Here is a 54,787-nt window from a genome sequence, read left to right on the forward strand (position 1 = left end):
GCCCCGCCCGCGCGCCCCGGCCCCCCCGCCGGGGGGGGGCGGTCCGCTCCACCCGACCCGAGTCGGAAGGATGTCCGAGCCATGGTTCTGAGGGTCCTGATCTGCGACGAACTGCCCATCATCCGGGACGGCCTGCGCACGCTGCTCGAGGAGGAACCGGACATCGAGGTGGTCGACACCACCGACAGCGGGTTCCACGCGCTGATCCTCGCGCGGACCCGGCGCCCGGACGTGATCGTGAGCGGGCTGGTGCTCAAGGGCATCAGAGGGCTGGAATTGGTGCGGCGGCTCGCGAAGGAGCGCGTCGAGCCGCGGCCGAAGGTCGTCGTGTTCGCCCTCAACGCGGGTGACGACGCGATCTCCGAGGTGCTGCACGCGGGTGCGAACGGGCTGCTCACCGAGGCGGCCACCCGCGAGGAACTGGCGTCGGCGATCCGGGCCGCGGCCAACGGGCACACCGCGCTCGCGCCCGAGGTCGCCCAGCAGCTCGTGGAGTGGTACCGCGAGCAGCACGGCGGCGAACTCGTGCCGCACGGCACCCTGTCCGGGCTGACCCCGCGCGAGCGCCAGGTGCTGCTGCTGATCGCCCGCGGCCTCTCGACCGAGGGCGTGGCCGACGAGCTGAGCATCGGCATCACCACCGTGCGCACCCACGTGCACCGGGTGCGGGCCAAGCTCCGGCTGCGCGACCGGGCGCAGCTGGTGTCGTTCGCCTACCGGGCCGGCCTGGTCAGGTCGGCGTGACGCCGGTGCGCCGGTCCGCGCCGGCGCACCCGCGCGCTCACCGGCCCGACACGACCGCCCGCGCCGCGTCCGCCACGGCGGCGGTGGTCACGCCCGCCCGCGCCAGCAGCCCCAGGTGCTTCCCGGTGCCGGACACGAACCGGTCGGCCACGCCGACGCGGGTCACCGGCACGGCGAGGCCCGCGTCGGCCAGCACCTCCAGCACCGCCGAACCGAGCCCTCCGGCCCGCCAGGCCTCCTCGACCGTCACCACGCCCCTCGTGGTCGACGCCGCGTCCAGCACGGCCTCGGCGTCGAGCGGCTTGACGGTGTGCGTGTTCAGCACGGTCGCCCGCACGCCCTCGGCGGCCAGCTCGTCGGCGGCCTCCAGCGCGAACCGCACCGGCTCGGTGCCGCACGCCACCACGGTCACGTCGTCGCCCTCGGCCAGCCGTTGCGCGCGACCCAGCTCGACCGGACCGCCGCGACCCAGCTCGGCCGTCGCGTGCCGGCCCAACCGGAAGTAGACCGGGCCGTCGTGGTCCAGGCTCTGCGCGATCAGCTCCTCGGTGGCCGACGCGTCGGCGGGCACCACCACGGTCATGTTCGGCAGCGCGCGCATCACCGCCAGGTCCTCCAGGCAGTGGTGGGTCGGACCGAGGTGGCCCGCGGACAACCCGCCGTGGGTGGCGACGATCCGCACCGGCACCCGGTTCAGCGCGATGTCGATCTTCACCGCCTCCACCGCGCGACTGCTCGCGAACGCCGCCATCGTGTTGACGAACGGCATCCGGCCGCCGCGGGCCAACCCGGCCGCCGAGCCCATCAGGTTCTGCTCGGAGATGCCCAGGTTGAGGTACCGCCGCGCGGCCTGCCCGAAGTCGACGCCGGTGAACAGGCCGGTGTCGCTGTCCAGGCACACCACCCGCTCGTCGCGCGCCATCAACGTCACCAACCGGTCCCGGTAGGCCTCGCGGGAGGCTCGGGACACGACCTGCCCGGTGACCGCCGTCATGACCGCACCTCCGCCTGTCGACCCCGGCGCAACGCCGAGAGCGCGCGTTTCTTCTGCGCCTCGCCGAGCCGGGCGTAGTGCGAGCGCACCTGACCCTCGATGAACGGCAGTCCCTTGCCCTTCACCGTGTCCGCGATGACGACGGTCGGCCTGCCCGGCTCGTGCGGCGTCGTGCCGAGCGCGGACCGCAGCGCGTCCACGTCGTGCCCGTCGACCTCGCGCACCGCCCAGCCGAAGCTGCGCCACTTGTCCGCCAGCGGTTCCAGCGCCACCACGTCCTCGGTGCCGCCGGTGATCTGGAGCCGGTTGCGGTCCACGACCGCGACCAGCCCGTCCAGGCCCTGCGCGCCCGCCGACAGCGCGGCCTCCCACACCGAGCCCTCCTGGAGCTCGCCGTCGCCCAGCACCACGAAGCACCGGCGCGGCGCGTCGTCCAGCCGGGCCGCGAGCGCGAAGCCCACGCCCAGCGGCAGCCCGTGGCCGAGCGACCCGGTCGGCATCTCCACGCCGGGCACCGCCGGCGTCGGGTGCGCGGACAGCGCGCTGCCGGGCGTGCCGTAGCCCGCCAGGTCGTCCTCCGGGAAGAACCCGCGCGCGCCGAGCACCGCGTAGAGCCCGATGCCGCCGTGGCCCTTGCTCAGCAGCAGCACGTCCCGGTCGGGGTCGGCGGGGTCGGCCGGGTCGACCCGCAGCACGTCGAAGTACAGCGTCACCAGGATGTCGGCCAGCGACAGCGAGCCGCCGATGTGGCCGCCCTCGCCGTTCGAGCACATGTGGACGATCAGTTCGCGGACGTGGTGCGCGTGCTCTCGCAGTTGGTCCGACGTCGGCCGGGTGAGCAGGTCGGGCGGGGTCAGGGTGTCGGTCACGAGTGGTCCCTCCGTGCCGTCGCGGTGGTCCGGGCCGCCGGTGCGGTCCGACCGAGGTCGGTGAGCGCGGCGGTCAGCACCCGGATGCCGCGGAAGTAGTCATCCAGCGCCAGGTGCTCGTCGTCGGAGTGGTCGAGCGCGCTGTCCCCGGGACCGTAGGTGGCCATCGGGACCGCCCACGTCTCGGCGAGCGTGTTCATGTCCGAGGTGGCCGTCTTGACCTTCGGCGACGGCACCGCGCCCTCCGCCCGGATCGCGCCGGACAGCGCCCGCACCACCGGGTCGTTGCGACCCACCCGGACCGCGCCGACGCTGTTGACCACGTCGAGCACGCCCGCGGTCAGCCGGTCGCGCAACCGGGCCACCAGTCCCTCCCGGTCGAACCCCGGTGGCGTGCGCACGCTGAACTCGGCGCTCGCCGTCGTCAACTCGCCGGTGATCGTGGTCAGGGTCGCGCCCGGCCGGTCGAACGAGCCGTGCCCGGCGTCCGGACCGAGCAGCTCCAGCAGCGCGTTCCACGCCGACACGACCAGCTCCGAGGCCTTGGGCTCCGGGTTGCTGGGGTGCGTCGCGGGCACCTCCACGCGGTAGGAGAGGTCGAGCTTCCCCTTGTACCCCAACACGATCGACGACCAGCCGCTGGGTTCGCCGATCACCAGCGCGTCCGGCTGCCCGTGCGTGCGCCGGACGTGCGTCGCGCCGCGCGACTCCGGCGTCTCCTCCTCGACCGCGCCCACCACGACGAGCCGGCCGCGGAAGTCGACCGCCCGCGCCGCCGCGCACACCATGGTGGCGAACGGTCCCTTCGCGTCCACCGCGCCGCGGCCGTACAGCCTGCCGTCGCGGGCGACCACCGGCAGGTCGCCGGGAATCGTGTCGATGTGCCCGAGCAGCATCACCTCGGGGCCCTCGCCGCGGTCGACCCGGCCGACCACGTTGCCCGCCGCGTCCACCTCGGAGTCGAAGCCGAGGTCGCGCAGCTCGTCGGCGAGGAACGCCGCCAGCCTCTGCTCGTGGTAGGACGCCGACGGGATGCCGAGCATCCCGCGCAGCAGCGCTTCGGCGCGGTCGTCCCCGACCACGCCCGGTTGTCCGCGGCTCACGATGCCGCCTCCGCCCTCGTCGTGTTCTCCTCCGGGAGCAGGACCGCGGTGGTCGCCCTCCCGTCCAGCGCGCCGGTCACCGGCCGCGGCACCCGGCCGTCGCCGATCAGCACCCGCGGCACGCCCGCCAGCAGCGCCTCCCGGGTCGCGGCCAGCTTCGGCGCCATGCCACCGCCGACGAACTCCGGCGTGCCCGACCTCGGCAGCGCGTAGTCGGCGAGGACCGAACCCTCGTCGGCCGGGTCGCGCAGCACCCCGGGCGCGCCGGTGAGCAGCACCAGCGCCTCGGCGTCGAGCGCGCCCGCGACGGCCGCCGCGGCCCGGTCCGCGTCCACGTTCACCGGCCGCCCGTCCTCGGCCAGCGCCGGCGGCGAGACCACCGGCACCCGGCCCGCGTCGAGCAGGGCGCGCAGCAGCGCCGCGTCCACCCGGTCCACGCGTCCGCTGTGGTCGTCGCGCACCACCGTGATCCGGCCGTCGACGCGGCTGCGGTGCGCCTTCTTCCTCCTGGCGCGCAACAGTCCACCGTCCCAACCGGACAGTCCGACCGCCGAGACGCCCGCGTTGACCAGCAGGGTGACCAGCCGGGGTTGCGTCACCCCACCCAGCGCGAGGCCCACCACCTCCAGCATCGCGTCGTCGGTGTGCCGCGCGGACACGCCGTCCGGCGCGACCAGCCGCCGGCGCGGCACGCCGAGCCGCGCCGCGAGCCGGTCGATGTCCGCCGAACCGCCGTGCACCAGCACGACCCGGCGTCCGCGCGAGACCAGGTCCGCCACGTCGGCGCACACCCCGGCCGGGTCGACCGCGGCGTTGCCGCCGCACTTGACCACCACGATGTCCCTTGTCATCGGACTCCCTTGTCCCCTCGGGGTTGTCGGACGCGCGGTCAGCAGGGGTGCAACCCGGTGAACTCCAGGCCGAGCCCCTCCGGCAGCCCGAGGCGGAGGTTCGCCGACTGCACGGCGCCGCCCGCGCCGCCCTTGACGAGGTTGTCCAGCGCGCCCACCACGACCGCGTGCGGCGAGCCCTCCTCGACCGCGAAGCCGACGTCGCAGAAGTTCGAGCCGGCGAGGATCTTGGGTTCCGGCAACCGGTACCCGCCGCGCTTGTGCGCCACGACCCGCACGAACGGCTCGTCGGCGTAGACCTTCCGGTACGCGGCGCGCACCGCGCGTTCGTCCACACCGGACCGCAGCACGACCCGGCACACCACCTGCACCCCGCGCACCGCCTCGACGCCGGTGGCGGTCATCCGCGCGGTCAACCCGGTCGCCTGCGCGACCTCGGCCTCGTGCCGGTGCCGGGTGGGCGCGAACACCCGCATCGCGCCGCTGCGCTCCGCGTGCAGGTTGGCCGACCCCGCCGAGACGCCCGAGCCGCTGGACCCGGTGCGCGCGTCGATCGACACCTCGCCCGTCACCAGGTCCGCCGCGGCGAGCGGGTGCAGCGCGAGGATCGCCGCGGTCGCCATGCACCCCGGCACGGCGATCCGGTCGGCGGTGCGCAACCGGTCCCGGAACAGCTCCGGCAACCCGGTGGTGAACGTGTCCAGCAGGTCGGGAGCGGCGTGCTCCAGGTGGTAGTAGGAGGCGAACACCGACGGGTCGCGCAACCGGAAGTCGCCCGTCAGGTCGACCACGACCGGCGCCAGCTCCAGGTACCGGCGCATCCTCGACATCGTCTCGCCGTGCGGCGTGGCCAGGAACAGCACGTCGCACCCCGCGAGCCGGTCGGGGTCGACGAACACGAGGTCCGTGCGACCGCGCAGGTTCGGGTGCGCCGTGTCGACCCGGCGGCCGGCGTTGCGGGTCGAACCGGCCGCGACCACCTCGATCCCCGGGTGCCCGACGAGCAGGCGCAGCAGTTCCCCGCCGATGTAGCCCGACGCGCCCGCGACGGCTGCCTCGATCATGTCGCCGCCTCCGCCACCAGGTGGTCCACGATGCGCGCCGCGACGTCCACCGCGTCGCCGAGCGCCGCCTGGAACCCGGAGAACTCGACGCCGTGGTTGACCTCCAGCACGGTGAGCGCGCCGTCGACGTCCTCGATGAGGTCCACCCCCGCGATGTCCGCGCCGACGGCCCTGGTCGCGCCGAGCGCGAGCGCGGTGATCTCCGGGGTGAGCGCACACGGTTCGCTGACCGCGCCGCGCGCGACGTTGGTGCGCCACTGCTCGCCGCGCCGGTAGGTGGCGCCGACGGGCTCGTCCCCGACCACGATCACCCGGATGTCCCGGTCGGGCTTCGGGATCATCCGCTGCACGTACACGACGTGCGACTGCGGGTTGGGCAGCGCCCGGACGTACTCCAGGACGGTCGCCGCGACCTCCCGGTCCGGCACCGCGGTGACGAGCCGGCCCCACGAGCCGACCAGCGGTTTCACCACGGCCGGGTAGCCCACCGCGTCGAACGCCTCCAGCGCGCCCTCCGGGGTGAGCGCCAGCGCGGTCTCCGGTGTCGGCACGCCCGCCCGCGCCAGGGCGACCGAGCAGTGCCACTTGTCGCCGCACGTCCCGATCGCCCGCGCGGAGTTCAGCACCCTGGCGCCCGCCTGCTCGAACAGGCTCGCCGCGTAGTGCGCCCGGACCTGGCCGATCTCCCGGTTGAGCACGATCCGACCGTCCGCGTGCCCCAGGAAACCCCACAGCGCGCGGGTGTCGACGTGCTCGTACCCGACGCCCCGCCGGTCCAGTTCGGACAGGACGCGCTTCTCGTCGGCGCGCACCCGGGACGCGAGGACCGCGATCGGGGCGGAGACACCCGTCATTCGCCCCAGTCCTCCTCGACCTCCGGGGCGAGCGCGAGGGTGAGCGGCCGGACCGACAGCACCTCCAGTTCCACGTTGCACTCACCGCACTCGATGACTTCGTTCACCTGCACGTCGTCCGCGGGCCTGATCTCGCCCTCGCATTCGAGGCACACCGCCGTCATTTGCCCTCCTCGTCGCCGAAGGATTCGTGGCGCCGGCCTTCCGGTCGGCCCTCCCGACTCTATTTCCGCCCACCGGGCCGCGTAGTCCGCCGGGTGTCGACTTTTCCCGCAACGCCACGGGTGTGCTCCGGGTGGAATGTCGTCACCGCGTCCAGGAGCGTTCGCTCGGGGTGGACGCCAGGCGTAGTACCGGCCCGCACGCAGCGGTTTCCGGCCGCCGCGGGGGTTACTTCGGCCCGTCGGGCGGCAATAGCGTCGGTGTGGACATCCCGAATTCGGCGAGGGCAAAGGACCGGTATGACGGACTCGACACCCCACCCGCGAATCCTGGCGCTGTGGAGCGCACCCCGATGTCGGTCGACCGCTTTCTTCCGGATGATGGCGGAACGCGGCGACGTCACCCCGGTGCACGAGCCGTTCTCCTACCTGGCGGAATTCGGCGTCTCCGAGGTGGGCGGCCGGACCGCCCGCACCGAGGCCGGGTTGACCGCCGCGATCCGGGCGCTGGCGGAGTCGGGGCCGGTGTTCTTCAAGGACACCACCGACGAGCGCTACCCCGGCGTGCTGGCCGACCGGGACTTCCTCGCGGCCGACGCCACGCACACCTTCCTCATCCGGCACCCCGCGGAGACCATCGCCTCCTACCACGCGGTCAACCCGGCGCCGCGCCGCGACCAGATCGGGTTCGCCGCGCAGTACGAGCTGTTCACCGCGGTGGCCGAGGCGACCGGGCGGACACCGCTGGTCGTGGACGCGGCCGACCTCGTCGCCTCCGCGCCCGCGGTGGTGGCCGCCTACTGCGCCGAGGTGGGCATCCCGTACCTGCCCGAGGCGCTGAACTGGCGCGCGGAGTCCCGCGCCGAGTGGCGGCCCTCCGAGCGGTGGCACCGGGAAGCCAGCGCCAGCACCGGTTTCACCGCGGCGGGCGGGCCGCCGCGGGTCGACGTGCGCGCGGACCCCGTGCTGCGCGGCCACCTCGACTTCCACCTGCCCTACTACGAGGAGCTCCGGGCCCACCGGCTGGTGATCCCCGACGACCGCGAGAAGGAGACGACGTGACCAGCGCACCCGAGCAGGACCCGACGCCGGACGCGCGCGGCGCCACGGTGTGGCTCACCGGCCTGCCCAGCGCGGGCAAGACGACCATCGCCCTCGCCGTCGCCGCGCTGGTGCGCGCCGAGGGCAGGCCCGTCGAGGTGCTGGACGGCGACGAGATCCGCGGCTTCCTGTCCGCGGGCCTCGGCTTCTCCCGCGAGGACCGGCGGACCAACGTGACCCGGATCGGCTTCGTCGCCGAACTGCTCGCCTCGCACGGCGTGACCGTGCTGGTGCCGGTGATCGCGCCCTACGCCGACGACCGGGCCGCGGTGCGGTCCCGGCACGACGGGCACGGGACGGCCTACCTGGAGGTGCACGTCGCCACGCCGGTGGAGGTGTGCTCCGCGCGCGACGTCAAGGGCCTGTACGCGAAGCAGGCCGCCGGGGTGATCTCGGGGCTCACCGGCGTCGACGACCCGTACGAGGCGCCGGTGGCGCCCGAGCTGAGGATCGAGGCGCACCGCGAGCCCGCCGCCGAGTCGGCCGCCGCGGTGCACACCCTGCTGGCGAAGCGGTGGACCGAGTGACCGCCGTCGAGCAGGTGCGCCGGGACGCCGGAGTCGGGGACTACCGGCTGTCGCACCTGGACGCGCTGGAGGCCGAGTCGGCGCACGTCCTGCGCGAGGTCGTCGGCGAGTTCGAGCGGCCGGTGATCCTGTTCTCCGGCGGCAAGGACTCCATCGTCATGCTGCACTTGGCGCTCAAGGCGTTCGCGCCCGCCCGGCCGCCGTTCGCGCTGCTGCACGTGGACACCGGGCACAACTTCCCCGAGGTGCTGGCCTACCGCGACCGGGTCGTCGCCGAGCACGGGCTGACCCTGCACGTCGCGCTGGTGCAGGACTTCCTCGACCGCGGGCAGCTCACCGAGCGGCCCGACGGCACCCGCAACCCGCTCCAGACCGTGCCGCTGCTGGACGCGATCACCCGCAACCGGTTCGACGCGGTGCTCGGCGGCGGCCGGCGCGACGAGGAGAAGGCCCGCGCCAAGGAGCGGATCTTCTCGCTGCGCGACGCGTTCGGCGGCTGGGACCCGCGCCGGCAGCGCCCCGAGCTGTGGTCGCTGTACAACGGCAGGCACGCGGCGGGCGAGCACGTGCGGGTGTTCCCGCTGTCGAACTGGACCGAGCTCGACGTGTGGCAGTACGTGGAGCGCGAGGACGTCGCGCTGCCGGAGATCTACTACGCGCACACCCGCGAGGTGTTCCGCCGCGACGGCATGTGGCTCACCGCGGGGGAGTGGGGCGGGCCGCGCGCCGACGAGCCCGTGGAGCACCGCCGGGTCCGCTACCGCACGGTCGGCGACATGTCGTGCACCGGCGCGGTGGACTCGGACGCGGCCACGGTCGCCGAGGTGGTGGCCGAGGTCGCCGCGAGCAGGCTCACCGAGCGCGGCGCGACCCGGGCCGACGACAAGCTGTCCGAGGCCGCCATGGAGGACCGCAAGCGTGAGGGGTACTTCTGACCATGACGACCACCGTCCTCGCGCCGGACGACACCACCGGGCTGCTCCGCTTCGCCACCGCGGGCTCGGTGGACGACGGGAAGTCCACCCTCGTCGGCCGGCTGCTGCACGACTCGAAGTCCATCCTGTCCGACCAGCTGGAGGCGGTCGAGCGGGCGTCCCTGCTGCGCGGCCACGCCGCGACCGACCTCGCCCTGCTCACCGACGGCCTGCGCGCCGAGCGCGAGCAGGGCATCACGATCGACGTGGCCTACCGGTACTTCGCGACGCCGCGCCGCCGGTTCGTCCTGGCCGACACGCCGGGCCACGTGCAGTACACGCGCAACATGGTGACCGGCGCGTCCACCGCGAACCTGGCCGCGGTGCTGGTCGACGCGCGGCACGGCGTGGTCGAGCAGAGCAGGCGGCACGCGGCGGTCGCCGGGTTGCTGCGGGTGCCGCACGTGCTGCTGGCGGTGAACAAGATGGACCTCGTGGGCTGGTCCGAGGACGTGTTCCGGACCATCGCCGCGCGGTTCCGGTCCTACGCCGCGTCCGTCGGGATCGCCGACGTCACCGCCGTCCCGATCTCCGCGCTGCACGGCGACAACGTCGTGTTCCGGTCGACGTCCTCGGACTGGTACGACGGGCCGTCGCTGCTGGAGCACCTGGAGCGGGTGCCGGTGCGCGCCGACCCGACCCGCGAGCAGTTCCGGCTGGCCGTGCAGTGCGCGATCCGGCCGGCCGGCGGCGACTACCGCGGCTACGCGGGTCAGGTCTTGTCCGGCGTGGTGCGGGTGGGCGACACCGTGTCGGTGCTGCCCGCCGGGCGGGTGACGACGGTGGCGGGCCTCGACCTGCTCGGCCGGGGGACGGACGTGGCGTGGGCGCCGCAGTCGGTGACCGTGCGGCTCGCCGACGACCTCGACGTGTCCCGAGGCGACCTGCTGGCCTCCGGCGAGCCGCCGGTGACGACCGACCACGTCGAGGCGACCGCGAGCCAGCTCAGCGAGAAGCCGCTCGCGGTCGGCGACCGGGTGCTGCTCAAGCACACCACCCGGACCGTGCGGGCGCGGGTGGCGGAGATATCGCACCGGTACGACATCGCGGCCGGGCGCCGGGTCGAGGCCGCCTCCGGGCTCGGGGTCAACGACATCGGGCGGGTGGTGCTGCGCACGGCCGAGCCGATCGCGCTGGACCCGTACCGGGTGAACCGGCGCACCGGCGCGTTCCTGCTGATCGACCCGGCCGACGGCGCGACCCTGGCCGCGGGCATGGCGGGCGACGACCCGTTCGACCGGGCGTGGTGACGCCGTGCCCTGCTACCGGGGGTCACCGCGGGAGTCCGACCACCGGCTGGCGCACGACCTCGCCGCGGAGGCCGGCCGGAGGTTGCTGCGGTTGCGCGCCGACGGGGCGTCGGCGGAGGTCGGCGACCGGCTGTCCGACGAGTTCCTGGTGGGCGCGCTGGCCTCGCGGCGGCCGGGCGACGCGGTGCTGTCGGAGGAGTCCGCCGACCGCGCCGACCGGAGCCGCGCCGACCGGGTGTGGATCGTCGACCCGCTGGACGGCTCGCGCGAGTTCGGCGAGCCGGGGCGGGAGGACTGGGCGGTGCACGTCGCGCTGTGGGCGGACGGCGTGTTGGCGGCGGGCGCGGTCGCGGTGCCGGCCAAGGGCGTCGTGCGCTCGACCCTGCCTTCCCGACCCGCGCCGCCCGCGCCCGACCGGCCGGTGCTGCTGGTCAGCCGCAGCCGACCGCCCGCCTTCCTGGACGAGCTGACCGCCCGCTGGCCCGCGCTGGTCCGCCCGATGGGCTCGGCCGGCGCGAAGACCGCGTCGGTGCTGGCCGGCGAGGCGACGGCGTACCTGCACGCGGGCGGCCAGTACGAGTGGGACTCGGCCGCCCCGGTGGCGGTCGCGGTGGCGGGCGGCCTGCGCGTGCGCCGCCTGGACGGCTCCGCGCCGCGCTACAACCGGCCGGACCCGTGGCTGCCGGACGTGGTGATCTGCCACCCGGCGCACGCCGACGCGCTGTGGTCCGCGGTGGACTCGGTGCTCGCGAGGGCATGACGACCGCCGGTGGCCACACCCGAAGGGGGAAACCCTTGTCGTGCGGTCGTTTCCGCTCGCACGTCGCGCCGGGGAGACCGGGGGTCGTGGCCGCGGGCTCGTTCACGCCGACGAGTGCCTGTCGTGCCCAGCGGTCCGGACACCGTTGCCGTGCGCCGGGTTTCGGGTCGCGGCGTGTTCCCGGGCGCCGGGAACCGTTGTCGTGCAGTGCGCCCACCGTGCTCCGGCGCCGAAAACCGTTGGCGCGCGGTCGTTTCCGTCCGCCGACACCCCGGGTCCCGTCAGGCGGGGTTGCCCGCCTGCCGCTGTCGGTAGGTGCGGACCTTGGCGATCGAGCCGCAGGCGCGGCCGTTCGGGCCGGTGGCGGTCATGCCGCACCACACCCTCGTGCCGCTGCGGCTGTGGTCGTGGAAGACCCAGCGGCAGTCCGGGCACGCCTTCAGCCGGTGCCACGCGCCGGTGCGCACGGCCTCCGCGACCGCGCCCATCACCACCGAGGTCGGGTCGCGCGGGTCGGCGGCGACCAGGCGCAGGCTCAGCTCCGCGCCCGCCAGGTCCACCGCCGGCGTGGTCGGGTGCGCGGCGAACGCCTGCCGCAGCCACCGCAGTCCGGTCTCGGCCGGCTCCTCGCGCTCGACCAGCCGGCGGAGCCCGTCGCGCACCTCCGCGAGCCGCGCCAGGTCCACCCGGGTCCGCGGCCGGGGCAGGTCGACCCGGGCGGCCCACTCCGGCGGATCGCGGCGCAACGCGTCGAGCAGGTCGGTCGGCACGCGGGTGTCGTTGGGGACGTACCAGGTGTTCAGCAGCGCCCGGACCGGCTCCAACCCGCCCGGGGCCTCGTCCGCACTGGTCACCTCACCAGTCTAGGCGTAGCGGGCGGTGCCGCACCTTGTTACCGTCAAAAGTATGACGACGGTTAGCTTGGCCCGGGACCGCGACTGGTGGCGCTGGTCGGCGGCGGTCGGTCTGGTCCGGATCCCGCCCGCGATGGCGACGTTGACGCTCGCCTTCGCCGGCCGGTACGTCGCCGACTCCTACGCGGTCGGCGCCGCCCTCGGCGCGTGCTTCGCGCTGGGCGAGGCGGTGTCGGCGCCGTGGCGCGGCAAGGTCCTCGACGACTGCACCGCGCGCGAGCGCACCACCCGGATGACCCGGGCGCTGCTCGTCTCGGCGGCAGTGTTCCTGGCGCTGGCCTGCGCGGTGTGGCTGAAACTGCCGCTGGTGGTGCTGTTCGCGCTCACCGCGGCGTGCGCCGTGCTGCCCGCCGGTCTGCCCGGCGGCTACCGCGCGCTGCTCACCGGCATGCTCGACCCGGCCCGGCTGCGCGCGGCGTTCGGCTGGGACGCGGCGGTGCTGGAGGTGGAGTGGTTCCTCGCGCCGCTGCTGCTGACCCTGGTGCTGCTGACCGGTCAACCCGCGCTGGCGATGGTGGTCATGGCGGTGTGCGCGCTCGGCGCGGCCGCGATCACCCGGCGGATGGGCGACGTCGGGTCCGCGCCGGCGGAACCCGCGGCGCCGGCCGGGCGCGGCGCGTGGAAGTCGCCCGCGGCCTGGCCGACCTACCTCACGTCGGTGCTGCTCGGCGTCGCGGAGGGCGGGCTGGTGGCGGTGCTGCCGGCGCTGCTGGTCGTGCTGAGCGCCCAGGCCGCGATGGCCGGCGTGTTCGCCGCGGCGCTGTCGGTCGGCAGCTTCCTCGGCGGCGTGCTGCTGGCGGTGTCCGCGAGCAGGCTCCGCGGTCGCGCGGTGGACCGGGCGGACGTCGCGTTGGTCCTGATGGGACTCCTGCTGTTCCCGGCCGCCCTGGTGCCGACCGCGCCGTGGCTGCTGATCCCGCTGGTCGCGGGCGGGTTGTTCATCGCGCCGGTCAACGCCCTGCGCAGCGAGGCCCTGGAGAACGCCCTGCCGCTGCGGCTGCGCAGCGAGGGCTTCTCCATCCAGTACGGCGCGCACGGTCTCGGCGTGGCGGCGGGCTCGCTGCTGGTGGCGACCCTGGTGACGACGAACCCGAAGCTCGCGCTGGCCGTGGTCGCCGGCGTGCCGGCCCTGGTCGCGGCCGCGTCCCTGGCGGTCCGGCTGACCCCGTCCGTGCGCCGGCGGGTGGTGCCGGTCGCGTCGGAGTGATCAGGGCAGGACGACCCCGCGCTCCCGGATCCGGTCCCAGGCGTTGATGTCCACCTCGGCGAACACGAGCATCTCGTCCACCGACACGAACGGCGAGAGGTGCCGGTCGCGCGCGGTCTCGATCTGCTTCGCGGTCTGCATGTCGACGCCGCAGTACTGCGCGATCACCGGCCCGGGCGCGGCGTTCACGTCCACCAGCCCGCCGTCGTCGTACTGCCGCGGCAGGTCCGGCCGCCCGATGCGCAGGTCGCGCGCGAGCACCGGGTCCCGCTCCACCAACGCCCGCGCCTCCTCCCGCCTGGCCCGCAGCGCGAGCGCCGCGGCCACCGCCGGGTCGTTGGACCACGGCGCGGCCGGCTGCGCGGGCGCGCCGTAGGGCTCGGGCAGCCCGTAGACCTCGCGCCGGACGCGGGCGAGGTGGAAGCAGGCCACGATCATCATCGTGATCAGGGTGAGACTGCCGATCCCGCTGCGCAGGTCGGACGGGGCGTCCCTGGTGGGCAGGATGACGAACGCGGCCACCGTCACCGCCCCGTACACGGCGAACCACCGCCACAGCGCGGGTTTGCGCGACCGGATCGCGGCGTGCGCGAACGGGACGGCGGTGAAGATCCCCATGCTCAGCACGACCACCACGAAGTACCACAGACCCCGCGCCCGCTGAAAAGTGCTCACGACCGTCCGCCTCCCCAGCCGCGAGAACTCGCGCTGACCGTGTGGGTACCAAGCTTGATTGCGCACCGTAACCGTACCCCGGCCGGCGATGTCCCCGTCGGACCATCGTCTGACCCGGATGCCCCGATATCGACGGCGCGGCGGTGATCGTTAACCGTCGACCGTCCCTGAAAGGGTGAACCGCCGCCACTCCCGGCCGAGTGGCCGACCATCGCGCCCGCAGGGCGACGTGACTGCGGGGTCCCGTGCCGGGTTCACCCGAACAGGGGTTGGAGTGGTGATCGACTTCGGGCTAGGGGTGTGCCGGGTCGGGCGGAATAGTCGCACGTCGGAGCGGGTGTACTCGATCGTGGACGCGAGGTCGAGGCGGGGTTGGCGCATTGTCCCGACAAGTGCGGACACCCACCGCATGCCCTACGCCGCCAGTCGGGGGACGCGCGCGCTCGAACGTGTGGAGTAGTGATCAAGGGGGTTGGCCCCGACCGGTCGCGACTGGTTGCGTGATCCGGAGCAGTCGTCCCGAGGAAGGTCGGTCCCCCGATGCAGCCGTTCCAGTTGCCGGAGTTCTACATGCCCTATCCGGCCCGGCTGAACCCGAACCTGGACCGCGCGCGGGCGCACACCAAGGCGTGGGCGCACGAGATGGACTTCATCGACGTCCCGCAGCACGGCACGGTGATCTGGACCGACGAGGACCTCGACTCGCACGACTACGCGCTGCTGTGCGCCTACACCCACCCCGACGCGACCGCCGACGACCTCGACCTGGTCACCGACTGGTACGTGTGGGTCTTCTACTTCGACGACCACTTCGTGGAGCTGTACAAGCGCAACCCCGACGTGCAGGGCGCGAAGGCGTACCTGGACCGGCTGCCGCTGTTCATGCCGGTGGACGGGGAGATCGACGCCGAGCCGTCGAACCCGGTCGAGAAGGGGCTCGCCGACCTGTGGTCGCGGACCGTACACGCGCACTCGGCGGACTGGCGGCAGCGGTTCGCGGACAACACCAAGCACCTGCTGGACGAGTCGATGTGGGAACTGCTCAACATCAGCGAGGGGCGGCTGTCCAACCCCATCGAGTACATCGAGATGCGGCGCAAGGTGGGCGGCGCGCCGTGGTCGGCGAACCTGGTCGAGCACGTCACCGGCATGGAGGTGCCCGCGCGGATCGCGCTGTCCCGGCCGCTGGGCGTGCTGCGGGACACCTTCTCCGACGCGGTGCACCTGCGCAACGACCTGTTCTCCTACGAGCGCGAGGTGCTGGACGAGGGCGAGCTGAGCAACGGCGTCCTGGTGCTGGAGAAGTTCCTCGAGCTGCCGACCCAGGAGGCCGCCGAGGCGGTCAACGACCTGCTCACCTCGCGGCTGCACCAGTTCGAGCACACCGCGGTCACCGAGGTGCCGTCGCTGCTGGACGAGAACGGCATCGACCCGGCGGGGCGGCTGGCCGTGCTGGCCTATGTGAAGGGCTTGCAGGACTGGCAGTCCGGCGGCCACGAGTGGCACATGCGGTCCAGCCGGTACATGAACAAGGGCGTGGCGCTCGACTCGACGCCGGTGCTCGGCGGTCCGACGGGTCTCGGCACGGCCGCGGTGCGCTCGCTGATCGCGACCGCGCCGCAGCGTCTGCGCGCGTTCAGCCGGCCGCGGTACACCCCGGTGCCCGACCTCGGCCGCCCGGAGCTGGACATGCCGTTCCCGCTCACGGTCAACCCGCACTGGAAGGACGCCAAGGAGCACAGCGTCGAGTGGGCGCGCGCGATGGGCATGTTCGAGGACGTGCCGCGGGTGTGGACCGAGGAGAAGCTGCGCGACTACGACTTCGCGCTCTGCTCGGCGGGCATCGACCCGGGCGGTTCGGTCGAGGAGCTGCGGATCTCCGCGCTGTGGCTGACCTGGGGCACCTACGGCGACGACTTCTACCCGGTGGCGTTCGGCCGCTCGTCCGACCTGCCCGCCGCGAAGCTGGTGACCGCGCGGCTCAAGGAGATGATGCCGCTCGAGGGTGTCGCCCCGGCACCGACCACGCCGCTGGAGCGCGGGCTGGCCGACGTGTGGGCGCGCACCGCGGAGTCGATGCCGGCCGACAACCGGCGGCAGCTGCGGCAGTGCCTGGACGACATGCTCGACAGCTGGGTGTGGGAGCTGAAGAACCAGCACGAGAACCGGGTGCCCGACCCGGTGGACTACGTGGAGATGCGCCGCCGGACGTTCGGCTCGGACCTCACCATGAGCCTGGCCCGGCTCGGCCACGGCCGCCTCGTCCCGGCGGAGATCTACCGGACCCGCACGCTGCGCAACATCGAGAACTCGGCCGCCGACTACGCCACGATCCTCAACGACCTCTACTCCTACCGCAAGGAGGTCCAGTACGAGGGCGAGGTGCACAACCTGGTCGTGGTGGTGCAGAACTTCCTGGACGTCGACGTGCACCGGGCCTACCGGGTGGCGACGGACCTGGCGAACGCCCGGCTGGCCCAGTTCCGGCACTCGGTGGCGGTGGAGCTGCCCGCGCTGTTCGAGGAGTTCCGGCTGGACGTGCCGGCCCGCGAGGCGCTGACGGCGCACGCCCGCGAGCTGGAGAACTGGCTGTCCGGCATCCTCAACTGGCACGAGCAGGTCGTCCGCTACCACCCGGCCGACCTGGAGAAGCACTTCGGCCACCACACGACGCTGACCCGCGCGTTCCACGGCCCCACGGGCCTGGGCACCGAGTCGATCCGGGCGCTCGTGCGGCGCTAGTCGGCCCTCCCGGCGGCGAGCGCGATCGTGCCCACCAGCAGGATCGCGCCCAGCACCGCCACACCGACGCGGAACCCGGCCGGCGCCGCCAACGCCGCGACGGCCGGGCCCAGCGACGAGCCGATCATCCGGGCCGACGCGCCGGTGCCGCCGACCGCGCCCTCCCGGCCCGCCGGCGCGGCCGCCATCAGCAGCGCGTTGACGGGCGCGTTGAACAACCCCTGACCGACGCCGACCACCGCGAGCCGCAGGCACAACCCGGTCAGGTCGTCCACCGGCACGAGCAGCAGCGCCACCCCGGCGAGCGTGACCACCGCGCCCGCCAGCGCGACCGGCCTCGGACCGATCCGGTCGGCCAGGACGCCGGACACGGCGGACAGCGCCGCCACGCCCGCGACGAACACCAGCAGCGCCACCCCGACGTCCGACGGCGAGCCGCGCAGCGCGTCGGTGACGTGGTAGGGCACCAGGAAGAACAGCAGCCCGCCCAGCGTGCTGACCAGACCCAGCGACAGCAGCGGGAAGCCGACCGCCCGCCGGCGCGCCAGGTCCAGCACCGGGCGGGCGGCCGGCAGCCGGGCCCACAGCACGCCGAGCACGACGGTGACCACGAGCAGCCAGGGCCGGCCGCCGACCGCGAGCACCGCGGCCGTGATCGCGCCGCCCAGCAGCAGCGCCTCGACGAGCAGCGAGCGGTCCGGCACGGGCAGACCCCGGCCGTCGCCGCGCAGCGACCGCCACCCCAGCACGAGGGCCGCGACCAGCACCGGCACCTTGAGCAGGAACACCGCGCGCCAGCCGAACGCGCCCGCCACGACCCCGCCCAGCGGCGCGCCCGCGAGCCCGCCGACGGTCATGATCGTGACGATCGACCCGATCGCCCGACCCCGCCGGTCCGCCCGCACGTTCGCCACCACGATCGGCAGGTACGCGGCCAGCACCACGGCCGACGCCACGCCTTGGGCCAGCCGCCCGACCAGCAGCACCCAGAACGCCGGCGCCGCGGCCGTCAGCACGCTCGCCGCGACCACCAGCACGAGCGCGCCGAGGAACGCGGGCCGCACGTCCGCCCGGTCCACCCACCGCCCCGCCGGTATGGCGACCGCGGTGGGCAGCGTGTACGCGAGCAGCACCCACGCCGTCGCGCCCGGTCCGACGTCCAGTTCCGCGCCGATGCCGGGCAGCGCCACGGCCGCCACGGTCATCTCGGTGGCGACCACCAGCATGGCGAGCGCGAGCGCGACGACGGGCGTCCACCGGGTACCTGCCTGCACGTCCTGGGTCATGCCGCCGACGCTAGGAAGTGCCGCGCCCACCCCGAATCCGTCGACCGACCAGTCACGTGACGGATGCCGTCCACCGGTCGCCCTCCCTACCTTCGGCGGTGCGCCCAACGAGGAGGGAACCCGTGACGCTCAAGCTCGCGATCATCGTCGGCAGCACCCGCGAAGGCCGGTTCGGGCCGGTGCCGGCGCGGTGGATCGCCGACCGCGCCGGCCGCCGCGACGACCTGGCCGTCGACGTGCTCGACCTGGCCGACCTCGACCTGCCGGACGTGCTGCGCCCGCTGGGCGCCGAACCCGCGCCCGAGGTGGCGCTGGTCAGTCCGAGGTTGGCGGACGCGGAGGCGTTCCTGGTCGTGACACCCGAGTACAACCACAGCTTCCCGGCGCCGCTCAAGAGCGCCATCGACTGGCACTACACGCAGTGGCGCGCCAAACCGGTCGGGTTCGTGTCCTACGGCGGCATGGGCGGCGGGCTGCGCGCGGTCGAGCAGCTGCGGCAGGTGTTCGCCGAGCTGCACGCGGTCACCGTGCGGGACGTGGTCAGCTTCCACGGCGCGTGGACCCGGTTCGACGAGGACGGCGAGCCGGTCGACGCGGCGGGCGCCGACGCCGCCGCGAAGGTGCTGCTGGACCAGCTGGTCTGGTGGGGGACCGCGCTGCGGGACGCCCGCGCCCAGCGGCCCTACGAGGTGTGACGTGCGCGCCGTCCGGCTGCACGGGTTCGGCGGGCCGGACGGGCTCCGCCACGAGGAGGTCGCCGACCCGGAGCCGGGCCCGGGTCGGGTGCGGATCGCCGTGCGCGCGGCCGGGGTCCGGTGGGCCGACACGGCGGTGCGGCGCGGCGAGGCGCCGTGGGCGCTGCCGGACCTGCCCGCCGTGCCGGGCGGCGAGGTGGCGGGCGTGGTCGACGCGGTCGGGCCGGGTGTGCCCGGGACGTGGTCGGGCGCACGGGTGGTGACGCAGCTCGGGTGGGCCGGCGGCGGGTACGCGGAACTGGTCGTGCGCGAGGTCGACGCGCTGCACCTGGTGCCGGACGGGGTGGGGTTCGCGGCGGCGGTGGCGATGGTCGGCACGGGCGCCGCCGCGCTCGGCGTGCTGGCCGCCTCCGGGGTCGGTGCGGGTGACGTGGTGCTGGTGACCGCGGCGGCGGGCGCGGTGGGGAACCTGGTGGTGCAGGGCGCTTCCCGGCGCGGCGCGCGGGTGGTCGGCGCGGTCGGGCACGCGGCCAAGCGGGGCGCCGCGCTGCGGGCGGGCGCGGTGCTGGCGGTGGACTACCGGCGGGAGGGGTGGGTGGACGAGGTGCGGGCGGCGGTCGGCGAGGTGGACGTGGTGTCGGACGGGGTGGGCGGCGTGGTGGGTCGGGCCGCGGTGGACCTGGTGTGCGCGGGAGGTCGGGTGGTGCTGCACGGCGCGTCGTCCGGTGCGTTGACCACACTGTCCACAGAGGACTTGTTCGCCCGTTCGCTGACCGTGTCGGCGGGTCCGGTGTGCCGGGCGGGCACCCGGGTCTGGGAGCGGCGGGCGCTGGCGGCGGTCGCGGCGGGCGAGTTGCGGCCGGTGCTGCGGGAGTTCGCGCTGGCGGACGCGGCGGCGGCGCACGCGGCGCTGGAGGCGCGGGCCACGGTCGGCAAGGTCGTCCTCGTACCGGCCGCCGGCTAGGGTCGTGGACGTGCTGCACGGACGTGGTGCCGAACTCGCCGGGGTGCACCGGCTGGTCGCCGCCGCCCGGGAGGGCCGCAGCGGTGTGCTGGTGGTGCGCGGCGAGGCGGGTGTCGGCAAGTCGGCGCTGCTGGACCACGTGGTGGCGGACGGGTTCCGGGTGCTGCGCGGTACGGCCGTCGAGTCGGAGTCGGTGGTGCCGTTCGCCGGGCTGAACCTGGTGCTGGGTCGGGTGGTCGACCGGGTGGCGGCGTTGCCGGACGCGCAGGCGTCGGCGTTGCGCGGCGCGCTCGGCCTCGCGCCGCCGGACGGCCGGCCCTACCTGGTGGGGCTCGCGGTGCTGACCCTGTTGGCGGATCTCGCCGAGGAGGGTCCGGTGCTGTGCCTGGTGGACGACGCGCACTGGCTGGACCCGGCGTCGGCGGACGCGCTGCTGTTCGCCGCGCGCCGGCTCGACGCCGAGGGCGTCGTGGTCGTGTTCGCCGCGCGCGACCTGCACGCGCCGCCGTTCCCCACGCCGGGCCTGCCCGAGCTGCGGCTCGCCGGACTGTCCGAAGTGGACTCGGCGGCGCTGCTCGCCGAGCACGCGGCGGACCTGCCCCGGCACGTGCGGGACCGGATCGCGCGGGAGGCGGACGGGAACCCGTTGGCGCTGCTGGAACTCCCGGCCGCGCAGCGCGAGGGGCACCTGGCCGCGTCCGCGCACCGGGCGCCGCACGCGCACGGCCGGGTGCGGCAGACCTTCGCCGACCGGATCACCGCGCTGCCCGCGCGCACCCGGACCCTGCTGCTGGTCGCGGCGGCCGACGACACGGGCGATCCCGGCGTGGTGTTCCGCGCGGCGGCCCGGCTGGGCGCGTCGGTCGCGGACCTGGAACCGGCCGAGCACCGGCAGCTGCTGCGCTCGGTCGGAGGCTGGCTCGAGTTCCGGCACCCGCTGATCCGGTCGGCGGCCTACCAGGGCGCGCCGTTCGCGCGTCGGCTGGAGGCGCACGGCGCGCTGGCCGAGGTGGTCGACGACGCGCACCGCGCCGCGTGGCACCGGGCCGCCGCGACCACCGGTCCGGACGAGGAGGTGGCGCGCGCGTTGGCCGAAACGGCCGAGGACGCCCGGCGGCGCGGCGGTTTCGCGGCCGTGGCGGCGGCCTACCAGCGGGCTGCGGAGCTGACGCCGGTGCCGTTGGAGAAGGCGCGCCGGCTCGTGTCGGCGGCCGTCGCGGCGGTGGACGCGGGCCAGTTCGACCAGGCGTCGGTGCTCGCGGACTCGGCCGCGGACCTGCTGGCGGACCAGGTCGAGTACTGGCGGGTGGCCAGTGTGTGGGCGACCGTGGCGAACGAGCGCGGTCGGTCGGGCGAGGCGGCGTCGGTGCTCGCCCGTGCCGCCGGGTGCGCCGCGCCCGGTGATCCGGTGCTGGCGGGCGACCTGCTGTTCGCCGCGGCCCAGTACGCCTGGACCGCGCGGGACTTCGCCGCCGTGCGGTCCATCGCGGCGCAGGCCGACGGGTTGCCGACGGCGTCCCGGGTGCGCGCGCTGGAACGGGCCGCGATCGGCCTGGACGGCGACGACGTGCGCGGCGCGATGGCGGCGGTGCGGGAACTGGTCGACGGGCAGCGGGCGGAGTGGCGGTGCGACGCGGTCGTGGCGTGGTGGCACCTGGTGCTGGGCGACGACCGGGCGGCGTTCGACCGGGCGGCCGGTGTGGAGTCCCAGGCCCGGGCGCAGGGCGCGCTCGGCGTGCTGCCGCGGGCGTCGGCCTACCTGGCGCGCGGGCACCTGCACCTCGGCCGGCACCGCGACGCGCGGGCGAGCGCCGAGGAGGGGTTGCGGATCGCGGCCGACATCGGCCAGGAGTTCAGCGTCGGCTACCTCTCGAGCGTGCTGGCTGAGCTGGCCGCGATCGAGGGTGACGAGGAGCGGTGCGTCGCGCTGACCGCGGCCGCCGACGGGCCGCCGAGGTCGGTGCGGGCGGCGTGCTCGCTCGCGCTGCTGGACCTCGGGCTCGGCCGGCACGAGTCGGTGCTGGAGCGGCTGTCGGACGTGGCGGCGGGCGCGCACCGACTGTACGCGATCGGCAGCCTGCCCGACCTGGTCGAGTCCGCGACCCGGCTCGGCGTGCCGGACTCGGCGCGCGACGCGGCGTCCTGGCACGCCGAGTGGGCCGCGGAGACCGGGCAGCCGTGGGCGCTGGCGGTGGCCGCCCGGTGCCGGGCCCTGCTGTCCGACACCGAGGACGGCTTCCTCGAGGCGGCCGCGCTGCACCGCGACCCGACCCGCCCGTTCGAACGGGCGCGCACCGCGCTGCTGCACGGGGAGTGGCTGCGCCGGGCCCGCCGCCGGTCCGACGCGCGGGTCCACCTGCGCGCGGCGCTGGAGACGTTCGACCGGCTGGGCGCGGCGCCGTGGTCGGCACGGTCGCGGGCCGAACTGCGCGCCACCGGCGAGACCACCGCCGCGCCCGTGCCCGACCGGCGCGACTCGCTGACCCCGCAGGAGTTGCAGGTGGTGCAGCTGGCGGGGGAGGGGTTGAGCAACCGGGACATCGCGGCCCGGCTGTTCCTCAGTCCCCGCACGGTCGGCTACCACCTGTACAAGGCCTACCCGAAGCTCGGCGTCTCCTCCCGGGTCGAGCTGGCGAGGCTGGACCTGTGACCGCTCCCGGCGTCCCGGCGCGGTGAATGGTCTGGACACATTGACGCGGGATGTCCGGTTCCGCACCCTGGAGCCGGGTTGGCCGCCGCCTGTCCCGAGGAGGAAACCAACGGTGAAACTCCAGCAACGGGCGGCCCGCGTGCTCGCCGCCCTCGTGGTGGGCGCCGGGTCCGTCGTGGCCTGGACGGTCGGCTCCGGGTCCGTCGCGTCCGCCGTCGAACCGCTCCAGAAGCTCATCCCCGTGCCCGTCTCCGTGCAGGCCTCCGCGAACAACGCGCACACGCTCACCTCCGCCAGCCGGATCCACACCACCCCGTCCGCCCACCAGGTGGGCGAGTTCCTGGGCGGCGTCCTCCGCCCGTCCACCGGCTTCCCGCTCCCGGTCTCCGACACCACGACCACACCCGCCGACGGGATCGCGCTGCTCATCGGCGGCGCGCCCGCGTCCGTCGGCGACCAGGGCTACCAGCTCACCGTCGCGACCGCCGCCGTCACGGTGCGCGCCAACACGAACGCGGGCCTGGTCGCGGGCATCGCGACGCTGCGCCAACTGCTGCCGCCCCAGGTGGAGAGGCGCGAGGTCCAGCACGTCGCGTGGACCGCGCCCGGCGCGACGATCACCGACTACCCGCGCTTCGCGCACCGCGGCGCGATGCTCGACGTGGCACGGCACTTCCACCCCGTCGCGACCGTGAAGCGGTACCTGGACCAGCTCGCGCTGTTCAAGGTCAACTACTTCCACCTGCACCTGACCGACGACCAGGGCTGGCGGATCCAGGTCGACAGCCGGCCCAACCTGACCACGCACGGCGGCAGCACCCAGGTCGGCGGCGGCGCGGGCGGGTACTACACCAAGGCGCAGTACCAGGAGATCGTCGCCTACGCGGCCGAGCGGCAGATCACCGTGATCCCGGAGGTCGACCTGCCCGGCCACACCAACGCCGCGCTCTCCTCCTACGCCGAGCTCAACTGCAACGGCACCGCGCCGCCGCTGCGCACCGACATCGAGGTCGGCTACAGCTCGCTGTGCGTGACCAAGGACGTCACCTACAGGTTCGTCGAGGACGTCATCCGCGAACTGGCCGCCATCACCCCCCGGCGAGTACCTGCACATCGGCGGCGACGAGGCCAGTGCCACCACCGACGCGGACTACCAGCGGTTCATGGACAAGGTGCTGCCGCTGGTCGCCAAGTACGGCAAGAAGGCCATGGGCTGGCACGAGTTCGTGAAAACCACCAAGGACACCACCGCCGTGCCGCAGTACTGGGGCACCACGACGTCGAACGCGGTGGTGCAGGCCGCCGCGGCACGGGGCAACAAGGTGCTGCTCTCGCCCGCGAACAAGGCCTACCTGGACATGAAGTACAACGCCTCGACGCCGATCGGCCTGAGCTGGGCCGGCTACATCGAGGTGCAGACCGCCTACGAGTGGAACCCCGGCTCGTACCTCTCCGGCGTGCCGGAGTCCGCGGTGCGCGGCGTCGAGGCGCCGCTGTGGAGCGAAACGGTCGTGACCCCCGCGCACGTCGACTACCTGGCGTTCCCGCGCCTCACGGCGATCGCCGAGATCGGCTGGTCGCCGTGGTCGACGCACAACTGGGACCAGTTCCGCGTGCGGCTCGGCGGGCAGGGGCTGCGGCTGGCGGCGGCGGGCATCACCCCGTACTGGTCGACCCAGATCCCCTGGGAGAGCACGACCACCGACTCACCGACGTCGAACACCACGCCGACCTCGACCACGGTGGTCCCGACCGGGCCGTGGGCGGTGGGCACCCAGTACGCCGCGGGCTCCCGCGTCACCTACGGGGGCGCCACCTACACGTGCCGGCAGGCGCACACCGCGTTGAGCGGCTGGGAACCGCCGAACGTGCCGGCGCTCTGGGCACGCGCCTAGCGGAGCACCCCGGTGGCGGCTACCCGACGACCCGGGCCGCCGCCACCGGCCGCTGCGCCTCGGTGTACGCGCCGGGCGAGGAGGTGTTCACGCTCCACCGGTACCGGGTGAACCCGCCGGTCGCGTCGGAGGCGTAGAACATCATGTGCCCGTAGCCCGCGCCGTCCTGGCGGCGCGTCGCGGTGATCCGGTTGTCCGGGAACGCGTGGTAGTTGCCGACGCCCCACATCCCGTGCGGTTCGGACGTGCAGTCCGCCACCTCGACCGCGTACTGGGTCTCGCCGGGGAAGTTCAGTGTCGCCACCGGCGCGGTGTAGACGCCCTTGACCGACCGCACCATCACCAGGTGCCCGGTGTTGGTGTCCTGGTCGTTGGCGTAGTCGATCGCGATCAGGTCGCCCGGCCGGAGGTCGGCCACCCGGTGGACCCGGCTGAAGTGCGGCACCGCGTCGGCGGCGAACGCGGCCCGGTAGTCGCGGGCGAACGGGCTGGCCAACCCGAAGTGCGCGGTGAAGAACGCCGACCGCGCCCACCCGTAGGTCCGCCGCAGCACGGCCGTCTGGAACGAGGCGCACTGGCTCCGGTTGAACCACGTGGTCGCGTCGCCCGGCGAGCCCCAGACCACCGAGTTCGGCTCGTCGGGGTGCTTGTAGACGTTGTTGCCCGGCGGGCAGACCGGCAGCGACAGGTAGTCGATGATCTGCTCGGCCTGGATCAGGTGCGGCGCGGAGGCCCGGTAGGGGCTCGGCGGATAGGCCTCGCCGTACGCGGTCGCCGTCCCGAGGGTCGCGGTCACCCCTACGGCGACCGCCGTTCCCCCGAGGAACGATCGGCGTGACAGGTCCATCTGCGGCACTCCCCCTTCGACCCGCACACCGTAGTCGAAGGAGAGCGCTCCACACGTGTTTCCGGCAGGGGCGGAAAAGGTCCGCCCCACCGGGTGATCACGGCGGCCCGACCGCCCGTCGGCTCTCATGTGGCGGAACGCTCGGTCGCGTCGCCGCCCGTGCCGACTACCCTCGGTCGCCGGGGCGACGAGCGGGAGGACGTGGGATGACGAGCACCGGTGGTCGGCAGAAGTGGCTGACCGTCGCCGAGGAGCTGGCCACCGGGTTCCGGGTGGACGCGGCCGAGCGCGACCGGGTCGGGGCCGAGCCCGTGGCCGAGGTGGCCGCGCTGCGGCAGTCCGGCGTCCTGGGCATCGACGACTGGACCACCCAGCAGGAGGTCACCCGGGTGGTGGGCGCGGCCGACGCGAACGTCGGTCACCTGCTCGGCTACCACTACCTCCAGATCTGGCGCAGCGGGTTGTTCGACAACCCCGCGTTCGACGCCGGGCAGGACCTCTTCTGGGCAGGCGTCAGCAACCCGCTGGACGCCGCCCTCGAGCTGACGCCCGTCGACGGCGGGTTCACCGTCAGCGGCCGCAAGACGTTCGCCACCGGCGCGTCCGTCGCCGACCGGCTCGTGGTCAGCGCGACCCGCGCGGACACCGGCGGCAAGCTCACCTTCACCCTCGACGCCCGGTCCGCGGGCATCACCTACGCGGGTGACTGGAACAACATCGGCCAGCGCCTCACCGCCAGCGGCGGCGTGGTGTTCGACGCCGTCTTCGTGCCCGAGGCGAACGTCCTCGGCGGCCAGGACGCCAACACCCCCCGCCTCTCGCTGGCCGCGCTCGGCTTCCAGGCCACGCTGTCCCAGCTGTACGTCGCGCTCGCCGAGGGCGCGCTCGCCGAAGCCGCCCGCTACACCCGCGCCACCACCCGACCGTGGTTCCTCAGCGGCGTGGACGCGGCCACCGCGGACCCGTACATCCTCGCCACCTACGGCGAGCTGGTCGCCGACGTCGAGGCGGCCGGCCTGCTCGCCGACCAGGCCTGCGCCCGGCTGTACACCGCGTCCGAGACCGCCGACCTGACCGCCGAGACCCGCGCGGCGGTCGCCGCCACGATCTCCGCGGCCAAGGTCGTGTCCACCAAGGTCGCGAACCACACCACGACCAAGGTGTTCGAGCTGTGCGGCGCCCGCGCCACGGCCGCCGGCTACGGCTTCGACCGGTTCTGGCGCAACGCCCGCACGCTCACCCTGCACGACCCGGTCGCCTACAAGGCCCGCGAGCTCGGCGCCTACCACCTGACCGGCGAGCACGCGCCGTTCACCGGGTACAGCTGATGGAGCCGGTGCTGGCGCGCAGCGTGCGCCTGGCCGACGACGGCGTGCACATCCTGGACCGCCGCAACTTCCCGTTCGAGCGGACCTGGGTGCGCTGCGCGACCGTCGCCGACGTCGCCAAGGCCATCGAGGACATGGTCACCCAGTCCTCCGGCCCGTACTTCGCCGCCCTGTGGGGCATGGTGCTGGCCGCCCGGGACACCGCGAGCATGTCCAAGGAGCAGGCCCGCGCGTACCTGGAGCGGGCGGGCGACATGCTGGTCGCGACCCGGCGCACCAACAACCACCTGCGCAAGGCGGTGGCCGCGGTGCTCGCGGGCGTCGACGCGCACGACGACGTCCAGGAGGGCGCGCTGGCAGGCGCCGAGGCCGGCGACGAGCGGTACCGCAGCCGCAGCCGGGCGCTGGGCGCGCACACCGCCGCGCTGCTGCCCGACGAGGGCGCCGTGCTGACGCACTGCTGGGCCGACCTCTACCTGACCGAGACCGTCACGGCGGCCCAGGCGGCAGGCAAGCGGTTGCGGTTCATCTGCACCGAAACCCGGCCCTACCTCCAGGGCGCGCGGCTCACCGCCGAGACCCTGGGCGAGATGGGCGTGGACACGACCCTGATCACCGACGGCATGGGCGCCGCCGTGCTGTCCTCGGGCGAGGTGTCCGCGCTGCTCACCGCGGCCGACCGGGTCACCATGGACGGGCACGTGGTGAACAAGGTGGGCACGCTCGGGCTGGCGGTCGCGGCGAGCGCGTTCGACGTGCCGTTCCTGGCCATGGTGCAGGCGCCCGACCGGCTCGCGGCGACCGGCGCGGACGTGCCGATCGAGTACCGGCCGGGCGAGGACGTGCTGCACACGCTCGGTCGCCGCACCGCCACCGAGCGCGCCAAGGGCCTCTACCCGGCGTTCGACGTGACGCCGCCGAGGTTCGTCACCTCGGTGGTCACCGACCGGGGTGCGTACGATCCCGCGCGGCTCGCGGACTACTACGAAGGCGTCGATTCGCCAGGGGAGAGCAATGACTGAGTGGGTCGTGCTGGACATCGAGGGCACGCTCAGCGCCACCGACCAGGTGCTGGTCGTGCTGTACGACTACGCGCGGCCGCGGCTGGGCCCGTGGATCGACGAGCACGCCGACGACCCGGAGGTCGTGGCGGCGGTGGCGCAGATCCGCGAACTGTCCGGAGTGGACGGTGGAACCGACGAGCTGGTCGCCGTGCTGCACGGCTGGATGGCGGCCGATCGGAAGGTCACGCCGCTCAAGACGTTGCAGGGCTTGATCTGGCAGCGCGGCTACGCGGTCGGCGACCTGGTCGCGTCGTTCTTCCCGGACGTGGTGCCGGCGCTGCGCAAGTGGCACGAGGACGGCGTGCGGCTCGCCGTGTTCTCCTCCGGCTCGGTCGCCGGGCAGGTCGCGTTCTTCGCGCACACCGAGGACGGCGACCTGACCCCGTTGTTCGAGCACCACTTCGACACCGTCAACGCGGGCCCCAAGCGGGAAGCCGCGTCCTACCGGGCGATCTCGGAGGTGCTGGGCTCGACCGACGTCACGTTCTACTCCGACGTGCCGGCCGAGCTGCACGCCGCCGCCGAGGCCGGCTGGCGGACCGTCGGCGTGGCCCGACCCGGCGAGCCCTACGGGGACGCGGACTTCGCGCCGCACCGCGCGGTGGCGTCGCTGTGACTCCCGGCGAGGCGCTGGCCGCCGAGTGCGCCCGGTACACCGCGATGGGCTGGATGCGCGGCACGTCCGGCAACCTGTCCGTGGTGGTCGACCGCGACCCGCTGCGGCTGCTGGTCACGGTCAGCGGCAAGGACAAGGGCGAGCTGACCGCCGACGACGCGGTGCTGGTGGACGAGCACGGGCGCACCGACGACCCGGTGCGGGTGCCGTCGGCGGAAGCCGGGCTGCACGGCCGGATCGCCGCGGTCGCGGGCGCCGGCGCGGTGGTCCACGTGCACGCGCTCGCACCCGTCGTGGCGGGCGAGTTCTGGCCCGAGGGCATCGAGTTGCGCGACCTGGAGATGCTCAAGGGCTTCGGCCGGCGCGCGGACGACGTCGTGACGGTCCCGGTCGTGCCGAACTCGCAGGACATGGTCGAACTGGGCGACGCCTTCGAGGCCGGGCACCGCGCGGACGTGCCGGCACTGGTGGTCGCCCGGCACGGGGTGTACGTGTGGGGTGACGACCTCCACCACGCGCGCCACCGCCTGGAGTGCCTGGAGTGGTTGCTGCGCTTCAAGGTCGAGACGAGGAGGGCCGGCTGATGACACTGCTGACCGTGTGGGCGGACACCGATCCGGACGACGCCGTGCTGCGCACCGAGGACCCCGTGGTGATCGGCGACGAGCTCAAGCAGCTCGGCGTCCGCTACGAGCAGTGGGACGTGGTGCCCGGCGTGACGAAGGAGGACGCGCTGGAGGTGTACGCGGAGCAGGTCGCGCGGGTCACCGACAGCGAGGGCTACATCCTCGTGGACGCGATGGAGATGACCCCGTCCGACGACCCGGAGTGGTTAGCCTCGGCCGGGCAGGCGCGGCTGAAGTTCCTCGCCGAGCACACCCACGACGACGACGAGGACCGGTTCTTCGCGCGCGGCTCGGGCGTGTTCTACCTGCACGTGGGCGGCAAGGTGTACGGCGTCCTGTGCGAGGCGGGCGACCTGCTCAGCGTGCCGAAGAACACCACCCACTGGTTCGACATGGGCACCCGCCCGGACTACGTGTCGATCCGGTTCTTCCACGACGACGACGGCTGGGTGGGCAACTTCACCGGCAGCGAGATCGCGAAGTCGTTCCCCACGTTCGACGCGATCACCGCAGGCCGCTGAGCTCGGCCCGGAGGTTCACGACGGCGCGCGACCCCCAGCGGTCGCGCGCCCGCGGCGTGACGTAGAGCGGGTCCCGGGCCAGCAGCTGCTCCAGCACCCGCGCCCGGCCCGCGCGCCACGCCTCGTCCGGCACGTGCGCGTACTCGGCCCGCACGGCGCTCCGGTACCGCTCGTAGGCCGCCGGCTCGGACCCCAGCACGGCCAGGTCGGCATCCATCAGCAGCGCGGCGCCCTCGTCGTCGGCCTCGTGGTCGATCGTGGCCAGCACGAGCTCCGCCACCCGCCGCCGCTCGGGCACTTCGAGGTGGTCGAGCACCCACCGCGCGCTGGCCCGCTCGTCGTCGCCCGGCTTCCCGTCGTAGACCACGTCGTGCGCCAGCGCGGCCAGCCGCAGCACGGCCCGGTCCCGCGCGTCGAGGCCCTCGGCCAGCCACTCCACGTCCCGCACGACGGCCAGCACGTGGTCGGCGTTGTGGTAGCCGCGGTGCGACTCGGCGTAGCGGACGTCCAGGTCGGTCGGCGCCGGCGTGCCGCCCAGCACGCACACCGCCTCGTGCCACAGGCCTTCCAGGGTCACGGCAACCTCACGGTGAAGGCCGCGCCGCCCTCGGGCGCGGGTCCGGCGCCGATCGTGCCACCCAGTCTCGTCACCAGACCGTGCACCAGCGCCAACCCGACGCCCGTGCCCACCGGCCGGGACCGCTCGTACTTCGCGTGCAGCGCCCCGCGCTCGAACGCGACCCGGTAGTCCTCCTCGGACAACCCCGGACCGCCGTCGCGCACCTGGAGCACGTCGGTCAGCGACAGCACCACCGGCAGTCCCGCCGGGGTCAGCCGCAGCGCGTTCTCCAGCAGGCCGTCGAGCACCTGGCGCAGCCGCCGCGGGTCGGTGCGCCGCGGCACCGGGTGCGCGGGCAGCTCGAGCCGGAAGTCGACGCCCTTCGCGTGCGACCGGGCGTGCCACACCGTCGCCGCGTCCGACACCAGGTCGCGCAGGTCCACGTCGGCGAGGTCGACCCGGAAGTCGTCCGCGCCCAGCCGGGCCAGGTCCAGCAGGTCCGCGACCAGCCGGTCCAGCCGCAGCGCCTCCTCGTGGATGGTCCGGCCCACGGCCACCACGTCGTCACCGGTCACCACGCCGTCGGCCAGCGACTCGGCGAACCCGGTCACCGCGGTCAGCGGCGTGCGCAGCTCGTGCGACACCGACAGCAGGAACTCCCGCTGCCGCCCCTCGCTGCGCTGCAACGCGTCGGCCAGCGCGTTCACCGCGCCACCGACCTCGGCCACCTCGGCCGGACCGTGCTCGGGCGCGCGCAGGTCCCGCCGACCGTCGCTCATCGTGTGCGCCACAGCCGCCGTGCGCCGCAACGGCCGCGCCACCAGCTTGCCCAGCAACAACCCGGCCACCGCCGCCACCAGCAGCCCGACGCCCAGCGCGAACGCGATGTTGCGGAACAGCTTCCGCACCGGCTGCACCCGCTTCTCCGGGTCCAGCACCAGGGCGACGTTCGACCGCACCTCGACCAGCCGGGTGCCCACGACCCCGGACTTCCCGCCGAGCTGCCGCACCGCGTCCACCGCCTGCGCCTCGCCGACCAGCGCCCCGTCGGACCCGATCAGCACGATCCGGACGCCCTGCCCGCGCAGCACCTCGGCCACCCGCGCCCGACCGGGCCGACCCGCCTCGCCGAGCTGCTCGGCCACCACGTCCGCCTGGTCGGCCAGCGTCACCCGGCTCACCTCGCGCGCCGCGTCCAGCACCAGCCTGGCCGACACCAGCCCGGCCACCAGCACCGCGACCCCGGCCACGCCCAGGCACAGCGCGGTGATCCGGAACGCCAGCGAGGTGCGCTTCACGACGCCTCCGCCGAGTAGCCGACCCCGCGCACGGTGCGGATCGGGTTGCCCTCGCCGAGCTTGGCCCGCAGCTGCGCCACGTGCACGTCCACGGTCCGGGTGCCGGCCGCCGCCGAGTACCCCCACACGGCGCTGAGCAGCTGTTCCCGGGAGAACACCCGACCGGGGCTCTTCATCAGGTGCGCCAGCAGGTCGAACTCGGTCGAGGTCAGCGCCACCTCGTCCTGCTCCACCCACGCCCGCCGCCGGTCGCCGTCCAACCGCACCCGCCCCACCACGTGCACCGGCACGGCCGGGGGAGTGCCGCGCCGCAGCACGGTCCGCACCCTGGCCACCAGCTCGCGCGGGCTGAACGGCTTGGTCACGTAGTCGTCCGCGCCCAGCTCCAGGCCGAGCACCCGGTCCACCTCGTCGTCCCGGGCGGTCACGAACAGCACCGGCGTCCAATCGCCCGCCGCGCGCAGCGCCCGGCACACCTCGACGCCGTCCATCCCGGGCAGACCCACGTCCAGCAGCACCGCCACCGGCCGCAACCGGCGCACGGCGGCCAGCGCGGCCGCACCGTCGGCCTCCACGTGCACGCCGAACCCGTCGCGCCGCAGGTAGAGCGTCACCAGTTCGGCGATCGCCCGTTCGTCCTCCACGACCAGCACGAGTCCCGGCACGGGGCGCATCGTGGCACGGCCGCGCGGCGCTCAGCCCGCCGGAAGTGTTCGGGTCCGGTAAAGGTCGTCGGCGGCACGCCAGCAGTCCACCAGCAACGTCCGCAGGTCCGCCCAGAACGGCGCGGCCGGGTAGTCCGCGAACATCGCCTCCCGGTCCAGGGACCGGTGCAGGGCCGCACTCGCCACGTCCCACCCGACCGGCCCGCGCCACGCGTCCTCGAAGTCGTTCCACACCGGTCCGGACGGCGTCATCAGCACGTTCGCCGGGTGCGGGTCGCCGTGCAGCGGCTGGGCCTGTTCGTCCGGCCACCGCGCGACCAGCCCTTCCCGCCGGTCCACCAGGTCGGCGGGGCGGCCGAGGAGGTCCAGGCACGCGTCGACGTCGTCCAGCGGGCCGCGCGCGGGCAGCGCGCCGGGGTAGTCGCGCAGCTCGGCGTGCAGGTCGCGCAGGAACCCGCAGAACCAGGACACCGTCGGCGTCCACTCCAGCTTCTCCACCCGCGACGCGAGCGCCACGACGTGCGCGCCGTGCCGGGTGGGCGCGCCCAGCGGCTCCACCACGGGCACGCCGCGTGACGCGAGGTACCTGGAGAGTGAATCCGCCCGGGTGAAGTGCGCGTGCACGTCCTCGCGGACGAACGCCGTCACGCCGCCGACCCGTGCGACCACCGGCGCGGGCCGCAGCCACACCAGCACGTTGCTGCCGTCCTTGAGCACCACCGGGTCGTCCGCCGGCAGGTCCAGCGAGGAGGCGACGGCGAGGGCGGCGGACACGGCGCGCGACGGGGTGAGGGCCACCCACCGATCGTCCCCGCGGCCACAACCGAATTGCCCGTTCACCCGGTCGAGGGGTTGTGACCTGCGCTACCCGCGCCGATCAAGGGGCCGGCCCAGGCGAGCCGGCCCCGGACGACCCGTCTACGATCCGATAGGTCGACGGCCCCACCACCACGTCGACGCAGATCCAGACAGTGCAGGAGGCACCGTGACGGCCGTAGCCCCGCAGCCGATCGCAACGCGGCCCTTCGGGACTCGCGAGGCGGTCAAGGGTTCGTTCCTGCTGCGGATGTTCCGCACCACGGACCACAAGCAGATCGGCATCCTCTACCTGGTCACCTCGTTCGCCTTCTTCATGGTGGGCGGCGCGATGGCCATGCTGATGCGGACCGAGCTGGCCCGTCCGGGGATGCAGTTCCTGTCCCAGGAGCAGTTCAACCAGCTGTTCACCATGCACGGCACGATCATGCTGCTGCTGTACGCGACCCCCATCGTCTTCGGGTTCGCGAACTTCATCCTGCCGCTCCAGATCGGCTCGCCGGACGTGGCGTTCCCCCGGTTGAACGCGTTCTCCTACTGGCTCTACCTGTTCGGCGGCCTGATCGTGCTGTCCGGCTTCCTCACGCCGGGTGGCGCGGCGGACTTCGGCTGGTTCGCCTACACGCCGCTGTCCAACGCCATCCACTCGCCCGGCGTCGGCGCCGACCTGTGGATCTCCGGCCTGGTCGTCGGCGGTCTCGGCACCATCCTCGGCGCGGTGAACATGATCACCACGGTGGTCTGCCTGCGCGCGCCGGGCATGACGATGTTCCGGATGCCGATCTTCACCTGGAACATCCTGGTGACGAGCGTCCTGGTGCTGCTGGCGTTCCCGATCCTGACCGCCGCGCTGCTGGGCCTGCTGGCCGACCGGCACCTGGGCGCCCACGTGTTCGACCCCGCCAACGGCGGCGTGATCCTGTGGCAGCACCTGTTCTGGTTCTTCGGCCACCCCGAGGTCTACATCGTCGCGCTGCCGTTCTTCGGCATCGTGTCGGAGATCTTCCCGGTGTTCAGCCGCAAGCCGATCTTCGGCTACAACGGCCTGGTCTACGCGACGCTGGGCATCGCGGCGCTGTCCGTGGCCGTGTGGGCGCACCACATGTACGCCACCGGCGCGGTGCTGCTGCCGTTCTTCGCGCTGATGACGTTCCTCATCGCGGTGCCCACGGGCATCAAGTTCTTCAACTGGATCGGCACGATGTGGAAGGGGCAGCTCACGTTCGAGACGCCCATGCTGTTCAGCATCGGCTTCATCGTGACGTTCCTCTTCGGCGGTCTGTCCGGCGTGCTGCTGGCCGCGCCGGCCATCGACTTCCACGTGTCGGACACCTACTTCGTGGTCGCGCACTTCCACTACGTGCTCTACGGCACGATCGTGTTCGCCACGTTCGCGGGCATCTACTTCTGGTTCCCGAAGATCACCGGCCGGATGCTCGACGAGCCGCTGGGCAAGCTGCACTTCTGGCTCACGTTCCTCGGCTTCCACGGCACCTTCCTGGTGCAGCACTGGCTGGGCAACGAGGGCATGCCGCGCCGGTACGCGGACTACCTGCCGAGCGACGGCTTCACCACGCTCAACACGATCTCCACGATCGGCGCCTACGTGCTGGGCGCGTCCACGCTCCCGTTCATCTGGAACGTGTTCAAGTCCTACCGCTACGGCGAGACCGTGCACGTGGACGACCCGTGGGGCTTCGGCAACTCGCTGGAGTGGGCGACCTCCTGCCCGCCGCCGCGGCACAACTTCACCGAGCTGCCCCGGATCCGCTCCGCGCGCCCGGCGTTCGAGCTGCACTACCCGCACATGATCGAGCGCATCCACGAGGAGGCGCACGTGACGTTCACCGGCAAGGCGATCGCGCACGACAAGGCGAAGGCCGCGCCGTCCGAGGTGGCCGCCGCGGCTGTGCAATCGGGCACAGCTTCGGAGAACACCGAGCACGACCACAAGTAACCTCTTCGCAGGTTCGACGACGAGCCCCGGACGGCCGCACGGTCGCCGGGGCTCGTCGCTGTCTGGCAAAGGAGCCGTCGAAGTGGCCAAGACCCCCGTACTGATCACGGTCACCGGACCCGACAAGCCCGGCGTGTCCTCCGTGCTGTTCGCGGTGCTGAGCCGGCACCGGGTCGAGGTGCTGGACGTCGAGCAGGTCGTCATCCGGGGCAGGCTGGTGCTCGGCGTGCTGGTGGCCGACGACCACGACCCGGAGGGCCTCCAGGAGTCCGTCGAGCAGGCGATGGCCACCGTGTCGATGCAGGTCGAGGTGGAGATCGGCGCGGACTCGCGGCGCACCGCCCGGCTGGAGTCGAGCCACGTGGTCATCCTGCTCGGCCGCCCGGTGACCGCGCGGGCGTTCACCGAGGTCGCGCGCAGGCTCGCGTCGCTGGGCGTGAACATCGACGCGATCCGGGGCGTCGCGGACTACCCGGTCACCGGCCTCGAGCTGCGGGTGTCGGTCGCCACCGACACGGTGGAGGCGGACGGCGCGCTGCGCTCGGCGCTGGCCGAGGTGTCCACCCGGGTCGACCTGGACATCGCGGTCGAGCGCGCGGGTCTCACCCGGCGGGCCAAGCGGCTCGTGGTGTTCGACGTGGACTCCACGCTCATCCAGGGCGAGGTGATCGAGATGCTGGCCGCGCACGTGGGCGTGGAGCCGCAGGTCAAGGAGATCACCGACGCGGCCATGCGCGGCGAGCTGGACTTCGCCGAGTCGCTGCGCCGCCGGGTCGCGCTGCTGGAGGGGCTGGACGAGTCCGCGCTGGACGAGGTGGCGTCGTCGCTGGAGCTGACCGCCGGCGCGCGGACCACGGTCCGGACGCTCAAGCGCCTCGGTTTCCGCTGCGGCGTGGTCTCCGGCGGGTTCACCCGGGTCATCCGCCGGCTGGTCGACGAGCTGGGTCTGGACTTCTGCGCGGCCAACGAGCTGGAGGTCGTGGACGGCAGGCTCACCGGCCGGGTGGTCGGCGAGATCGTGGACCGGGCGGGCAAGGCGGTCGCGCTGCGCCGGTTCGCCGAGCAGCAGGGCGTGCCGCTGGCCCAGACCGTGGCGGTCGGCGACGGCGCGAACGACATCGACATGCTCAACGCGGCCGGGCTCGGCGTGGCGTTCAACGCGAAGCCCGCGCTGCGCGAGGTGGCCGACACCGCCCTGTCGCACCCGTTCCTGGACGCCGTGCTGTTCGTGCTCGGCGTGACGCGGGCCGAGGTCGAGGCCGCCGACGCCGCCGACGGACTGGAGCTGAACCGGCTGTGAACCCGTTGTTGGGGATGCTGCTCGACCGGAGCTGGTCGAGCGACGTCGAGGACCCGGCGGCGGTCCGCGCGATGCCGATGGTGCTGCACATCGAGCGCGTGGACCCGCCCGCGCGCACCGACGTCCTGGAGGCGGCGGCCGCGGCGGCCGTCGCGGTGTGCCTGGACCCGCGCGCCGAGGTGGACGGCGAGTGGCACGACGAGCTGGCGAAGTGGATCTCCGGCCGGATCCGGAAGGTGTCCCGGCGGGCGCGCGGCGCGCACTGGGAGGCCGTGCAGGCGCTGCCGGGCGTGACGGTGACCGTGGGCACCGCGTCGGTGCGCGCCTTCCTGCCGGGCCTGGTGTCCGCACTGCCGAAGGAGCTGTCCCGGCTCCAGGTGTCGGGCAGCGACCTGCCGGCCGACGTGCCGGGCCCGGTGCCCGCCGAGGCCCGCCTGCTGTGGCTGAACCCGAAGGTCACCATGACGGTCGGCAAACTGGCCGCCCAGGTGGGCCACGCCTCCATGCTCCTGGCGCCCCGCCTGCCCGAACCCGACCTGGCGCGGTGGGCCGCCACCGGCTACCGCTGCGCCGTCCGCACCCCGTCGCCCGCCGAGTGGGACGCCCTGCTGACCGACCCGGACGCCGTCGTGGTCCGGGACGCGGGCTACACCGAGGTCGACCCGGGCACCGCGACGGTCGCGGTCGCCAGGTAGTCGAGCGCCCGGGCCAGGAGCGCGTCGAGGCCGTCGACGGAGTCCAGGACCAGGGCTCCGGGCCACGGGGCGTACTCGGCGCGCAGGGCCGTCACGTCCGCCCAGGTGGGCTCGGTGAACCCCGGGAGGTCGCGGCGGCGGGACTCCAGGCGGGCGCGGTGCAGGGACTCGTCCGAGCACACCACGTGGAGCACGCGCAGCGGCACGCCGTGCCGGGCCGCCAGGGCACGCCACGCCTCGCGCGCCGGCTCGGCGGCGTTCACCGCGTCCACCACCGCGTCCAGGCCCAGCGAGAGGGTGTGGTGGGCGGCCGCGTGCGCGACCGCGTAGGCGGCCAGGCCGGTGGGCTGGGCGCGGTCGACCCCGGCCTGCCACAGCGCGGTCTCCAGCGGGTCGATGGAGAACACCGGCGCCCGCAGCACCCGACCGACGGCGTCCGCCACGGCGCTCTTGCCCGCGCCCGGCAGACCGGTGAGCGCGACCAGCATCAGTTCGCCGCGTCCAGGCGCTTGAGGGCCGCGCGCACGACCTCCGGGTCGTAGGTCGTCCAGAACGGCGGCAGCGAGGCGCGCAGGAAACCGCCGTAGCGGGCCGTCGCGAGGCGCGGGTCCAGGACGGCCACCACGCCCTTGTCCTTCATGGACCGCAGCAGCCGGCCCGCGCCCTGGGCGAGCAGCAGCGCCGCGTGCGTCGCCGCCACGGTGAGGAAACCGTTGCCGCCGCGCGAGTCCACCGCCTTCTGCCGGGCCGACGCGAGCGGGTCGTCCGGGCGCGGGAACGGGATGCGGTCCATCACCACCAGTTGCAGCGCCGGACCCGGCACGTCCACGCCCTGCCACAGCGACAGCGTCCCGAACAGGCACGTGCGGGTGTCCTCGGCGAACTTCTTCACCAGCTGCCCGGTCGAGTCGTCGCCCTGGCACAGCACCGGGTACTCGAGCCTGCCGCGCAACGCCTCCGCCGCCGCCTTGGCCGCGCGCATCGAGGAGAACAGGCCCAGCGTCCGCCCGCCCGCCGCGTTGACCAACCCCTCCAGCTCGTCCACGTACGCGGGCGGCAGCCCGTCCCGGCCGGGCGGCGGCAGGTGCCGCGCCACGTAGAGGATGCCGCTGCTGCCGTGCTCGAACGGCGAGCCCACGTCCAACCCGGTCCACCGGGGCGCGGACGCGTCCGACGGCGGCTCCTTGTCCGTCGCGGTGCCCGCCACCTTCGGCGCCGACGACGACGCGGGCAGCCCCCACTGCCTGGCCAGCGTGTCGAACGTGCCGCCCAGGGTCAGCGTGGCCGAGGTCAGGATGGTGGTGCGCTTGCCGAACAGCCGTTCCCGCAGCAGCCCGCCGACGCCCAGCGGCGCGACCCGCAGCGACGGCGCGCGACCCCGGTCGGCGAAGTCGCCCGACACCCAGACCACGTCGTGCTCCGCGTCGAACGCCTCCAGGATCCGCACCGCGCAGTCGTGCACCTCGTCCAGCAGCGACCGGGCGAGCTTGCGGTCCGTCGCGCCCTCGACGTCCTCCTTGCGCTCCGGCCCGAGCGAGGTGATGCACGCGTGCGCCGCGTCCCTGGTCGCCCGCAGCGCGCCGGAGATCGCCTGCGGCAACGCGTCCAGCCGACCCGGTTGCAGGTCCTCCAGCAGCATCGCGAGCCCGTCGGAGGCCTCGGCCATCCGGTCCGCGACACCCTGGTCGATCAACCGCCCGCATCGCCGCGCGGCCGTGGCCACCAGCGCCGCGCTCAGCTCCTCGGTCGCCACCGATGTGACCCGGTCGACCAGGTCGTGCGCCTCGTCGATCACCACCACGTCGTGGTCGGGCAGCACCTGGTAGCCCTCCAGGGCGTCGATCGCGAGCATCGCGTGGTTCGTCACGACCACGTCGGCCCGACCGGCCTCGGCCCGCGCGCGCTCGGCGAAGCAGTCCACCCCGATCGGGCACTTCGCCACGCCGAGGCACTCGCGCGCGGTCACCGAGACCTGCCGCCACGCCTGGTCGGTCACGCCCGGCACGAGCTCGTCCCGGTCGCCCGTCTCGGTGTCCGACGACCACTCGTGCAGCCGCTTCACCTCGCGGCCCATCTTCGACACCGCGAACGGGTCGAACAGCCCGGCCTCCTCGGGCTCGTCCGGCGCGCCCGTGTGCAGCCGGTGCATGCAGAGGTAGTTGCGCCGGCCCTTGAGGATCGCGAACCGCGGCTCCCGGCCGAGCTCCTTGCGCAGCGCCTTGGCCAACCGGGGCAGGTCGCGGTCCACGAGCTGGCGCTGCAACGCGATGGTGGCCGTGGAGATGACCACGGTGGACTCCTCGGCCACCGCGTGCCGCAGCGCGGGCACCAGGTAGGCCAACGACTTCCCGGTGCCGGTGCCCGCCTGGACGGCCAGGTGCTCGCCGGTGCGGATGGCGCGCTCGACGGCCTCGGCCATGTCGACCTGGCCGTCGCGCTCGGCGCCTCCCACCGCCTCGACGGCGACGGCGAGCAGCGTTCTGGTGTCGGGGATGGTGGTGGCGGGCACGGCGAAGACCGTACCGCCCACCACCGACGATTCCCGGCGACCCACACCCCCTAGTGGTCGAGCGCGACGGCGCCCGGCTGCCGCTCGGTGTTGCGCCGGGTTTTGGTCCACCCGTTGCGCCCGCGCACCAGCCGGCCCACCGCGCGCCACGACGTGATGTAGAAGGTGTAGATGTAGAGCGCGTACCCGAAGCCGTACGCGATCGACCGCCACACGCCCAGGTCCGGCTCGCACCGGCGGCGGTACACCGGTCCCCACAGGACGAACGGCAGCAGGCCGAACGCGCCGTACACGGTGAACAGGATCCACGCGCCGTCGGCGAACCAGTGCCACACCTCGCCCGGCGACACGACCGCGCGGTGCGCCAGCAGCAGCACCGGTATCGGGTAGATCAGCGTGCCGAGCAGCTGCATCCACGGCTGGGCGAGGTAGTACATCATCTCCGCCGCGCCCAGCGTGGACAGGTGCGGCGACGCCCAGATCCGCCGCACGTACCGCAGGCACTGCATGGTGCCCTGGCCCCACCGGGTGCGTTGCGCGAGGAACCGCCGCAGGCTGTAGAGCCCCTCCTGGTGCACGTGGGTGTCCAGCGAGAAGCCGGTGCGCCAGCCCGCGGTGAGCAGGTGCACGCCGAGTTCGAAGTCCTCCAGCAGCGACCCGCGCCACGGCTGCCCGGCGGGCCCGGCGATGGTGTCCAACGCGGACAGCCGGGTGAACTGGCCGTTGCCGCCCATCGAGATCGTGCCGGTGACGCCGCGGGACAGCTGGATCGCCGCGATCGCGGTGCGGAACTCGAGGTCCTGCATGCGCACCAGCAGCGCGCCGGTCCGCTGCCGCCACCCCGGCACGCCCTGCTGCCGGACGCCGGTGTTCACCATCCGCACGTCCACCTGGACCGCGCCGACGCCCGGGTCGCCGAACAGGTGGTCCGCGGCGCACACGTCGAGGCAGTTCGGCGCGGGCCTGCCGTCCGCGTCGACCACCACGACGATGGCCCGGTCCAGGTCGGCGTGCCTGCCCATCCACCGCTTCAACGTCCGGTACGCGTCGTTGAGCGCGTCGCCCTTGCCGGTGCGCGCGTTCGGCCGGTGCCGGCGCACCAGGTGCACGTGCTTGTCGGGCCGGAACGACCGCACCACGCCCACCGTGGCGTCGTCCGAGTCGTCGTCGATCACCCACACGTGGGCGATCGGGAACGCGGTCCGCAGGTACCGGACCGTGTCGCCGATGACGGCGGCCTCGTCCCGGCAGGGCACCAGGAAGTGCCACTCCAGCGTCGCCGCCCGCCCGACCGGCGCCGGCCGGTGCCGCAGGTAGGGCACCACGATCAGCAGCACGTAGGTGACGAAGGCGACGCTCATGGTCAGCGCCAGCGCCTGGGTGAACCCCAGGACGACGTCGAGGCCCATTACTTCCTCGTCGCCAGCCACACGAACGCGACCAGCGCCGCCGCGCCGCCGAACACGCTCACCATCGAGCCGAGCAGCGTGTGGCCCCAGTAGTAGCCGCGGTCGACGCCCAGCCCGTGCACCAGGCCGACCAGCGTCAGCACCCGGAACTGGTTGACCAGCACCACCGCGGCGGCCGCCACGCCGAGCGCGACCAGCACCCGCCCGGTGATCCGGGGTCGCAGCGCGATCATCACCGCGCCCACCAGCAGCAGCGGCAGCACCAGGAACGCCGACGTGCACTCGGGTGTCATCCGCAGGCCGAGCGGGGTGGCCGAGCCGAGTCCGAAGTAGACCGTCTGCCGGTCGGCGACCACGGCGACGCCGTCGTCGCCGAGCACCGTCAGCACCAGTCCGGACAGGGAGATCTCGACCGTCCGGTACGCCCGGTGCGCGAGCACGAGGCCGACCGAGGCCGCCACCAGTGCGACCACGACCACCCGGTGGAGGTGGTCGGTGCGGGGCACGGCAAGCGCCACTGAAGAGTCCTTTCATTCGACTGGGTACCGCCCGATGGGGCTACGAAGGGGTCATCGGCCCCTCGGATCGTGATCCGCATTGCCGGAACGGGTGACAACATGAGGCAATTTCGGGCGATAGACCCACTTTGGGTACTAGCAACTGGGCGAATCGAGTGTTCGTCGTCCCCCTTTACGGGCAGCAACCCTTAATCCGACCGATGGAGCGCCGATAGGGGCAATTGCTCGACAAACCGTGAGAAAGGAGCTTCATGCAGGTGCGAATGACGCGTCGTGTCGGCTGGGTCGGACTGCTCGCCGCCGCGGCGCTCCTGACCGCGGCCGCACCGGCCTCCGCCGCCCCCGGTGACGCCTCGGCGTTCGGCGCGAAGGCCGGCATCACCCTGCTCGGGGGCACGGCGCTGGCGGCGGGCCCGTTCGCGGCCGCCGCGGCCGCCGGGCCCACGACCGACACCTTCGCCGGCGTGGACAAGCCCGGCGTGCTGAGAACCGGGGTGCTCAGCGCCTCGGCGTCGCGCGACGAGAACACCGGCGCGGTGTCCTCCACCGCGAGCGCCACCGACGCCGACCTGGGACTGCTCGCGGGCACGACCGGCGGCGTGACGGCGCAGGTGGTCAAGGCGGAGTGCGCGGCGACCCAGACCGGCGTCACCGGCACGACCACGCTCACCGGGCTGAAGTCCGGCAGCCTCGGCACCGTCGACGGCAGTCCCGCGCCGAACACCACCGCGGACGTGAAGGTGCTCGGCGTCCAGGTCGCCAAGGTCGTGTTCAACGAGCAGATCGCCAACCCCGACGGCAGCCTCACCGTCAACGCGGTGCACGTGACCCTGCTGGGCGGCGTGACGGGTTCGCTGGGCTCCGGCGACCTGGTGCTGTCCTCGGCGACGTGCGGCCCGGCGGGCCTGCCGATCCCGATGGCCTCCGGCCTCGGCCTGTGGCTCGGCCTGGGTCTGCTCGTGCTCGTGGCGGTGCCCGCCGCGGCCGTCGCGCTGCGCCGTCGGGCGGTGGCGTGACGTGTACCGACTACCGGGAACCGGCGTCGCCGCGGGCACCGGGGTCGGCGCGCTCGCCGCGACCGGCGCGGACCTGACGTGGTGGCTGGCGGCGGGCGTGCTCCTGCTCCTGACGGGCACCGCCCTGGCCCTGTCCTCCCGCCGCCGCGCCCGCCGGGCGGCACCCCGCAGGCCCTGACCGGCCGGGCACCCACCGACCCACCGACCCCGACCGGTCGCCGGACCCCATGACCGGCGCCGCGCCGAGGCCGGTGCGTGCGGACGTCGACGGCGGCACCCACCCTCCCGCGGCCGTCGACGCCCGCACACCCCGCCGACCCGTCATCCCGCGTGGCGGCTCTTCCCGGGCGGCCTTCCACCGCACACCCGGGCCACCCGACCCGAGGGCCCGTCCGCCCGCGTGGCGGCGGTCCTTCCGGGGCGGCCACCCGGCCGCGGTACCGGGAGCCGCTCCGCGGGCGTGGTCTCCCACCGCACACCCCAGGACCACCCGAGAGCCCGTCCGCCGGGTGGCGGCGGCGCTTTCCGAGCGACAGCCACAGGACCGCCCTCCCGCGTGGCGGCGGCTGACCACCCGGCCGCGGGCGTGGTCCTCCCACCGCACAACCCCGTCCCCGATCACGACCGCGCACGACCGAGAGGAGCACGGTGAAGGAAGTCCTGCTGTTGGCGGGCACGCGGCCCGAGGCGGTGAAGATCGCGCCGGTCGCCCTGGTGCTCGCCGACCACCCCGTGCTGCGGCCCGTGATCGTCCACAGCGGACAGCACGTCGACGTGGTCGGCGGCGCGCTGCGGGCGTTCGGGCTCGCACCGGACGTCGAGCTCGACGTGCCGCGCGCGACCGGCGGCCAGGCCGAGCTGGTCGCGGGTCTGGTGCCCGCGCTGGACCGGGTGCTGCGCAAGCGCCGCCCGGCCGTCGTCCTGGTCCAGGGCGACACGACGACCGCGCTCGCCGGCGCGCTCACCGCGTTCTGGCGCGGCGTGCCGGTGGCGCACCTCGAGGCCGGGCTGCGCACCGGCGACCTGCGCGGCCCGTTCCCCGAGGAGGGCAACCGGCAGATGATCGCCCGGATCGCCGCGCTGCACCTCGCGCCGACCGACGACGCGGCGTCCGCGCTGCTCTGCGAGGCCCTGCCGGACAGCCGGATCGTGGTCACCGGCAACACCGCCGTGGACGCGGTCCGCCGGGTCGCGGCCGCCGACCGGCCCGCGCGCGACCCCGACCTGGCCCGGCTGGAACAGGTGCTCGACGAGCGCGGCGAACGGCTCGTGCTGGTCACCGCGCACCGCCGCGAGTCCTGGGGCGCGCCGCTGGACCGGGTGCTGCACGCGGTGCGCGCGATCGCCGACCGGCACCCCGACGTGCGGGTGCTCGTGCCGACGCACCCCAACCCCGTCGTGCGCACCCAGGTGCGCCGGGCGCTGGGCGGCCACGACCGGATCCTGGTCACCGGGCCGCTGGACTACCCGGACCTGGTGCGGGCGCTGCGCCGGTCCGCGCTGGTGCTGACCGACTCCGGCGGCATCCAGGAGGAGGCGCCGACGTTCGGCGTGCCGGTGCTCGTGCTGCGGGACAGCACCGAGCGCACGGCCGCGGTCGAGGCGGGCTGCGCGTGGCTGGTGGGCACCGACACGACCCGGATCCTGGCCGAGGCGGGCTGGGTGCTCGCGTCCCGGCTGCGGCTGCCGCCCGGCCGGAACCCGTTCGGCGACGGCGCCGCGGCGGACCGGGTGCGGGCGGCGCTGGAACAGCTCGTGGGGTTGCCCGCCGATTTCGCGGACGTGCTCCCGATGCGCATTCCCTCGACGCCGTGACTGCATTCCGTGACGGTCTTCCCGATCAGGTGCCGACAATTCCTCCGTGGTGTGAGAAATGGTTGGAACGGTTAGCGCCCGGGTCCACGCCGTCGATTATTCGACGCAGAGGGGCAGCGAACCGAAAGGGCATGCACATGAAGCACAGTCGAGCGCGTCGGGTCGCGGCGGTCGCCGCGGCGCTCGTGACAGGTCTGCTCGCCACGGCGACACCGGCACTGGCCGCCAACCCGCCGGGCGTCGCGTCCGTCGCGTGGGCGGACTTCACCAAGGCGGGCGACCAGACCCTGATCGACGACCTGGCGCCGTGCGCGGTGGACGGCCGGACCACGAACACCTCGGGCCCGGTGTCGGACTCGGGCGTGAAGTTCGGCTCGGGCTCGTCGTCCTGCACGACCACCGTCGTGGACGCGGACAACGACGTGACCACCACGAAGTCCGAGGCGATCGGCTCGAACTTCGAGCTGTCCGCGCTGGTCGCGGCGGGCGGGCCGCGGCTCAAGCTGGCGTCCTGGCGGATCACCTGCCAGGCCGACCAGTACGGCACCAGGGCGGGCTGGGGCGTCGGCGGCCTGAGCGGGTTCCCGGCCCTGCCGCCGGTGGTGCCCGCGAACTTCAGCCTGCCGCTGAAGAAGGCCACCGGCGCGGTGCTCGCCACCGTCACCTTCGCCGAGGTGACCCTGCCGAACCCGAACGACGGCAGCATCGACCTCAACCTGCTGCACGTCCGGTTCCAGCCGGCCTCGGGGATCTCGGGCGAACTGGTCGTGGGCCACGCGGCCTGCTCGCCGACGCCGTGACCTCGTGACAGCTTGACGGAGCGCACACGCGGGGGTCACCCACCAGGGTGGCCCCCGCGTCGTGCGTCAGCCGACCTTCGGGGTGCCCTCCAGCACCACGCCCGCCGCGGCGAGCCGCTCCAGCGCGCCGTCGACGGTGGCCCGCGACACGCCCGCCGTCAGGTCCAGCAGCACCGTCGTGGCGAACCCGGCCGCCACCGCGTCCAGCGCGGTCGCCCGCACGCAGTGGTCGGTCGCGATGCCGACCACGTCCACCGCGTCCACGTCGTGCGCGCGCAGCCAGTCGGTCAGCTGCTCGCCGCCGCCCGACGCGCCCTCGAACCCCGAGTAGGCCGCCGCGTACGCGCCCTTGGAGAACACCGCCTCCACCGGGGTCACGTCCAGCTCCGGGTGGAACGACGCGCCCGCCGTGCCCGCCACGCAGTGCACCGGCCACGAGTCCACGAAGTCCGGCGTCGCGCTGAAGTGCGACCCCGGGTCGACGTGGTAGTCCCGGGTCGCCACCACGTGGTCGTACCCGCCCGCCGCGACGTGCGCGGAGATGGCCGCGGCCACCGCCGCGCCGCCCGCGACCGCCAGCGAGCCGCCCTCGCAGAAGTCGTTCTGCACGTCCACCACGATCAGCGCCTTGGCCATGACCTTGCTCCTCTACCGGAACGTCGTCGGAATCGCGGGCTCGCCGCGCGACAGTTTCAAGCCCTCCCACGGCACCGTCACCAGCGCCGCGCGCAGCCGCTCCCGGCTCTCCGCCAGCGTGTCCAACCCCTCGACCCGCTTGCCGCCCCGGATCAGCGGCGTCGCGAGCACCCGGTCGTGCGCGCCGAGGTCGGGCTGCTCGTCGTGCGGGAACACGATCTCCTCGATCGCGGTCCCGGTGTCCTTGTGCCGCCGGATCGACGACTTCCGACCGCCGCGCGACTCCTTGTGCGAGCTGCGCTTGGCGACCGGGCGGCCGTCCACCTCGACCAGCTTGTAGACCATGCCCGCGGTCGGCGCGCCCGAGCCGGTGACGAGCGAGGTGCCCACCCCGTAGGCGTCCACCGGCTCCGCGCGCAGCGCCGCGATCGCGTACTCGTCCAGGTCGCCGGACACCACGATCCGGGTGGACTTCGCGCCGAGCGAGTCGAGCTGGTCGCGGGCCTGCCTGGCCAGCACGCCGAGGTCGCCCGAGTCGATCCGCACGCCGCCGAGCCCCGGCCCGGCCACCCCGACCGCGGTGTCGATGCCGCGGGTGATGTCGTAGGTGTCGACCAGCAGCGTCGTGCCCTCGCCCAGCGCGTCGACCTGCGCCCGGAACGCCTCCTCCTCGCTGTCGTGCAGCAGGGTGAACGCGTGCGCGCAGGTGCCGGTGGTCGGGATGCCGTGCCGGCGCGCGGCCTCCAGGTTCGACGTCGCGGTGAACCCGGCCAGGTAGGCGGCGCGGGCGCAGGCGACCGCGGCCTCCTCGTGGGTGCGCCGCGAGCCCATCTCGATCATCCGCCTGCCGTTGGCCGCGCCGACCATCCGCGCGGCGGCCGAGGCGATCGCACTGTCGTGGTTGAGGATCGACAGCGCCAGGGTCTCCAGCACCACGCCCACGCCGAACGGCGCGCGCACCGACAGGATCGGCGAGCCCGGGAAGTACAGCTCGCCCTCGGGGTAGCCGTCCACGTCGCCGGTGAACTCGTAGCCGGCCAACCACTCCAGGGTCGCCTCGTCCACGACCCCGGTGCGGCGCAACAGGTCCAGCTCCTCGTCGGCGAACCGGAACGCGGTGATCGCGTCCAGCAGCCGGCCGGTGCCGGCGACCACCCCGTAGCGGCGGCCCTCCGGCAATCGGCGGGCGAAGACCTCGAAGACGCACGCCCGGTCGGCGGTGCCGTCGCGCAGCGCGGCGGCGAGCATCGTCAACTCGTAGTGGTCGGTCAGCAGCGCCGTTGAGGTCGACATGACGTCAAAGCCTATGTTCACGGCGGTCGAAGGGGACCTATGGCGTCCGCCACCGTGCGGAACATGACACCATTGGCGGTATGACCACGCCCGTGGAGCACGAGCGGACGCAGGTCGACCCGGCCGGCGCGGAGGTGCGGTCCGAGGACCGACCTTGGCAGACGCTGGTCTGGAACGACCCCGTCAACCTGATGTCCTACGTGACGTACGTCCTCCAGAAGCTGTTCGGCTACAGCCGGGACCACGCGACGAAGCTCATGCTGGACGTGCACCACAAAGGCCGGGCGATCGTGTCGTCCGGATCCAAGGACAAGGTGGAGGCCGACGTGGCGAAACTGCACGCCGCGGGCCTGTGGGCGACCATGCAGCGCTCGTCGTGAGGAAGTGGAGCCGGTCCGGCGACGAGGTCCTGGGACGCTTCGACCGCCAGGAGGCGGCCGTGGTCCGGGGCCTGGTGAGCCAGATCCAGGACATGCTCGCGGCCCGCGCCGAGGAGGCGCCGCAGGACGAGCTGTCCGAGCTGACCGGCATCCGCACCGGCCCGTCGACACCGCCGGACGACCCGATCCTCGGTCGCCTGCTGCCCGACTTCCACCGCCTCGACCCGGACGCGCCCGACCCCGGCGAGGCGGACTCGGCGGCCGCGCTGCGGTCGTTGCACGAGCCCGAGCTGCTGGACCGCAAAACCGGCGTCGCGGCGATCGTGCTGGACACCTGCCCGCCCGACGGCGGCGACGTGCGGCTCAAGCTGACCGAGGCCGAGGCCTGGCTGTCCGCGCTCAACGACGTCCGGCTGGCGCTGGGCACCGCGCTGGACGTCCAGGAGGACATGCCCGACGAGCTGCCGGAGGACGACCCGCGCTCGCCGCACCTGGGCGTCTACCACTGGTTGACCTGGGTGCAGGAGACCCTGGTCGAAGCGGTCATGGACTGATGCGCCTCGGTCGCGCCGAGGGCGTCCTGGTCCTGCTGACGCCCGCCGGCGCGACGGCGGGCGTGGACACCCGCGGCGCGCCCGCCGGCACCCGCGAGCTGGACCTGCTGGACCCGTCCGCGCTGGTGCCCCGGGTGCACGCGATCGTGCTGACCACCGGTTCGCTCGCGGTCGCGGGCGGCGCGGTGTCCTGGCTGGCCGAGCACCACCACGGCTACCCGGTGGGCGCGGAGCCGGACTGGGTGGTCCCGATCGTGCCGACCGCCGCGCTGGGCGTCGACCCGACCCCGGACGCCTACCGGGCGTGCGCCACCGCCACCGAGCCGCCACCGGCGGCCTACGCCCTGGTCGGCCCGACGTCGGCGGCCGCCGTGGTGGTCGTGGACGCGCTGCTGACCAAGGCGGAGTGCCGAAGGGTCGCGATGTCCGCGCAGGACGCGTTCCCCCGGGCCGGCCTCACCCTGCCCACCACCGTGTTCGCGGTCGCCACCGACAACCCCGTCGAGGCCTCCGTCAACGCCCTGTGCACCGCGGCGGCGAACGCCCTGCTCACCGCGCTGGGCTGACCCGCGCCGACCGCCCGCCCGACCGCCCGCCGGGTCCACCCCGGACGGTCGGCGACACCGCGGACCGCCGCGGTATTCCCAGGCAGTGGTCGATACGGGGGTGCGGGTTCTCACACCCCGGGACGGCTTCCTCCACACCGTAAGATGGAGCCGTGCTGGTGATTCGCCGTGACCTAGTGGACGCGATGGTGGCGCATGCCCGTCGCGACCACCCGGACGAGGCGTGCGGGATCATCGCGGGTCCCGAGGGCTCCGACCGCCCCGAGCGGTTCGTCCCGATGGACAACGCCGAGCGGTCCCCGACGTTCTACCGGTTCGACTCCATGGAGCAGCTGCGGGTGTACCGCGAGATGGACCGCGACGGTGAGGAACCCGTCGTCGTCTACCACTCGCACACCGCGACCGAGCCGTACCCGTCGCGCACGGACATCACGCTCGCCCAGGAGCCGAACGCGCACTACGTCCTCGTCTCGACCCGGGACCCCGAGCGGCACGAGCTGCGGTCCTACCGGATCCTCGACGGTGTGGTGACCGAGGAGCCCGTCGAGGTGGTCGAGTCCTACCTCTTCGCGCACACGGGCCCGGACGACACGCCCGACCGTCCCTGAGCGAGCGCCGCCGCGCCGCACCACGCGTTTCCCGACGCATCGTCAAATCCCGGTTCCTCGGAGGTTCCAGCATGGCCGTCACCGTCTCCATCCCCACGATCCTGCGCACCCACACGGGCGGGCAGAAGTCCGTCGAGGCCGCCGGCAGCACGCTGCTCCAGGTCATCGACGACCTGGAGGCCAACCACGGTGGCTTGAAGGCGCGCCTGGTCAAGGAGGGCTCGCTGCACCGCTTCGTCAACGTCTACGTCAACGACGAGGACGTGCGCTTCTCCGGCGGCCTCGACGCCGAGGTCAAGGACGGCGACACGGTCACGATCCTCCCGGCCGTCGCGGGCGGCTGATCCGCCGTGGCGCGCTACGAGTCACTGCTGGACGCGGTCGGCGGCACGCCCCTCGTGGGCCTGCCCCGGCTGTCGCCCTCCAAGGACGTGCGCCTCTGGGCGAAGCTGGAGGACCGCAACCCGACCGGCTCGATCAAGGACCGACCCGTCCTGACCATGATCGAGGAGGCCGAGCGGTCCGGCGCGCTGACGCCCGGCTGCACGATCCTGGAGCCGACGTCGGGCAACACGGGCATCGCGCTGGCCATGGCCGCCAAGCTCAAGGGCTACGGCCTGGTGTGCGTGATGCCGGAGAACACCTCCACCGAGCGCAAGCAGCTGCTCCAGGCCTACGGCGCGCGGATCGTGTTCTCGCCCGCGGCGGGCGGGTCCAACCAGGCCGTGGCGCGGGCGAAGGAGCTGGCCGCGCAGAACCCCGACTGGGTGATGCTCTACCAGTACGGCAACCCGGCCAACGCCGGCGCGCACTACCACGGCACCGGTCCCGAGCTGCTCAAGGACCTGCCGACGCTCACCCACTTCGTGGCGGGTCTGGGCACCACCGGCACCCTGGTCGGCGTCGGCCGGTACCTGCGCGAGCAGAAGCCGGACGTGCAGATCGTGGCCGCCGAGCCGCGGTACGGCGAGCTGGTCTACGGCCTGCGCAACCTGGACGAGGGCTTCGTGCCCGAGCTGTACGACGAGACGGTGCTCACCGGGCGCTACTCGGTCGGCTCCTACGACGCCCTGCGCCGCACCCGGCAGCTGCTGGAGGTGGAGGGCATCTTCGCGGGCATCTCCACCGGCGCGATCCTGCACGCCGCGCTCGCCGCCGCCGAGAAGGCGGTGACCAGGGGCGAACGGGCGGACGTGGCCTTCGTGGTCGCCGACGCGGGCTGGAAGTACCTGTCGACCGGCGCGTACGCCGGCACGCTGGACGAGGCCGCGGAACGCCTCGACGGCCACCTCTGGGCGTGACACCGGTGGCGGCCCGGACCACCCGGGCCACCACCGGTCGCGCTCGAACCCCGGTCGGCCTCAGCCGCTGAACGCCGCCGCCGGCAGTCCCGCGCCCGCGCCCGGCACCACCAGCACGGATCCCTCCGACCACGTGTCGGTCCGGGTCGTCGTCACGTACAGGTCGGTGAGGTCGCGCCCGCCGAAGGCGCACGACGTCGGCCGGTCCGCGGGCAGGTCGACCTCCCGGTCGAGCACGCCGTCCGGGGTGAACCGCAGCACCGCGCCGCCGTCCCGCGCGGCCACCCACACGCAGCCGTCGGCGTCCACGCACAGCCCGTCGGGCACACCCCTGGTCACCGAGGCCAGCGGACGCCGGTTCGTCGCCACGCCGTCGGCGAAGTCGAGCACGTCCACCCGGCCCTCGCCGACGTCGGTGAAGTACAGCCGGGACCCGTCCGGGCTCCACCCGAACCCGCTGCCGGCCGTCACCTTGTCCAGCACCACGCCCGCGTCGCCGTTCGGGCGCACCCGCGCGAGCCAGCCGCCGTTCGGGCCGCCGTCGTACCGGGTGGTGCCCGCCCACAGGGCGCCGTCGGGCCCGACCGCGGCCTGACCGCCGCGCACCCCGTCCCGAGCCCAGTACCCGAGCCACGTCCGGGAGCCGTCCCGGTCGACCAGGGCCACACCGTCCCGCAGGTTGAGCACCAGGCCGCCCCGGTCGCGCGGCAGCGCGGCGCCGACGTGCTGCGGCACGTCGAGCACGTCGTCCGACCCGCGCGCGGGGGAGTGCCGGTGCACGGCGCTCCCGAGGACGTCCACCCACAGCAGGGTGTCGCTCAACGGGTCCCACAGGGGCGCTCCGGCCAGTTCGACCACGGCGTGGACAGCGACTTCAATCGACACCGGCACAGCCTAGACACCCGATCGGCCTCCCCACCTCGGGTTTCCGCGCCGGATCGGGTCACCGCCCCGCTTCCGACGCGTAATCTGGCCCTGTGGACCCCTCGGTCGTTCCCGCCGCGCCCCAGGCGCACCGGCCCGACGCCCGCCGCGTCTGGCCCGCCCACCCGATCGCGTCGGCCGCGGTGGTGCTCGGATTCGTCGGACTGCTGTACGTGGTCGAGGCGTTCGACGTCCTGCTGAACCACTCGCTGGACAACGACGGCGTCATCCCGCGCGACTTCTCGCAGTGGGACAACATCCTCTGGTACCCGTTCCTGCACGCGGACTGGGCGCACCTGACGAGCAACGCGGTGCCGCTGCTGATCCTCGGTTTCCTGGCCACGTCGGCGGGCATCAAGCAGTTCTTCCAGGTGACGGCCGTGGTGTGGCTGACGAGCGGGCTCGGCGTGTGGCTGGTCGGCTCGGACGGCGTGCACATCGGCGCGTCCGGTCTGGTGTTCGGCTTCCTGGTGTTCCTGCTCGTGCGCGGCCTGTTCAACCGCAGCCCGTTGCAGATCGTGGTGGCCGTCCTGGTGTTCGCGGTCTACGGGGCCGCGCTGTGGGGCGTGCTGCCCGGCCAACCGGGTATTTCCTGGGAAGGCCACCTGTTCGGCGCACTCGGCGGGCTGCTCGCCGCCTGGGGAGCCGCTCGCGACGCCCGCGTTGGTGCCAACGCGTGACCGCCGATCTGCCCATCGGGATCTTCGACTCGGGTGTGGGCGGCCTCACGGTGGCCCGCGCGATCATGGACCAGCTGCCCGCCGAGCGGCTCCGGTACGTCGGCGACACGGCGAACGGCCCGTACGGCCCGCTTCCCATCGCCGAGGTGCGCGGGCACGCGCTGGAGATCGCGGACAAGCTCGTCGCCGACGGGGTGAAGATGCTCGTGATCGCGTGCAACACGGCGTCCGCCGCGTGCCTGCGCGACGCCCGCGAGCGCTACGACGTTCCGGTGGTCGAGGTCGTGCTACCCGCCGTGCGCAGGGCGGTCGCGACGACGCGGACCGGCCGGGTGGGTGTGATCGGCACCCAGAGCACGATCACCTCCGGCGCCTACCAGGACACCTTCGCCGCCGCCCGCGACCTGGAGGTGACCGCCGTCGCGTGCCCGAGGTTCGTGGACTTCGTGGAACGGGGCATCACCTCGGGGCGGCAGGTGCTCGGTCTCGCGCAGGCCTACCTGGAGCCGTTGCAGCGCGCGGAGGTGGACACGCTCGTGCTCGGCTGCACCCATTACCCGCTGCTGACCGGTGTGCTCCAAATAGTCATGGGCGACACGGTCACGCTCGTCTCCAGCGCCGAGGAGACGGTGAAGGACGTGGTCCGGGTGCTCACCGAGCGCGACCTGTTCCGCGAAGGCGAACCCGATCAGCGGTTCACGTCCACCGGACCGGCCGAATCGTTCGCGAGGCTCGCCAGGCGATTCCTGCCCCGGCTGGAAACCACCTCCTTCCACCCCTACGGATGACCTGGCACGCTCCACGGGTGCTGTTGACCATCCTCGGCTGCTCGGGCAGCCTGCCGGGGCCTGACGCCCCCGCTTCCGGGTACCTGGTGGAAGCCGACGGGTTCAGTCTCGCCGTCGACTTCGGCAGCGGTGTGCTCGCCGCGTTGCAGGCCCACCGCGACCCCTTCTCCCTGGGCGCGGTGCTGTTCTCCCACCTGCACCCGGACCACTGCGGCGACTTCACCGGGTTGACGGTCCTGCGCCGCTACCACCCCGATCCGCCCTACGACCCGACCGAGCGCAAGCTGCCCGTGCACGGGCCGAGCGAGTCGCCGGACCGGTTCGCCCGCGCGTACGCGGAGAGCGCGGAGGAACTCGCCCGCACCGACCTGGGCGACGTGTTCGAGTTCCACGCCTTACCGGAGGGGACCGTCCACATCGGACCCTTCGAGGTCACCGCGGCCCGGGTGGCGCACCCGTGCGAGGCCTACGGCTTCCGCATCGCGACACCGGACGCGTCCTTGGTGTACACCGGCGACTCGGGACCGTGCGAGGCGCTGCACGAGCTGGCCGACGGGGTGGACGTGCTGCTGTCGGAGGCGACCTGGCAGCACCGCGAGGACCGGCCGGCCGACCTGCACCTGTCCGGCCGGCAGGCGGGCAGGCTCGCCGCCGACGCCGGTGTCGGCGAGCTGCTGCTGACGCACGTGGCGCCGTGGACCGATCCCGAGGTGGTGCTGGCCGAGGCCCGCGAGCAGTTCACCGGGCCGGTGGAGCTGGCCAGACGGGGCAAGAGCTACCGGATCGGTTGACCCGGCGGATCAGCCGACCAGGCGGATTGGGTGGCCGGGCGCGCGGGTAGCCCGCCGCCATGTCCACTGACGTCGTAGAGCTGATCCTTGCCGACCACCGCAGGTTCGAGGAGCTGTTCCGCGCGCTGCGGGACCGCTCCTCGGACCGGTCGGCGGTCCTGGCCGAGCTGGCCGAACTGCTCGTCGCGCACGCCGAGGCGGAGGAGTCGGAGGTCTACCCGGCGCTCAAGCGGTACCGCGAGGTCGACTCCGACGAGGTCGACCACGGCGCGGAGGAGCACGCCGAGGGCCACCAGGCGCTGCTCGCGCTGCTGGAGGTCGCCGACACCGAGTCCGACGAGTGGGAGGCGAAGCTGGAGGAGCTGGTCGAGGCCCTCAACCACCACGTGGACGAGGAGGAGCGCACCATCCTCAACGACACCCGCGAGCAGGTCGCCGCGGACCGGCGGGCCGAGCTGGGCGAGAAGTTCCTGGCCGTGCGGCAGGAGCGCATCGCCGACGACTGCGGCGACCTCGAGTACGTGCGCAAGCTCGCCCACGAGACCAAGGACCGCATCGACTAACGTCGACGGGGTGTCGGACGTCGAGGTGACCAGGGTCGCCGAACACACCTTCGTGGCCACGAACGACCGCGGCGCGGAGGTCAGGATCGGGCGGAAGGGCGCGGAGGGCGCGTTCAGCCCCGTCGAGCTGCTGCTCGCGGCGGCGGCCGGGTGCGCGGCGGTGACCGCGGAAACGCTGATCACCCGACGGACGGGTGACCGCCTGGTCGCCCGCGCCGTCGACCCGCGCCAGGGCGAGGAACACGAACTCCCCGAGGTCCCGACCGCGCTGGAGTACGACGCGTCGACCCTGGACGAGCCGCAGCGCGCTGCTCTGGAGGCCGCCGTGCGCCGGGCCATCGCCCAGCTGTGCACCGTCTCGCGCACCCTGGAACAGGGCGCGCCGGTTCCGCTGACCCTGCCGGGCGCGACCGCGGACTGATCCCGAGCGCGCTGATCCCCCGGTCCGACCACCGACCGGTCCCGGGTGCGCCGATCCCGCCAGTCCGACCGCGGGCCCGCCCACTGCGCGCGCCGACCGTGGGTCGTGCCCGTGGTCGGCGGACCACGGGCGGGGTCAGCTGCCGACGCCCTGCCAGACCGCCGTCGCGCCGCTGTGGCCGATGCGGACCGTCTGCACCGTCGTCGCGATGCCGCCGGCCACCACCAGCACGGCCACCACCACCGCGATCGTGCGCCACGTGCGCGGCACCGAGCCGCCCTCGGCGTCGGCGGCGCGCTCCCGGTCGGCGAGCTTGCCCGCGACCATCAGCGCGATCACCGCGACGCCGAAGCCCAGCGCGAAGGGCAGCAGGTCGTTGCCCAGGTCCGCGTGCCGCTCGATGAGCGGGTTGCCCAGGCTCGACAGCCGGTCGTAGAGCTGCTCGCCCGCCTGCTGCGCCAGCGGCACGGAGCCGACGCCCACGAGCGTCACCCCCAGCACCGGCCAGCTGTACCGCCGTCGCCACTTGGGCACGACCGCCACCGCGATCGCCGCCACCGACGCCAGCGGCAGCAACACCACCACCGCGTGGACCAGCAGCGGGTGCGCCGGAACCCCGAAGATCGTCGCCACGTCGCCTGCG

At 73.9% G+C, this 54,787-nt stretch carries 57 protein-coding genes and 1 pseudogene (1 of these 58 running past the window's edge); 35 read left to right on the top strand and 23 right to left on the bottom strand.

From position 1 onward, the window contains the following. Positions 1-81 precede the first annotated feature (81 nt). On the top strand, positions 82-744 hold the full coding sequence (locus AB0G50_RS00320) for a response regulator transcription factor (RefSeq protein WP_360100209.1): 663 nt from the start codon (positions 82-84) through the stop codon (positions 742-744). Between the two features lie 37 nt (positions 745-781). Here AB0G50_RS00320 and AB0G50_RS00325 read toward each other — a convergent pair whose 3' ends face one another. The 7 genes from AB0G50_RS00325 to AB0G50_RS00355 are packed head-to-tail and all read right to left on the bottom strand — an operon-like array spanning position 782 to position 6,643. Then, positions 782-1,738, bottom strand: coding sequence for a transketolase C-terminal domain-containing protein (locus AB0G50_RS00325; protein WP_360100212.1), 957 nt, complete (start codon positions 1,736-1,738; stop codon positions 782-784). After that, complete coding sequence (locus tag AB0G50_RS00330; protein ID WP_360100215.1) at positions 1,735-2,607, bottom strand: transketolase; 873 nt, start codon at positions 2,605-2,607, stop codon at positions 1,735-1,737. Before AB0G50_RS00330 ends, AB0G50_RS00325 begins: the two co-directional genes overlap by 4 nt. Next, positions 2,604-3,710, bottom strand: a complete 1,107-nt coding sequence (locus AB0G50_RS00335) for a M20/M25/M40 family metallo-hydrolase (RefSeq protein ID WP_360100218.1) — start codon at positions 3,708-3,710, stop codon at positions 2,604-2,606. The genes AB0G50_RS00330 and AB0G50_RS00335 overlap by 4 nt, the downstream gene beginning before the upstream one ends. Further along, positions 3,707-4,561 carry a [LysW]-aminoadipate kinase gene (locus AB0G50_RS00340; RefSeq protein WP_360100221.1) on the bottom strand — a complete coding sequence of 285 codons (855 nt, stop codon included), beginning with the start codon at positions 4,559-4,561 and terminating at the stop codon, positions 3,707-3,709. The genes AB0G50_RS00335 and AB0G50_RS00340 overlap by 4 nt, the downstream gene beginning before the upstream one ends. A 38-nt stretch (positions 4,562-4,599) precedes the next feature. Continuing rightward, entirely contained in the window at positions 4,600-5,625 is a 1,026-nt protein-coding gene (argC, locus tag AB0G50_RS00345; protein ID WP_360100224.1) for an N-acetyl-gamma-glutamyl-phosphate reductase, read from the bottom strand. Next, on the bottom strand, positions 5,622-6,479 hold the full coding sequence (locus tag AB0G50_RS00350) for a RimK family alpha-L-glutamate ligase (protein WP_360100227.1): 858 nt from the start codon (positions 6,477-6,479) through the stop codon (positions 5,622-5,624). The genes argC and AB0G50_RS00350 overlap by 4 nt, the downstream gene beginning before the upstream one ends. Next, complete coding sequence (locus AB0G50_RS00355) at positions 6,476-6,643, bottom strand: lysine biosynthesis protein LysW (protein WP_360100230.1); 168 nt, start codon at positions 6,641-6,643, stop codon at positions 6,476-6,478. Before AB0G50_RS00355 ends, AB0G50_RS00350 begins: the two co-directional genes overlap by 4 nt. A gap of 297 nt (positions 6,644-6,940) precedes the next feature. Here AB0G50_RS00355 and AB0G50_RS00360 point away from each other — a divergent pair, with 297 nt between their 5' ends. The 5 genes from AB0G50_RS00360 to AB0G50_RS00380 are packed head-to-tail and all read left to right on the top strand — an operon-like array spanning position 6,941 to position 11,252. After that, complete coding sequence (locus AB0G50_RS00360) at positions 6,941-7,702, top strand: sulfotransferase family protein (RefSeq protein ID WP_360100233.1); 762 nt, start codon at positions 6,941-6,943, stop codon at positions 7,700-7,702. After that, positions 7,699-8,268 (top strand): adenylyl-sulfate kinase, encoded by a 570-nt coding sequence (gene cysC / locus AB0G50_RS00365; protein WP_360100236.1) that lies wholly within the window; start codon positions 7,699-7,701, stop codon positions 8,266-8,268. Before AB0G50_RS00360 ends, cysC begins: the two co-directional genes overlap by 4 nt. Then, a complete protein-coding gene (gene cysD, locus AB0G50_RS00370) occupies positions 8,265-9,203 on the top strand; it encodes a sulfate adenylyltransferase subunit CysD (protein WP_360100239.1) in 939 nt (312 codons plus the stop codon). The genes cysC and cysD overlap by 4 nt, the downstream gene beginning before the upstream one ends. Before the next feature lie 2 nt (positions 9,204-9,205). After that, complete coding sequence (locus tag AB0G50_RS00375) at positions 9,206-10,492, top strand: GTP-binding protein (protein ID WP_360100242.1); 1,287 nt, start codon at positions 9,206-9,208, stop codon at positions 10,490-10,492. A 4-nt stretch (positions 10,493-10,496) separates the two neighbouring features. Further along, complete coding sequence (locus tag AB0G50_RS00380; protein WP_360100245.1) at positions 10,497-11,252, top strand: 3'(2'),5'-bisphosphate nucleotidase CysQ; 756 nt, start codon at positions 10,497-10,499, stop codon at positions 11,250-11,252. A gap of 281 nt (positions 11,253-11,533) precedes the next feature. Here AB0G50_RS00380 and AB0G50_RS00385 read toward each other — a convergent pair whose 3' ends face one another. Continuing rightward, positions 11,534-12,106, bottom strand: coding sequence for a CGNR zinc finger domain-containing protein (locus AB0G50_RS00385; RefSeq protein ID WP_360100248.1), 573 nt, complete (start codon positions 12,104-12,106; stop codon positions 11,534-11,536). 52 nt (positions 12,107-12,158) lie between these two features. Between AB0G50_RS00385 and AB0G50_RS00390 the strand changes: the two genes are divergently transcribed. Continuing rightward, entirely contained in the window at positions 12,159-13,373 is a 1,215-nt protein-coding gene (locus AB0G50_RS00390) for a hypothetical protein (RefSeq protein WP_360100251.1), read from the top strand. Here AB0G50_RS00390 and AB0G50_RS00395 read toward each other — a convergent pair whose 3' ends face one another. Continuing rightward, positions 13,374-14,048, bottom strand: a complete 675-nt coding sequence (locus AB0G50_RS00395) for a hypothetical protein (protein WP_360100254.1) — start codon at positions 14,046-14,048, stop codon at positions 13,374-13,376. A 540-nt stretch (positions 14,049-14,588) separates the two neighbouring features. Here AB0G50_RS00395 and AB0G50_RS00400 point away from each other — a divergent pair. Continuing rightward, positions 14,589-16,790: a germacradienol/geosmin synthase gene (locus tag AB0G50_RS00400; RefSeq protein ID WP_360100257.1), complete on the top strand. Its 2,202-nt coding sequence runs from the start codon at positions 14,589-14,591 to the stop codon at positions 16,788-16,790. Here the strand turns inward: AB0G50_RS00400 and AB0G50_RS00405 are convergent. Then, positions 16,787-18,076 carry an MFS transporter gene (locus AB0G50_RS00405; protein ID WP_360100260.1) on the bottom strand — a complete coding sequence of 430 codons (1,290 nt, stop codon included), beginning with the start codon at positions 18,074-18,076 and terminating at the stop codon, positions 16,787-16,789. The genes AB0G50_RS00400 and AB0G50_RS00405 overlap by 4 nt on opposite strands. Before the next feature lie 122 nt (positions 18,077-18,198). On the opposite strand from AB0G50_RS00405, the gene AB0G50_RS00410 reads away from it, so the two are divergent. The 4 genes and pseudogenes from AB0G50_RS00410 (at position 18,199) to AB0G50_RS00425 (ending at position 24,280) form a co-directional block, all read left to right on the top strand. Beyond that, on the top strand, positions 18,199-18,771 hold the full coding sequence (locus AB0G50_RS00410) for an NAD(P)H-dependent oxidoreductase (RefSeq protein ID WP_360100263.1): 573 nt from the start codon (positions 18,199-18,201) through the stop codon (positions 18,769-18,771). A 1-nt stretch (position 18,772) separates the two neighbouring features. After that, positions 18,773-19,735: a zinc-binding dehydrogenase gene (locus AB0G50_RS00415; RefSeq protein WP_360100266.1), complete on the top strand. Its 963-nt coding sequence runs from the start codon at positions 18,773-18,775 to the stop codon at positions 19,733-19,735. 10 nt (positions 19,736-19,745) lie between these two features. Continuing rightward, positions 19,746-22,385, top strand: coding sequence for an AAA family ATPase (locus tag AB0G50_RS00420; RefSeq protein ID WP_360100269.1), 2,640 nt, complete (start codon positions 19,746-19,748; stop codon positions 22,383-22,385). Positions 22,386-22,539: 154 nt separating this feature from the next. Further along, positions 22,540-24,280, top strand: a pseudogene (locus AB0G50_RS00425) (family 20 glycosylhydrolase). 19 nt (positions 24,281-24,299) lie between these two features. Here AB0G50_RS00425 and AB0G50_RS00430 read toward each other — a convergent pair. Then, a complete protein-coding gene (locus tag AB0G50_RS00430) occupies positions 24,300-25,127 on the bottom strand; it encodes a twin-arginine translocation signal domain-containing protein (protein ID WP_360100272.1) in 828 nt (275 codons plus the stop codon). A 206-nt stretch (positions 25,128-25,333) separates the two neighbouring features. On the opposite strand from AB0G50_RS00430, the gene AB0G50_RS00435 reads away from it, so the two are divergent. Genes AB0G50_RS00435 through AB0G50_RS00455 form a run of 5 tightly spaced genes read left to right on the top strand, consistent with a single transcriptional unit; the run spans position 25,334 to position 29,282 of the window. After that, on the top strand, positions 25,334-26,455 hold the full coding sequence (locus tag AB0G50_RS00435) for an acyl-CoA dehydrogenase family protein (RefSeq protein ID WP_360100275.1): 1,122 nt from the start codon (positions 25,334-25,336) through the stop codon (positions 26,453-26,455). Then, complete coding sequence (locus AB0G50_RS00440) at positions 26,455-27,477, top strand: s-methyl-5-thioribose-1-phosphate isomerase (protein ID WP_360100278.1); 1,023 nt, start codon at positions 26,455-26,457, stop codon at positions 27,475-27,477. Before AB0G50_RS00435 ends, AB0G50_RS00440 begins: the two co-directional genes overlap by 1 nt. Then, positions 27,470-28,135 (top strand): acireductone synthase, encoded by a 666-nt coding sequence (gene mtnC, locus AB0G50_RS00445; RefSeq protein WP_360100281.1) that lies wholly within the window; start codon positions 27,470-27,472, stop codon positions 28,133-28,135. Before AB0G50_RS00440 ends, mtnC begins: the two co-directional genes overlap by 8 nt. Beyond that, positions 28,132-28,719 carry a methylthioribulose 1-phosphate dehydratase gene (mtnB, locus tag AB0G50_RS00450; protein ID WP_360100284.1) on the top strand — a complete coding sequence of 196 codons (588 nt, stop codon included), beginning with the start codon at positions 28,132-28,134 and terminating at the stop codon, positions 28,717-28,719. The genes mtnC and mtnB overlap by 4 nt, the downstream gene beginning before the upstream one ends. Further along, entirely contained in the window at positions 28,719-29,282 is a 564-nt protein-coding gene (locus AB0G50_RS00455; protein ID WP_360100287.1) for a cupin, read from the top strand. The genes mtnB and AB0G50_RS00455 overlap by 1 nt, the downstream gene beginning before the upstream one ends. Here AB0G50_RS00455 and AB0G50_RS00460 read toward each other — a convergent pair. The 4 genes from AB0G50_RS00460 to AB0G50_RS00475 are packed head-to-tail and all read right to left on the bottom strand — an operon-like array spanning position 29,266 to position 32,602. Then, positions 29,266-29,859 carry an HD domain-containing protein gene (locus AB0G50_RS00460; RefSeq protein WP_360100291.1) on the bottom strand — a complete coding sequence of 198 codons (594 nt, stop codon included), beginning with the start codon at positions 29,857-29,859 and terminating at the stop codon, positions 29,266-29,268. The genes AB0G50_RS00455 and AB0G50_RS00460 overlap by 17 nt on opposite strands. Continuing rightward, entirely contained in the window at positions 29,856-31,139 is a 1,284-nt protein-coding gene (locus AB0G50_RS00465) for a HAMP domain-containing sensor histidine kinase (RefSeq protein WP_360100294.1), read from the bottom strand. Before AB0G50_RS00465 ends, AB0G50_RS00460 begins: the two co-directional genes overlap by 4 nt. Beyond that, a complete protein-coding gene (locus tag AB0G50_RS00470; RefSeq protein ID WP_360100297.1) occupies positions 31,136-31,813 on the bottom strand; it encodes a response regulator transcription factor in 678 nt (225 codons plus the stop codon). Before AB0G50_RS00470 ends, AB0G50_RS00465 begins: the two co-directional genes overlap by 4 nt. A gap of 21 nt (positions 31,814-31,834) precedes the next feature. Then, the gene (locus AB0G50_RS00475) at positions 31,835-32,602 is read right to left on the bottom strand and encodes a phosphotransferase (protein ID WP_360100300.1); all 768 of its coding nucleotides are present in this window, start codon (positions 32,600-32,602) and stop codon (positions 31,835-31,837) included. A gap of 187 nt (positions 32,603-32,789) precedes the next feature. On the opposite strand from AB0G50_RS00475, the gene ctaD reads away from it, so the two are divergent. From ctaD to AB0G50_RS00490, 3 genes are all read left to right on the top strand, one after another. Next, the gene (gene ctaD, locus AB0G50_RS00480) at positions 32,790-34,577 is read left to right on the top strand and encodes a cytochrome c oxidase subunit I (protein ID WP_360100303.1); all 1,788 of its coding nucleotides are present in this window, start codon (positions 32,790-32,792) and stop codon (positions 34,575-34,577) included. A gap of 82 nt (positions 34,578-34,659) precedes the next feature. Then, positions 34,660-35,877 carry a phosphoserine phosphatase SerB gene (gene serB, locus AB0G50_RS00485; protein ID WP_360100306.1) on the top strand — a complete coding sequence of 406 codons (1,218 nt, stop codon included), beginning with the start codon at positions 34,660-34,662 and terminating at the stop codon, positions 35,875-35,877. 14 nt (positions 35,878-35,891) lie between these two features. Further along, positions 35,892-36,572 carry a peptidyl-tRNA hydrolase gene (locus AB0G50_RS00490; RefSeq protein WP_360101243.1) on the top strand — a complete coding sequence of 227 codons (681 nt, stop codon included), beginning with the start codon at positions 35,892-35,894 and terminating at the stop codon, positions 36,570-36,572. Here the strand turns inward: AB0G50_RS00490 and AB0G50_RS00495 are convergent. From AB0G50_RS00495 to xrtP, 4 genes are all read right to left on the bottom strand, one after another. Beyond that, entirely contained in the window at positions 36,524-37,060 is a 537-nt protein-coding gene (locus AB0G50_RS00495; protein WP_360100309.1) for an AAA family ATPase, read from the bottom strand. The genes AB0G50_RS00490 and AB0G50_RS00495 overlap by 49 nt on opposite strands. Next, positions 37,060-38,991, bottom strand: a complete 1,932-nt coding sequence (locus tag AB0G50_RS00500) for an ATP-dependent DNA helicase (RefSeq protein WP_360101246.1) — start codon at positions 38,989-38,991, stop codon at positions 37,060-37,062. Before AB0G50_RS00500 ends, AB0G50_RS00495 begins: the two co-directional genes overlap by 1 nt. A 140-nt stretch (positions 38,992-39,131) precedes the next feature. Continuing rightward, positions 39,132-40,490: a glycosyltransferase gene (locus tag AB0G50_RS00505; RefSeq protein WP_360100312.1), complete on the bottom strand. Its 1,359-nt coding sequence runs from the start codon at positions 40,488-40,490 to the stop codon at positions 39,132-39,134. Beyond that, positions 40,490-41,008 carry an exosortase P gene (gene xrtP / locus AB0G50_RS00510; protein ID WP_360100315.1) on the bottom strand — a complete coding sequence of 173 codons (519 nt, stop codon included), beginning with the start codon at positions 41,006-41,008 and terminating at the stop codon, positions 40,490-40,492. The genes AB0G50_RS00505 and xrtP overlap by 1 nt, the downstream gene beginning before the upstream one ends. Before the next feature lie 251 nt (positions 41,009-41,259). On the opposite strand from xrtP, the gene AB0G50_RS00515 reads away from it, so the two are divergent. The 4 genes from AB0G50_RS00515 (at position 41,260) to AB0G50_RS00530 (ending at position 44,639) form a co-directional block, all read left to right on the top strand. Then, positions 41,260-42,024: a choice-of-anchor P family protein gene (locus AB0G50_RS00515; protein ID WP_360100318.1), complete on the top strand. Its 765-nt coding sequence runs from the start codon at positions 41,260-41,262 to the stop codon at positions 42,022-42,024. Between the two features lies 1 nt (position 42,025). Further along, positions 42,026-42,202 carry an LPXTG cell wall anchor domain-containing protein gene (locus tag AB0G50_RS00520; RefSeq protein ID WP_360100321.1) on the top strand — a complete coding sequence of 59 codons (177 nt, stop codon included), beginning with the start codon at positions 42,026-42,028 and terminating at the stop codon, positions 42,200-42,202. A 470-nt stretch (positions 42,203-42,672) separates the two neighbouring features. Beyond that, positions 42,673-43,839: a UDP-N-acetylglucosamine 2-epimerase (non-hydrolyzing) gene (gene wecB / locus AB0G50_RS00525; protein ID WP_360100324.1), complete on the top strand. Its 1,167-nt coding sequence runs from the start codon at positions 42,673-42,675 to the stop codon at positions 43,837-43,839. Positions 43,840-43,976: 137 nt separating this feature from the next. Beyond that, a complete protein-coding gene (locus AB0G50_RS00530; RefSeq protein WP_360100327.1) occupies positions 43,977-44,639 on the top strand; it encodes a hypothetical protein in 663 nt (220 codons plus the stop codon). A gap of 66 nt (positions 44,640-44,705) precedes the next feature. On the opposite strand, the gene AB0G50_RS00535 is transcribed toward AB0G50_RS00530, so the two are convergent. Next, positions 44,706-45,275, bottom strand: a complete 570-nt coding sequence (locus AB0G50_RS00535) for an isochorismatase family protein (RefSeq protein WP_360100330.1) — start codon at positions 45,273-45,275, stop codon at positions 44,706-44,708. Between the two features lie 12 nt (positions 45,276-45,287). Continuing rightward, complete coding sequence (locus AB0G50_RS00540; RefSeq protein WP_360100333.1) at positions 45,288-46,568, bottom strand: nicotinate phosphoribosyltransferase; 1,281 nt, start codon at positions 46,566-46,568, stop codon at positions 45,288-45,290. A gap of 80 nt (positions 46,569-46,648) precedes the next feature. On the opposite strand from AB0G50_RS00540, the gene clpS reads away from it, so the two are divergent. The 6 genes from clpS to AB0G50_RS00570 all read left to right on the top strand — a co-directional run bounded on the left by clpS (position 46,649) and on the right by AB0G50_RS00570 (position 49,977). Further along, positions 46,649-46,948 carry an ATP-dependent Clp protease adapter ClpS gene (clpS, locus tag AB0G50_RS00545; RefSeq protein ID WP_360100336.1) on the top strand — a complete coding sequence of 100 codons (300 nt, stop codon included), beginning with the start codon at positions 46,649-46,651 and terminating at the stop codon, positions 46,946-46,948. Beyond that, a complete protein-coding gene (locus tag AB0G50_RS00550; RefSeq protein WP_360100339.1) occupies positions 46,945-47,502 on the top strand; it encodes a DUF2017 domain-containing protein in 558 nt (185 codons plus the stop codon). The genes clpS and AB0G50_RS00550 overlap by 4 nt, the downstream gene beginning before the upstream one ends. Next, entirely contained in the window at positions 47,502-48,068 is a 567-nt protein-coding gene (locus AB0G50_RS00555; protein ID WP_360100342.1) for a peptidase S58, DmpA, read from the top strand. Before AB0G50_RS00550 ends, AB0G50_RS00555 begins: the two co-directional genes overlap by 1 nt. Before the next feature lie 152 nt (positions 48,069-48,220). Then, a complete protein-coding gene (locus tag AB0G50_RS00560) occupies positions 48,221-48,676 on the top strand; it encodes a M67 family metallopeptidase (protein WP_360100345.1) in 456 nt (151 codons plus the stop codon). Positions 48,677-48,747: 71 nt separating this feature from the next. Then, positions 48,748-49,020 carry a MoaD/ThiS family protein gene (locus AB0G50_RS00565; RefSeq protein WP_360100348.1) on the top strand — a complete coding sequence of 91 codons (273 nt, stop codon included), beginning with the start codon at positions 48,748-48,750 and terminating at the stop codon, positions 49,018-49,020. Between the two features lie 6 nt (positions 49,021-49,026). After that, positions 49,027-49,977: a cysteine synthase gene (locus AB0G50_RS00570; RefSeq protein WP_360100351.1), complete on the top strand. Its 951-nt coding sequence runs from the start codon at positions 49,027-49,029 to the stop codon at positions 49,975-49,977. A 60-nt stretch (positions 49,978-50,037) separates the two neighbouring features. Here AB0G50_RS00570 and AB0G50_RS00575 read toward each other — a convergent pair whose 3' ends face one another. Beyond that, positions 50,038-50,862 carry an SMP-30/gluconolactonase/LRE family protein gene (locus tag AB0G50_RS00575; RefSeq protein ID WP_360100354.1) on the bottom strand — a complete coding sequence of 275 codons (825 nt, stop codon included), beginning with the start codon at positions 50,860-50,862 and terminating at the stop codon, positions 50,038-50,040. Positions 50,863-50,954: 92 nt separating this feature from the next. Between AB0G50_RS00575 and AB0G50_RS00580 the strand changes: the two genes are divergently transcribed. Genes AB0G50_RS00580 through AB0G50_RS00600 form a run of 5 tightly spaced genes read left to right on the top strand, consistent with a single transcriptional unit; the run spans position 50,955 to position 54,144 of the window. Beyond that, entirely contained in the window at positions 50,955-51,581 is a 627-nt protein-coding gene (locus AB0G50_RS00580; RefSeq protein WP_360100357.1) for a rhomboid family intramembrane serine protease, read from the top strand. Beyond that, on the top strand, positions 51,578-52,369 hold the full coding sequence (gene murI / locus AB0G50_RS00585; protein WP_360100360.1) for a glutamate racemase: 792 nt from the start codon (positions 51,578-51,580) through the stop codon (positions 52,367-52,369). Before AB0G50_RS00580 ends, murI begins: the two co-directional genes overlap by 4 nt. A 17-nt stretch (positions 52,370-52,386) precedes the next feature. Then, on the top strand, positions 52,387-53,160 hold the full coding sequence (locus tag AB0G50_RS00590) for an MBL fold metallo-hydrolase (protein WP_360100363.1): 774 nt from the start codon (positions 52,387-52,389) through the stop codon (positions 53,158-53,160). A 59-nt stretch (positions 53,161-53,219) separates the two neighbouring features. Continuing rightward, a complete protein-coding gene (locus AB0G50_RS00595; RefSeq protein WP_360100366.1) occupies positions 53,220-53,723 on the top strand; it encodes a hemerythrin domain-containing protein in 504 nt (167 codons plus the stop codon). A gap of 10 nt (positions 53,724-53,733) precedes the next feature. After that, the gene (locus AB0G50_RS00600; RefSeq protein ID WP_360100369.1) at positions 53,734-54,144 is read left to right on the top strand and encodes an OsmC family protein; all 411 of its coding nucleotides are present in this window, start codon (positions 53,734-53,736) and stop codon (positions 54,142-54,144) included. 135 nt (positions 54,145-54,279) lie between these two features. On the opposite strand, the gene AB0G50_RS00605 is transcribed toward AB0G50_RS00600, so the two are convergent. Then, on the bottom strand, positions 54,280-54,787 hold the 3' portion of the coding sequence (locus AB0G50_RS00605) for a DUF2231 domain-containing protein (RefSeq protein ID WP_360100372.1). 8 nt of this gene lie beyond the right edge of the window; the window shows 508 of its 516 coding nt (coding positions 9-516); the start codon falls outside the window, past its right edge — the gene reads right to left on this strand; the stop codon is at positions 54,280-54,282.

The organism is Actinosynnema sp. NPDC020468 (genome assembly GCF_040642015.1).
In the GTDB taxonomy this organism is placed as follows: domain Bacteria; phylum Actinomycetota; class Actinomycetes; order Mycobacteriales; family Pseudonocardiaceae; genus Actinosynnema.

What these genes read in the sequence shown, in the direction of transcription:
- AB0G50_RS00390 (WP_360100251.1), top strand. Translation starts at nt 12,159, where the DNA reads ATGACGACGGTTAGCTTGGCCCGGGACCGCGACTGGTGGCGCTGGTCG.
- mtnC (WP_360100281.1), top strand. Translation starts at nt 27,470, where the DNA reads ATGACTGAGTGGGTCGTGCTGGACATCGAGGGCACGCTCAGCGCCACC.
- AB0G50_RS00405 (WP_360100260.1), bottom strand. Translation starts at nt 18,076, where the DNA reads ATGACCCAGGACGTGCAGGCAGGTACCCGGTGGACGCCCGTCGTCGCG.
- AB0G50_RS00490 (WP_360101243.1), top strand. Translation starts at nt 35,892, where the DNA reads ATGCTGCTCGACCGGAGCTGGTCGAGCGACGTCGAGGACCCGGCGGCG.
- clpS (WP_360100336.1), top strand. Translation starts at nt 46,649, where the DNA reads ATGACCACGCCCGTGGAGCACGAGCGGACGCAGGTCGACCCGGCCGGC.
- argC (WP_360100224.1), bottom strand. Translation starts at nt 5,625, where the DNA reads ATGATCGAGGCAGCCGTCGCGGGCGCGTCGGGCTACATCGGCGGGGAA.
- AB0G50_RS00440 (WP_360100278.1), top strand. Translation starts at nt 26,455, where the DNA reads ATGGAGCCGGTGCTGGCGCGCAGCGTGCGCCTGGCCGACGACGGCGTG.
- AB0G50_RS00505 (WP_360100312.1), bottom strand. Translation starts at nt 40,490, where the DNA reads ATGGGCCTCGACGTCGTCCTGGGGTTCACCCAGGCGCTGGCGCTGACC.
- AB0G50_RS00435 (WP_360100275.1), top strand. Translation starts at nt 25,334, where the DNA reads ATGACGAGCACCGGTGGTCGGCAGAAGTGGCTGACCGTCGCCGAGGAG.
- AB0G50_RS00320 (WP_360100209.1), top strand. Translation starts at nt 82, where the DNA reads ATGGTTCTGAGGGTCCTGATCTGCGACGAACTGCCCATCATCCGGGAC.
- AB0G50_RS00355 (WP_360100230.1), bottom strand. Translation starts at nt 6,643, where the DNA reads ATGACGGCGGTGTGCCTCGAATGCGAGGGCGAGATCAGGCCCGCGGAC.
- AB0G50_RS00430 (WP_360100272.1), bottom strand. Translation starts at nt 25,127, where the DNA reads ATGGACCTGTCACGCCGATCGTTCCTCGGGGGAACGGCGGTCGCCGTA.
- AB0G50_RS00325 (WP_360100212.1), bottom strand. Translation starts at nt 1,738, where the DNA reads ATGACGGCGGTCACCGGGCAGGTCGTGTCCCGAGCCTCCCGCGAGGCC.
- AB0G50_RS00530 (WP_360100327.1), top strand. Translation starts at nt 43,977, where the DNA reads ATGAAGCACAGTCGAGCGCGTCGGGTCGCGGCGGTCGCCGCGGCGCTC.
- AB0G50_RS00470 (WP_360100297.1), bottom strand. Translation starts at nt 31,813, where the DNA reads ATGCGCCCCGTGCCGGGACTCGTGCTGGTCGTGGAGGACGAACGGGCG.
- AB0G50_RS00350 (WP_360100227.1), bottom strand. Translation starts at nt 6,479, where the DNA reads ATGACGGGTGTCTCCGCCCCGATCGCGGTCCTCGCGTCCCGGGTGCGC.
- AB0G50_RS00540 (WP_360100333.1), bottom strand. Translation starts at nt 46,568, where the DNA reads ATGTCGACCTCAACGGCGCTGCTGACCGACCACTACGAGTTGACGATG.
- AB0G50_RS00595 (WP_360100366.1), top strand. Translation starts at nt 53,220, where the DNA reads ATGTCCACTGACGTCGTAGAGCTGATCCTTGCCGACCACCGCAGGTTC.
- AB0G50_RS00400 (WP_360100257.1), top strand. Translation starts at nt 14,589, where the DNA reads ATGCAGCCGTTCCAGTTGCCGGAGTTCTACATGCCCTATCCGGCCCGG.
- AB0G50_RS00455 (WP_360100287.1), top strand. Translation starts at nt 28,719, where the DNA reads ATGACACTGCTGACCGTGTGGGCGGACACCGATCCGGACGACGCCGTG.
- AB0G50_RS00555 (WP_360100342.1), top strand. Translation starts at nt 47,502, where the DNA reads ATGCGCCTCGGTCGCGCCGAGGGCGTCCTGGTCCTGCTGACGCCCGCC.
- AB0G50_RS00340 (WP_360100221.1), bottom strand. Translation starts at nt 4,561, where the DNA reads ATGACAAGGGACATCGTGGTGGTCAAGTGCGGCGGCAACGCCGCGGTC.
- AB0G50_RS00375 (WP_360100242.1), top strand. Translation starts at nt 9,206, where the DNA reads ATGACGACCACCGTCCTCGCGCCGGACGACACCACCGGGCTGCTCCGC.
- AB0G50_RS00535 (WP_360100330.1), bottom strand. Translation starts at nt 45,275, where the DNA reads ATGGCCAAGGCGCTGATCGTGGTGGACGTGCAGAACGACTTCTGCGAG.
- AB0G50_RS00500 (WP_360101246.1), bottom strand. Translation starts at nt 38,991, where the DNA reads ATGGCCGAGGCCGTCGAGCGCGCCATCCGCACCGGCGAGCACCTGGCC.
- AB0G50_RS00495 (WP_360100309.1), bottom strand. Translation starts at nt 37,060, where the DNA reads ATGCTGGTCGCGCTCACCGGTCTGCCGGGCGCGGGCAAGAGCGCCGTG.
- AB0G50_RS00565 (WP_360100348.1), top strand. Translation starts at nt 48,748, where the DNA reads ATGGCCGTCACCGTCTCCATCCCCACGATCCTGCGCACCCACACGGGC.
- AB0G50_RS00515 (WP_360100318.1), top strand. Translation starts at nt 41,260, where the DNA reads ATGCAGGTGCGAATGACGCGTCGTGTCGGCTGGGTCGGACTGCTCGCC.
- AB0G50_RS00360 (WP_360100233.1), top strand. Translation starts at nt 6,941, where the DNA reads ATGACGGACTCGACACCCCACCCGCGAATCCTGGCGCTGTGGAGCGCA.